The organism is Nocardia sp. NRRL S-836 (genome assembly GCF_001279525.1).
Taxonomy (GTDB): Bacteria; Actinomycetota; Actinomycetes; order Mycobacteriales; family Pseudonocardiaceae; genus Lentzea.
This window is the reverse complement of record NZ_LGDY01000150.1, coordinates 1-57671: the sequence shown is the minus strand read 5'-3', so window position 1 is coordinate 57671 and position 57671 is coordinate 1. Positions and strand designations below refer to the sequence as shown.

Genomic DNA, 57671 nt, shown 5'->3' with positions numbered 1-57671 from the left:
GCCTGCTGCTGACGGCCGGGCTGCGCGAGCCGGACACCCGGATCTCGCGGCTGCCGATGGCCACCGAGCAGGAACGCGCCCGCATGGTGGCCGAGTTCAGCGGCGGCGGCTCTGCGGCACCGGCACGGACCGCGGGCACCCTGCACGGGCTGTTCGAGCACCAGGTCGACCGCGCGCCCGACGCACCGGCGGTCGTCTTCGGCGACCGGACGCTGACCTACCGCGAGCTGGACGAGCGGGCGAACCAGCTCGCGTGGTTCCTGCGCGGCGAGGGCGTCAGGCCGGAGCAGCTGGTCGGTGTGTCGCTGCCGCGCTCGGAGCTGATGATCGTCGCGGTGCTGGGCATCCTGAAGGCCGGCGCGGGTTACGTGCCGCTCGACCCGGGATACCCCCGCGACCGGGTCGCCTACATGGCCGAGGACGCCGAAGCGGAGATCGTGCTGACCCACTCCTCGGTGGCGGACCCCGACCGCATGCGCGTGACCGACGACGCCACCGGTCCCCGGCTGGTGTCCCTCGACACGGAGGCCGCCCGCCTGGCGGAACTCCCGCCGGAACGTCCTCCCGCCGTCGTCACCGAGGCGAACCTCGCCTACGTCATCTACACCTCGGGTTCCACCGGCCGCCCCAAGGGCTCTGCGAACGAGCACGGCCGGGTGGCCAACACGTTGCACGGCGTCAACGGGGCTTACGGGCTGCAGCCCGCGGACCGGATGCTGGCGATCTCCTCGCTGAACTACGACATGTCCGTCTACGAGGTCTTCGGCACGCTGGCGGCGGGTGCCACGGTCGTGGTGCCCGGCGACATCGTGACCACCGACCCCGAGCAGCTGCTGGAGCTGTTGCGGCAGCAGCGGGTGACCGCGTGGAGCTCGGCCCCGGCGTTGCTGGACATGCTCGTGAACCACACGTACGGACGGCAGGGCATGGCCGGCGTCGCCCTGCGGGTGGTCGGTCTCGGCGGCGACCGGATGCCGCCCGCACTGCCCGCCCGGCTGGCCGAGCTCGTGCCCGGTGTGCGGCTGCTCAACCTCGCCGGCATGACCGAGGTGTCCTACTGCAGCACGTCCCACCCGGTGACCGGGCGCAGCCCGGCCGGGGTGCCGTGGGGCCGGCCGCTGCCCAACCACCGGATCTACGTCCTCGACGAGCACGGCGAACCGGTCCCGGTCGGGGTGGCGGGGGAGCTGTTCGTCGGCGGAGCCGGTCCCGGCCGCGGCTACTGGCGGCGGCCGGGGCTGACCGCCGAGCGGTTCGTGCCGGACCCGTTCAGCCCCGAGCCGGGCGGCCGGATGTACGCCACCGGCGACCACGCCCGTTTCCTCGCGGGCGGTGACCTCGACTTCCTGGGCCGGCTGGACCTCCAGGTGAAGATCCGGGGGTTCCGGATCGAGCTGGGCGAGATCGAGAACGCGCTCGCCGGTCACCCGGAGGTGAACGAGCCGGTGGTGCTCGCCTACACCGACTCCGTCGGCGAGCGCAGGCTGGCCGCCTACGTCACGCCACGCGGCGAGGACCACCCGTCGGCGACCGCGTTGCGCGCCTACCTCAGTGAGCGCCTTCCGGACCACATGGTGCCGTCGGCCTACGTCGTGCTGGACCGGCTTCCCCTGCTGCCCAGCGGAAAGCTGAACCGGGCGGCGCTGCCGGTGCCGGGGGCGGGTGTCGCGCAGGACGCGTACACCCCGCCGGACGGGAACCTGGAGCAGGTGCTCGCCGAGCTGTGGTCGGGGCTGCTCGCGGTGCCGCGGATCGGTGCGGTGGACGACTTCTTCGAGCTGGGCGGGCACTCCCTGCTGGCCACCCAGGCGGTGTCGCGGATCAGGGAGCTGTTCCGGATCAAGCTGGACATCCCGGGCTTCCTCGCGGCGCGCACGGTGCGGTCGCTCGCCGTCTACATGAGGCAGCTCGGTGCCACCGAAGGCATCGACGTGGACGCGATCGCCGAGCTGGTCCTTGAAGTGAGCGCGTTGTCCGACGAGCAGGCACGCAGCGAGATGCAGGACGGGACGAGGGCCTGATGAGCAGCATTCCGTTGGTGTGCCTGCCTTTCGCGGGCAGCGGCAGCGCGTTCTTCCGGCAGTGGCGCCCGGTGGCCCCCGCCGGACTGGAGATCGTCGCCGTGCGGTTGCCCGGCCGCGAACGGCTGGTCAGGAAGGAGCCGTACCGCGACGTCCACCTGGCGGCGCGCGGCGTGCTGCCCGACATCCTCGCGGAGATCGGCGACAGCGGCCCGGTCGCGCTCTTCGGCCACAGCCTGGGCGCCGTCCTGGCCTACGAGCTGGCCCACCTGCTCGCGGACACGACGCGGGCCGAGGTGGTGAGCCTGGTCGTCAGCGGCTCACCGGGGCCGTGGACGCAACGCACGCGGCGGGCGACCGGGTTGCCCGACGACGAGTTCGCCGACCGGGTCGCCGAGCTCGCCGGGCACCGCGACGACGCACTGCGCGACCCCGAGGTGCGCCGGATGGTGCTGCCGACGTTGCGGGCGGACGTGGAGATGCACGAGAACTACCGGCCCAGCACCGACACGCCGCTCGCCGCCCCGATCACCGCGATCCGGGGCGAGCACGACGCTCTGGTCTCCGCCGAGCTGGCCGGCGAGTGGGCGAAGGCGACGAGCCGCGGGTTCACGCTGCGGGAGCTGCGAGGCGAGCACATGTACGTCATGCGCTCCGCCGAACAGGTGCTGCGGGTGGTCGAGGAGTCGCTCGGCCGGCGATGAGGTCGTGCACTGTCGGGGGACTCACCGACTTGTTGCGGCTGTCCGGCCGGGCAAACGTGATGACGTGACAGCTCGGCTGCGGCGTTCGTCGCCACCACAGGGGAGGGGCGGGCGTTTTGGCTTCTGGACCACTCTCGGCTGACCAGTACCGGCTGCTCCAGCAGCGACTGGACCGGGCCGGTGTCGGCGCCGCGCCGGCACCGATCCCGCGCCGTCCCGCCGGGGAGCCGCGGAGCCCGGCATCCCCGGCCCAGGAACGGCTTTTCTTCTTCGAGCGGATGAACCCCGGCAGCCCGCTCTACGTGGTGGCCGGTGCGCTCAGGATGTGCGGCGAGCTGGACCTCGCCGTCCTGCGGGACACGGTGCGCCGCCTGGTCGACCGGCACGAGGCCCTGCGCACCGGGCTGGAGGTCGACACCGACGGCGCCGTCGTCCAGGTCGTGCATCCCCCGGAGGCCGTCCCGGTCGACCTGCCGGTCCACGCGGTCACCGCGGACGGGCTCTGGGACGAGGTGGGGATCTTCTGCCGCCGGCCGTTCGACCTGGCCGGGCCGAGCCTGTTGCGGCCGGCGCTGTTCCAGGTCGGTCCGGCCGAGTGGTACCTGGTGCTGTGCGTGCACCACATCGTGGTGGACGGCTGGTCGCTCGGGGTCCTTGCGGAGGAGTTCGCCGTCGTCTACGGCGCGCTGAGCGCCGGGCAGCGACCGGTGTTGCGGCCACTGCCGATCCGCTACGCGGACTTCGCGGCGTGGCACCGCGATCACGTCTCCGGCGACGCGCTCGCCGGGCAGGTGGAGTACTGGCGCGAGCAGCTCGCCGGTGTGCGGCCGTTCGCACTGCCCCCCGACGGCGCGTCCCCCGGACGGCCGTTCGCGGGCGGGGAGCTGCCGATGTCGCTGCCCGCCGATCTCGTGGACGGCATGCGGCGGCTCGGTGAGGCCGAGGGCGCCACGCTCTACATGGTCCTGGCCACGGCCTGGGCGGTCGTGCTGTCGCGGTGGGCGGACCGCGCGGACGTGGTGTGGGGGACCGCGATCGCCGCGCGCACCAGGACGGAGCTCGAAGGGCTGGTCGGGTTCTTCGTGAACACCCTGGCGCTGCGGGTGGACGTGCGTGCCCCCATGACCTTCCGCGAGCTGCTCGGCCGGGTGCGCCGGACGTGCCTCGACGCCTACGCGCACCAGGACCTGCCGTTCGACCAGCTGGTCAAGGTGGTCCGGCCGGACCGGGACGCGACGGGCCGCTCGCCGGTCGTGCGGCACCTGCTGGTGCTGCACAACACCCCGCCCGCCACGGCCCAGCTGCCGGGGATCAGCATGGACGTGGTCCCGGTGCACACCGGTACCGCCAAGTTCGAGCTGGAGATCGAGCTGTCGCCCGCGGCGGACGGCGGGCTGACCGGGTTCGTGGAGTTCGCCGCGGACGTGCTGACGAGGTCCTCGGTCCGGCGGCTGGTCGATGCGCTGACCGAGGTGCTGCGCGCCGGAACGGCCGACGCCACGTGTCCGGTGTGGAGGCTGCCGCTGGCCCCGGTGGAGCAGCGGCACGACCAGACCAGCCGTCTGCACCTGCTGGACCGCTCGTTGACCGAGGTGCCGGCGGGGGTGGTCGGACAGCTGTTCGTGAGCGCGTCCGAGGCGGGCGAGGGGTTCGCGGGACACCCCGGTCGCACGGCGGAGCGTTTCGTGCCGGACCCGTCCGGATCGGGCACGCGGTTGTACGCGACCGGGCTCCGGGCCCGGCGGACCGCCGCGGGAGCGCTGGAGTTCCTCGCACCGGCCGCCGACGAGGAACCGCGGCAGGCGCCGGCCGAACGAGCTGAGCCGCGCGCGGACGTCGTCGCCGCCCGCACCGAGACCGAGCGTGTGATCGCGGCGATCTGGTCGGAACTGCTGGACGTCGGCGACGTCGGCGTGCACGACGACTTCTTCGACCTCGGCGGCCACTCGCTGCTCGCCGTGCGGATCCTGCACCGGATCCACGCGGCCTGCCACGTGGAGCTGGAGCTGGTCGACTTCTTCGAGGCCGGCACCGTCGCGAACGTGGCCGGCCTGGTCGAGAAGGCGACGCCCGCCAGGCCCACGAGATCCATTCCCAAGCTGGACCGCGCACGGTTTCGGGCCGATCACGACAGGAGTGACCATGGGGCTGAGTGACCCCGCAGATCTCGTCGAACTGCTGGTCGCGCGGGCAACCGGGCAACCTGACGCCGTCGGCTACGTGTTCACCGACGGCGACGGCGCCGAGCTCGCGCTGACCTACCGCGAGCTGGACGCCGCCGCGCGCGCCGCCGCGGCCCAGCTGCAGGCCACCGGCGTGGAACCCGGTGACCGGGTGATGCTGCTGCACCCGCCGGGCGCGAGCTACGTCACCGCCTTCTTCGGCTGCCTCTACGCCGGTGCCGTCGCGGTCCCCGTCTACCCGCCGACCAACCGCGCGGGAATCGCGCGCGTGCTCGCCGTGGCCGAGGACTGCGCCGCGACCGTCGCCATGACCGACGAGGTGCTCCTGCCCGCCGTGCAGGAGCGGCTGGGCGACCGGTCACTGCGCTGGCTCGTGCCCACCGGCGAGGAGACGGGCTGGTCAAGGCCTGCGCTGACGCCGGACACCGTCGCGTTCCTCCAGTACACCTCGGGTTCCACGGCGACGCCGAAGGGCGTCCTGCTCAGCCACGGCAACCTGCTGCACAACTCGGCCGTGATCGCCGGTGTGCTCGCACCGGACGAGCACACGCGCAGCGTCAGCTGGCTGCCGCCGTACCACGACATGGGCCTGATCGGCGGGATCCTGCAGCCGCTGCACAGCGGGTTCCCCGGCATGCTGATGTCCCCCATGGCCTTCCTGCACCACCCCGTCCGGTGGCTGCGCGCCATCAGCGAGTTCGGTGCGACGGCCAGTGCCGCCCCGGACTTCGCGTACGCGGAATGCGTGCGCCGGATCAGCGACGAGGAGCTGGCCGGGCTCGACCTGAGCACCTGGCGGCTGGCCCTGGTCGGCGCGGAACCGGTGCGCGCCCCGACGTTGCACGCGTTCGCCGAACGCTTCGGTCCGGCCGGCTTCCGCGCGGAGGCGTTCCTGCCCTGCTACGGACTCGCGGAAGCGACGTTGTTCGTGACCGGTGCCGCCTCGTCGGCGCGGCCGGTGGAGCTCACGGTGGACCGCGCGGAGCTGGCCGGCGGCAGCGTCGTGCCGGCCGAGTCCGGGGCGACGCTCGTGGGCTGCGGCACCACCAGGGGCGCGGACCTCGTCGCCGTGGTGGACCCGGCCACCGGCGAGGAGCGCCCGCCCGGTGCGGTCGGCGAGATCTGGGTCAGCGGCCCCACCGTGGGCGCGGGCTACTGGGCGAACGAAAAGGAGACGCGGCGCGTCTTCCACGCACGGCTCGCCGGGTCGGAACACGACTGGCTGCGCACCGGCGACCTCGGGTTCCTGCGGGACGGCGAGCTGTTCGTGACCGGACGGCTCAAGGAGCTGATCGTGGTCCGGGGCGCCAATCACTACCCGGCCGACATCGAGCAGTCCGCGGCCAGCGCCGGACCGGGCCTGGCCGCCGGGCGGGCAGCCGCGTTCGCCGTCGACGACGGCGCGACCGAACGGGTCGTCCTGGTGCACGAGGTGGCCAGGGGGTTCGCGCAAGGCCAGCCGGCCGAGGTCACTGCGTTGGTGCGCGCGGTGCGCGAGGCCGTCACCCGCGACCACCTGCTCGAACTGTCCGACGTGGTGCTGGTGCGGCCGGGCTCCGTGCCCAGGACCTCCAGTGGCAAGGTGCGCCGGACCGCGTGCCGGGAGCAGTACCTCGCCGGAACGCTGGCGGCTCTCACCGCCGAGCCGGTCGCACCGGTCGCCGAGCGCGCGGCCGGCCCCGAGGACCCGGTCCTCGGGCTGGTCGCCGAGACGCTCCAGCTCGATCACGCGGCACTGCACCCCGACCGGCCGCTCGTCGGACAGGGGCTCGACTCCCTGCGTGCCGTCCGGCTGCGGTCCGCGCTCCTCTCGGACCACGACACCGACGTGCAGCTGGAGTGGCTGCTCAGCGCGGCGACCCCGGCCGCGGTGGCCTCCGCGTCCAGGGGTGTGCGGGTGACCGACCCGGTTCCCCGGCTCGCCGACGGCGCGGTGGCGCCCGCGTCGTCCGGGCAGGAGCGGCTGTGGCTGCTCGACCAGATCGGGGCGGGAGCGGCCTACCACATCGCCGGGCGGGTCGACTGGGACAGCGAACCGGACGTCGAGGCCGTGCGCGCCGCACTCCGTGCGCTCGTGGCCCGACACGACGCCTTGCGCACCGGGTTCCGCCTGACCCCCGACGGCCGCGTGGAACAGGTCGTCCACCACGACGTCGACTTCGACGTGGCGATCCGGCAGGTGCCGGACGACGCGGCGCTCGACGAGGAGTGCCTGCGGCTCGCCGAACAGCGCTTCGACCTCGGCGCACCCCCGTTGTTGCGGGCGATGCTGTTCCAGGTCACCACCGGCGGGCGGTGGGTGCTCGCGCTGTGCGTGCACCACCTGGTCGCCGACGGCGCGTCGGCCGCTGTCCTGGCACGGGAGCTGAACACCCTGATCAGCGACGGCCCGTCGGCGTTGCCCGAGCTGCCGGTCCGGTACGCGGACTTCGCCGCGTGGCAACGGGACCAGGCCGCCGGCGACGCACTCGCCGGACAGGTGGCGCACTGGCGGGACCGGCTGACCGGGGCCGTGCCGCTGGAGCTGCCGGCCGATGCCGCCGCGGGCACCGACCGCTCGTTCGCCGGAAAGGCGCTGCCCCTCACGATTCCCGCCGACCTGATGGCCGAGGTCCGGCGGCTGGCCGCGGCCGAGCAGGTGACACCGTTCATGGTGCTCGCCGCGGCCTGGGTGACCGTGCTGTCGCGGTGGGCCGACCAGACGGACGTCGTCATCGGCACGGTCACCGCCGGCCGGTCCCGCCCGGAACTGTCCGAAGTGGTCGGTTTCTTCGCCAACACCGTGCCGCTGCGCGTGAACGTGGACGGTGAACCGACGTTCCGGGAGCTGCTCGGCCGCATCCGCGAGACGTGCCTGGCCGCCTATGCGAACCAGGACCTGCCGTTCGACCAGATCGTGCGCGCGGCTCGTCAGGACCAGGACTTCTCCGACCGGCTGTCGATCGTGCGCAACATGCTCGTGCTGCGCGAGAACCTGCCGCCGGTGGCTGCGGCGGGCCGGGTTTCCCAGCTGCACACGGGGACCGCGCAGTTCGACGTGCGGATCGAGCTGTCGCCGGCCGCCGGCGGCGAGCTGACCGGCCTGCTGGAGTACTCCACCGACGTGCTCGGCGAGCTGACCGCGACCGGCCTCGGAGAGGGGCTCGTGGAGGTCCTGCGCGGCGGCACGGCCGATGCCGGGCAGCCCGTGTCACGACTGCCGCTCATGTCCGCCACGGCGTTGTCCCGCGCCGTCTCCCTGGGAGACGGCGGTCCACTGAGGACGGAGTTCGACTCGGTGGTGGGCTGGTTCGAATCGGTGGTGGACCGGTGGGGTGACGGGATCGCGGTGGTCGAGGACGGCGGTGACCAGCTGTCGTTCCGGGACGTGGAGACCCGCGCGAACCAGCTGGCCCGGTGGCTGAGCCGGCACGGCGTCGAGCGCGGCTCGCGGGTGGGGATCTGCCTGGACCGCGGGCAGCACCTCGTCGTGGGGCTGTGGGCCACCTGGAAGGCCGGGGGCGTGTACGTGCCCCTGGACCCGGACAGCCCGCCCGAGCGGCTGGCGGGAATGGCCGCCGACGCCCGCCCGGTGCTCGTGCTGACCTCGCGGGCGGCGCGGAAGAGGGTGCCGCCGAACCTCCCGTCGGTCTGCCTGGACGACCCGGAGGTCCGCGCGGAGGTGGCCGCCGAGGACACGTCGGCGCCGGGCACGGTGCTCGGCCCGCACGACGTGGCGTACGTGCTGTTCACGTCCGGCTCGACCGGGAAGCCGAAGGGTGCCACGAACACCCACGGCGGGTTCGTGAACCGGCTGGCCTCCTACCAGCACCGGCTGGGCCTGGACTCCCGCCAGGTCTCGGCGACGAAGGCGCCGATCGGGTTCGACGTCTCGGTGCCCGAGCTGGTGTGGCCGCTGCTGCACGGGGCACGCATGGTGCTGGTCGCGCCGGGAGGCCACCGCGACCCGGCCCACCTGCACGAGGTCTTCGACCGGCACGGCGTGACCGTGTCCAACTTCGTCCCGTCGATGCTGCGGCCGTTCGTGGAACACGACCACCCCGGCGGGCATCCGGCGCTGGAGCTGGTGGTGTCCTCCGGCGAGGAACTGCCCGCCGCGCTGGCCGCCGACTTCCTCCGCCGCTACCCCGGTGCGCGGCTGATGAACACCTACGGGCCGGCGGAGGCCGCGGTCGAGGTGGTCACGCACGAGGTCAGCGGTCCGCTCGGCGCGCGGGTGCCGCTGGGGCGTCCGCTCGCGGGCGTCCCCCTGTTCGTGCTGGACCGGTCGTTGTCGCCGGTGCCGCAGGGCATGGTGGGTGAGTTGTACGTCGGCGGCGTGCAGGTGGGACACGGCTACGAGGGCCGGCCGGAGCTGACGGCGGCACGGTACCTGCCGAGCCCCTTCGGCGACGGCGAGCGGCTCTACGCGACGGGCGACCGCGCGCGGTGGACCGACGGCGGGCTGCTGGAGTACTGGGGGCGCAACGACTTCCAGGTGAAGGTGCACGGCCAGCGGGTGGAGCTGGGCGAGGTGGAGGTGGTGCTGCGGGAGTGCGCGGGTGTCGCCGACGCCGTCGTCGTCGCGGTGCCCGACCAGTACGGCGACCGGTTCCTCGCGGCGTACGTCGTCGCGCAGGCCGAGCGGCCCTCCGTCGAGCAGCTCCGCGCGGACCTCGGTGTGACGCTGCCCAAGCACATGGTGCCGGCCGTGTTCACGTGGCTGGACGCGATTCCGCTGTCGCCCAACGGAAAGGTCGACCGGAAGGCGTTGCCGCCGGTCACCCTGCAACGCGGTGCCGAGACCGCCTACGTCGAGCCGAGAGACGCCCTGGAGGGCCAGCTGGCCGAGATCTGGGCGGAGGTGCTCGGCGTCGCACGCATCGGGGTGCGGGACAGCTTCTTCGACCTCGGCGGGCATTCGCTGCTCGCGACCAGGGTGGTCAGCCGGATCAGGGCGGACCTGCGGGTGGAGCTGCCGCTCACGGACCTGCTCACGACCGACCCCACGGTGGAGCGCCTCGCCGACCGGATCCGGGAACGGCGCGTGCAGCAGGCGTCCAGGGCCGACCTCCGCGAGGTGCTCGCCATGGTCGCCACTCTGTCGGACGAGGAAGTGGCCGCACGGCTGGCCGAGGAGCAGGGGAACGTCGGATGAGCACCGGACGGTGGCGAGTGGACGGTGTCGGGAGCGTGCCCGACTTGTGCGGGGCCGGACGGCGTCAGGACGATGCCGTGAGCACATCGGACCGGGCTGTCTGGGGTGAGCGATGACCGGGCGATCTCTTGAGGTGGCGGCGGAACCCGCCTCGGCGTTCCAGCGCGGACTGTGGTTCCTCGCGCAGCTGGATCCGGGCAGTCCCGCCCACAACGTCCCGGTCGCCTGGCGGCTGACCGGAGAGCTCGACGTCGTGGCGCTGCGGAAAGCCCTTTCCGCGCTGCGGTCGCGGCACCGGGCCCTGCGCACGCGGTTCGCCGAGGTGGCGGGGACACCGGCGCGGATCGTCGACGAACCCGCCGAGGACTTCCCGCTCACCCACGAGGTGGCGGACTCCGAGAGCGAGGCAGTCGACGTGCTGCGGGCCGCCGCCCAGGTGCCGATCGACCTCGCCGACGGCCCGGTCCTGCGGGTCACCCTCGTCCGGTGCGGCGCGAACACCCACCTCCTCGGGGTCGTGGTGCACCGGATCGCCTTCGACCAGCGGTCGGAGCACCTGCTGACCCGCGACCTCGCCGCGCTGTACACGGCCGAGGTGACCGGTGCGGCACCGGCACTTCCGCCGATCGAGGTGCGCCCGGCCGGCCACGGGGAGCAGGGCGGGCACGGGGAAGCACGGCGGTACTGGGAGGACCGGCTGGCGGAGTGCCCCGTGGGGCTCGACCTGCCGAGGCTGAGCCAGGAGACCGGCGACGGCCCGGCCACCCACGGCGTCGACGTCCCCGCCGCGATCGTGGACGCGGTGGCGCGGAAGGCCGGCTGCCCGGCGAGCAGCGCGCTCCTGGCGGCGTGGGCGTTGTTGTTGCGCCGCTACAGCAGGCAGACCGACATCATGATCGGCACGAGCTCGCCGGACCGCGAGGTCACCGAGGACATCGGCTGTCACCAGAACGTCCTCGCGCTGCGCGTCGACGCCGCCGGGCATCCGGTGTTCCGGGAGCTGGCCGAGCGGGTGCACGGCACGCTGCGCGACGCGGTGGCCCACGGCGACCTCGGGTTCGACGAGGTGGTCACCGTGGCCAGGCCGAGCCGCCGGGGCCGGCACGACTCCCTGTTCGAGGTGTGGTTCGAGGCCACCGACGACGACCCGGTCCTGGAGATGCCGGGCGTGCGCGCCGAGCGGCTCGCGCTGGACCCGGTCGCGGTCCGGTACCCGCTGGCGCTGACCGCTCGCCGCACGGGTGCCGTGTGGCGGTTGGCGTTCGACTACGCCGCGGGGGAGTTCTCGGCCACCACGATCGCCGCGATGGCACGGCACCTCGTCCGGCTGCTCGCGGAGATCGCGGCGGGCACGGACCTGCCGGTGTCGCGGATCCCGTTGCTGGACGACGCGGAACGCGCCGCACTGATCGCCCGCCGCAGTGCGGGACCCGTCCAGCCGGAGCCGGACACCACGCTGCTCGGCCTGTTCGAGACGCAGGCGGCGTCCACACCGGACCGGACCGCGGTGCGCCTCGGCGAGGTCGCGCTGACCTACGCCGAGCTCGACGCGAGCGCCAACCACCTGGCCCACCGGTTGCGTGCGGCGGGCGTCCGGCCGGACGTCCGGGTCGCGCTCTACCTGGAACGCGGCCTGGAGATGGTCGTGGCCGTGCTGGGGGTGCTGAAGGCCGGCGGCGCGTACGTGGCCATCGACCAGCGCAACCCGGCGGACCGGATCAGCGCCGTGCTGACCGAGGTGGCCGCCCCGGTGGTGCTGACGTCACAACGGGTGCGGCACCGGCTGCCCGCGACCGGGGCGGAGGTCTGGTCGGCGGACGGCATCCACCTGCAGGCGGCGGCGGACGGCCCCGGCAGCGGCCTCGACCCGCGGAACGTGGCCTACGTGACGTACACGTCCGGCTCGACCGGAGGGCCGAAGGGCATTGCCATGCCCCACGGGGCCGTGGTCAACCTGCTCGCCTGGCAGGCCGCCCACTACCGGATGAGCCAGGACGACCCACCCCGGACGCTGCAGTTCGCGTCACTGGCGTTCGACGTCTCGGTGCAGGACATGTTCTCGACCTGGATGGTGGGCGGCGAGGTCGTCCTGATCACGGAGGACGAGCGGCTGGACCTCGCGCGGCTGCACGGCGTCCTGGAGTCGCAGCGCGTCGAGCGCCTGTTCATCCCGGCACCCGCCCTGCACCAGGTGGCGGCGGGCTACCGGGAGGCCGGTGCGGCACCGGCCGCGCTGCGCACCGTCATCTCCGGCTCGGAGCAGTTCATGGCCACCCCGGACGTGCGGCAGCTGAGCGGCGTGCCCGGCATGTCCCTGCACAACGAGTACGGGCCGTCCGAGACCCACGTCGTCACGTGCTACGACCTGCCGGCGGACCACGGGCGGTGGCCGAGCCCGGTGCCCGTCGGCGCGCCGATCGCCAACGCCAGGGTGTACCTCCTCGACGAGCACGGGGAGGTCGTCCCGGACGGGGTGATCGGCGAGATCCACATCGGTGGCGCCGGGCTGGCCCGCGGCTACGTCGGCAAGCCCGGCGTCACGGCCGAGAAGTTCGTGCCGGACCCGTATGCGCCGGGGCACGGACACCGCATGTACCGCACCGGTGACCTGGGCAGGTGGCGGCCGGGCGGCGAGCTGGAGTTCCTCGGCAGGGCCGACTTCCAGGTCAAGATCCGCGGCTTCCGCGTCGAACTGGCCGAGGTCGAGAGCGCGCTGGAGAGCCATCCGCAGGTCGGTGAGGCGGTCGTGCTGGTGCGCACCGCCCCCGCCGGGGACGCCCGGCTGGTCGGGTACGTGAGCCGCGTCGGTGCCGACGTCCCGGACCTCGCCCGGCTGCTCCGGTCCCACGCCGCGACGAAGGTGCCCGACTACATGGTGCCCTCCAGCGTGGTGGTGCTGGAGCGGTTGCCGCTCACGGCGAACGGGAAGGTCGACCGCCGCGCGCTGCCCGATCCCCGCTGGGACGCACCGGAACGACCCGCGCGGGTGGCGCTGACCACCGCCACCCAGCACCGGCTGGCCGACATCTGGTCCGCCGCCCTCGGCGTCACGGAGATCGGGGGAGACGAGGACTTCTTCGACCTCGGCGGCCACTCGTTGCTCGCCGCCGAGGTGCTCGCCGAGGTGCGGTCCTCGTTCGCGGTGGACATCCCGCTGCACGCGCTTTTCGAACACCCCACCGTCGCCGAGTTCGCCGACGTGGTGGAGACAGCCGTTGAGTCCGGCGCGAGCCAACGACAAGGAGGAGTGTCCGTGACGCTGTCAACCGAGGTGTCCAGGCAGTACGCCGAGGACGGGTACTTCCTGCGTGAACGACTGTTCACGGCGGACGAACTCGCGGTGCTGCGCGACGAGGCCGAGACGGAGTTCAGCCGCCCCGGCCCGCACCGGACGCTGGAGGAGGCCTCCGGCAAGGTCCGCGCGGTGCACGGCGTGCACCTGACCAACAAGGTGTTCCACGACCTGGTCCGCGATCCGCGCCTGCTCGGACCGGCGAGCGAGCTGCTCGGCGACGACGTCTACGTCCACCAGTTCAAGATCAACGCGAAGCACGGCCTCGGCGGCGGCATCTGGGAATGGCACCAGGACTTCATGTTCTGGCAGCGCGAGGACGGCATGCCCCGGCCGGACGCGCTCAGCGCCGTGGTGTTCCTCGACCCGGTGACGGAGTTCAACGGACCCCTCTACCTCGTGCCGGGCTCGCACCGCGACCTCCTCCCGGTCAGCTTCGACGAGGAGGAGGACTGGGCGGCCACGCTCGCGGCGTCGCTGAAGTACCGGATCGAGCCGGAGGCGCTCGGCGAGAGCATGCGCGAGCACGGCATCGTCGCCCCGCTGGGCGACATGGGTTCGGTGCTGTTCTTCCACGGCCAGTTGCTGCACGGATCGCCGCCCAACATGTCCGCGACCAGCCGCCGGCTGCTGATCATCACGTTCAACGCGGTCCGCAACGCTCCCCGCCCGCAGGACCAGACCCGTCCGGAGTTCCTCTCCTCGCGGGACACGACACCGTTGCGGCCGGTCGTCCCGGCGTCCTGATCCGGTGGCCACGGCAGGGGGTGGACCGCATGCAGCGGCGCGGTCCACCCCCTGCCGCTGCGACGACCAGGTCGAGCCTGCTCCGGGCGTCCGCACCCGGCCGGGGTGGAGGCCCGGCCCTGTTCGATCCGGATCACGTACTCGATCGAGATGCCCGCCGGCACGGCCAGTTCCTCGCGGCGCAGCCCGCCGGGCTGGTCGAGCGTCGGGCTTCGGCCCGTACGCCGCTGCGAAGCACGTCATGGAGGCGGTCAGCGACGCCCTTCGCCAGGGAGGGGTCGCTCCCGACTGTGCCGCCGCCGTGATCTCGCGGGCCACCACTGCGCGGTAGCCGCATACGCGCTACACGGTCGGCCCCTCAGGTCTTGGGCCGTTGCTTGACCCCGGCCGCGAGGAGGCCGGCCACCTCGGCGATCCGGGCGGCGCGCAGTTCCGGGCGGCGGGCGGCGCCGTCGATCCAGCGCAGGTAGGCGCGGCGGTAGAACTGGGCGAGGGAGTCGAAGAACGCGGCGGCCGCCGGGTCGGCGTCGAGTGCGGCTGCGAGGTCGTCGGCGAGGTCGGCTCGTTGCGGGCCTTCCGGGGACAGCTCGACCTCGACGTGGTCGCCGGGCGCCAGTGCGTTGTCGCGCAGCCAGGCGGCCGTGAGGACGATCCGGTGGTCGGGAGTCTCGATGACGCCGCGGAAGCGCGCCCGGTTGACGGTGCCGGTGACGTGGTGCCGGGACTTGACGCCCCAGGCCTCGTCGGGGTCGAACGGAACGGGCACGGCCACCCGGCCACGGTCCGCCGCGTGCGCCGTGCCGCTGAAACTGCGTGCCGTCATGGCAGGGATCGTAACGGCGTGGAGTTCCACCCGGCGGGTTCGCGCGGAGGAGTTGGTGCGGAGGAGTTGGCGCAGAGGAGTTGGCGCGGGGGAGCTCGGCGGGGTCAACCGGCGACGAGACCGGCCAGCCGTTCGGGCGCGTCGGCCAGCACGAGCGCGGCCGCGCCACGCACGCTGGCGCTGTCGCCGAGCGCACCCGGCACGACGCGCAGGTCGCTGGTGTGCCAGCTCATGGTGTTGCGCTGCACGGCGCGGCGGATGGGCGCCATCAGCACGTCGCCGGCCGCGGCCAGTTCACCGCCGATGACGACCAGTTCCGGGTTGATGATCGTGACCGCCTGGGCCAATGCGCGGCCCACCGCGTCGCCCGCGTCCTCCACTGCCCGGATCGCGCCGCGGTCGCCGGCGCGCACCAGGTCGATCAGCTCGGCGGTCGACGTGGGCTCGGCGGTGCCGGTGGACAGCAGCTTCGCTATCGCGGCCGGGCTGGCGACGGTTTCCAGGCAGCCCCGGTTGCCGCAGCGGCAGATCGCGCCGGACGGTTCGACGATCACGTGGCCCAGCTCGCCGGCCAGGCCGCCCGCGCCGAGCAGCATCCGGCCGTCCGAGATGACGCCCGCGCCGATGCCCGTGGACAGTCTGATGTAGACGACGTCGCCGCAGTGCTGTGCGACGCCGTGGCGGTGTTCGGCGAGCACGGCCGCGTTCGCGTCGTTGACCAGGCGCACCGCGAACCCGGTGCGCTCGCGCAGTTCGTCCGTGGGGCGCACGCCGATCCAGCCCGGCATGATGCCCTCGGCCAGCAACGTGCCGTGCCGGTCGATCGGGCACGAGATGCCCATGCCGACGCCGAGGATCCGTTCCGCCGGGACGTCGGTGGCGCGTCGCGCCTGCGCGATCAGCTCCGCGGCCGTCGTGAGCACCTCGCCGGAGTCGTTGTCCGGCAGGCGGTGCAGGTCGCGGTCCCACACCGGCTCGCCGAACAGGTCGCACAGCACGACCCGCACGTGGTCGCGGCTGATGTCCACGCCGACCGCGTGGGCGGCGTGCCGGTTGAGCGACAGGGTGCGGGCCGGTCTGCCGGTGCGCAGGCCCTCCGCGCGGGGCGCGTCCTCGTCGGTCACGACGCCCGCCCGGATCAGGTCGGCGATCACCGAACCGACGGTCGCGCGGGCGAGGCCGGTCCGGCGCACGAGCTCGGGGCGCGACAGCCGCCGCGCCGCGGTCAGTGCCTCCAGGACCCGCACCCTGCCGAGGCTGCGCAGGTTGACCGGCGGATCGGGCGTCGGCCGGACAGCGGGCACCGGGAGCGGCATCCGGTCACGGTAGCAGGACAGTTTGGCCGACTTTGACGTTAAGTGACCGCCGGAAGACCCCGGATGGACCTTGTTTAACGGTCAAGACCGGCGAACTCTGTGGTCCGCGCGAGCTGTTCCGCCCAACAGCGCCGAAATGACGAGAGCCACCTGCGATGTCGGAGGTACTCATGTCCGCGATCCCGCACGGACGTCGGCGAGGGTGGGCGGCAGTGGCCGCGGCGCTGGTCGCGGCACTGGTGGTGCCCGCGGCACCGGCGCAGGGGCTGAGCGAACGACCGGTCTACCTGAACACCCGGTACACCTTCGCCGAACGGGCCGCGGACCTGGTGTCGCGGATGACGTTGGGCGAGAAGGTGCTGCAGCTGCGCACCAACAGCGCCCCCGCCATCCCGCGCCTCGGCGTGCAGCAGTACACGTACTGGAGCGAGGGTCAGCACGGGCTGAACCTGCTCGGCGCCGACACGAACGACGGCGGCGTGGGCGGTGGCGTGCGCGCCACCAGCTTCCCGACCAACTTCGCGAGTTCCATGTCGTGGGACCCGGAGCTGATGTACCAGGCGACGACGGCGATCTCCGACGAGGCCCGCGGCGTGCTGGACAAGTCGCTGTGGGGCGTGGCGCAGAACAACATCGGCCCGGACCGGGCGAACTACGGCTCGCTGACCTACTGGGCGCCGACCGTGAACATGGACCGCGATCCCCGCTGGGGCCGCAACGACGAGGGGTTCGGCGAGGACCCGCACCTGGTCGCCAGGATGGCCGGGGCGTTCGTCAACGGCTACCAGGGCCAGACCCGCACCGGCCAGCCGTTGTCGCGGTACCTGAAGGTCGCGGCCACCGCGAAGCACTTCGCGCTCAACGACGTGGAGAACGACCGGCACTCGGACAGCTCGGACACGACCGACGCGAACATCCGCGACTACTACACGGCGCAGTTTCGCGGCCTGATCGAGGATGCGCGCGTCTCCGGGCTGATGACCTCGTACAACGCGGTCAACGGCACCCCGGCCCCCGCCGACACGTACCTGACGAACGCGCTGGCGCAACGGACCTACGGCTTCAACGGCTACACCACCTCCGACTGCGGTGCCGTCGGCGACGTCTACGCGCCCGGCAGCCACAACTGGGCGCCACCCGGCTGGACCACCGCCACCGTCAACGGCACGGCGGTCTGGACGAACACCGCGACCGGGGCGAAGGTCTCCGGCGCCGCGGGCGGCCAGGCGTACGCGCTGCGCGCGGGCACCCAGCTCAACTGCACCGGCGCGGAGGCCACGGTCGCCAACGTCCAGGAGGCGATCAACGCCGGGGTGCTCAGCGAGGCCGTCATCGACAACGCGCTGGTGCACGTGTTCACCACGCGCATGCGGACCGGCGAGTTCGACCCGCGCGGCAGCGTGCCCTACACCAGGATCACCAAGGACGAGGTCGAACACCCGTCGCACCAGGCGCTGGCGGCCAGGATCGCGGCGAACTCGCTGGTGCTGCTGAAGAACGACGCGGTGCCCGGCACGAGCGCCAAGCTGCTGCCCGCCGACCCGGCGGAGCTGGACAACGTCGTGGTCGTCGGGGACCTGGCCGGCGTGGTGACCCTGGGCGGCTACTCCGGTGACCCGACGGTGAAGGTGAGCCCGGTGCAGGGCATCACCACGGCGGTCAAGGCCGCGAACCCCCGTGCCACCGTCACCTTCGACGCCTGCGGCACGTCCACGACGGCGACGACCCCGGCCGGCTGCTCGGCGCAGACCCTGGCCGCGATCTCCACGGCCGACCTGGTGGTCGTGTTCGTCGGCACCGACCAGAACCTCGCGACCGAGGGCAGGGACCGCACCACCATCGCCATGCCGGCCGCCTACCGCTCGTTGATCGACCAGGTCGGCGCGGTCGGCAACCACCGGATGGCGCTGGCCGTCCAGGCGAACGGCCCGGTCACCGTCGACGACGTGCGGAACACCTTCCCGGCCATCGTGTTCAGCGGCTACAACGGGCAGAGCCAGGGCACCGCGCTCGCCGACGTGCTGCTGGGCAGGCAGAACCCGAGCGGCCACCTGAACTTCACCTGGTACTCCGACGACACGCAGCTGCCCGACCTGAAGAACTACGGGCTCACGCCGTCGCAGACCGGCGGCATCGGCCGCACGTACCAGTACTTCACCGGCACGCCCACGTTCCCGTTCGGTTTCGGCGGCAGCTACACCACGTTCGCGTATTCGCACGTGACGACGAACGCGCGGACGGCCACCGCCGACGGCCGGGTGACCGTGCACGCCGACATCACCAACACCGGCTCGGTACCGGGCGCCACGGTGGCCCAGGTCTACGCGAGCACGCCGTTCACCGTGCCCGGCGTGGAACTGCCGCGCAAACGACTGGCCGGCTTCCAGAAGACCGCGGTGCTGGCACCCGGCCGGACGCAGCACGTCGCCGTCCAGGTGCGGATCGGCGACCTGGCGTTCTGGGACCAGCAGCGGCAGAAGCAGACCGTCTACAACGGACAGTACGTGTTCGGGGTCGGCGCGGACGCCGAGCACGTCGTCACCGCGCGTCCGGTGGCGGTGAGGGGAACGATCACACCGCACGTCCGGTACGTCACCGTGCAGCCCGGCCAGGCGGTGCTCGCGCCGGGCCAGAGCATCGACCTGACCGGCAGGAACCCGTGGCTCGCCGACACCACCGGACGTCCCGGCGAGCACGTGGTCGCGGACCGGATCGTCGAGGCGGTGAACAACGACGAGTCGTTCGTCGACCTGACGAAGGCGCACGTCACCTACCGCAGCAGCGACCAGAGGGTGGCCACCGTCAGCAGGACCGGCAAGGTCACCACGGTGGCGCCCGGCGTCGCGACCATCAGCGTCACGGTCGGCGGCGTCACCGGCACGACGCCGATCGCGGTGAAGCAGCCGTTCACGCTCAGCGCGCCGGCGCGGGTGTCGCCGGGTGCGGCCTTCACCGCCACCACCTCGCTGCCCAACCCGGCGAACGCCCGGCCGCTGCGCGACGTCGCCATGACGCTCGACGTGCCGAGCGGGTGGACCGTCCAGGCCACCACGCCGGCCAGGTTCGCCACCGTCGCACCGGGGCAGACCGCGCGCACCACCTGGCAGGTCACCGCACCCGCCACGACCCAGCCCGGCAAGTTCGCCGTCTCCGCGCAGGCGGCGTTCACCTCCGTCAACGGCCGCGGCACCTCGACCGACTCGGCAGTCCTGATCCTGCCGCACCCGCCGTACCCGTCGCTGGCGGCGGCCTTCGACAACGTGGCCATCACCGACGACGCCAACCCCGCACCCGGCAACCTCGACGGCGGCGGCGCCAGCCTCTCCGCACAGGCCCTGGCGAACGCCACGCCCAGCCTCACCCCCGGTGCCACGTTCGTCCACAACGGACTGAAGTTCACCTGGCCGGCCTCCGCGCCGGGCACGGTGGACAACGTGGTGGCCGGCGGCCCGGCCGGTGGTCAGATCATCGAGATCTCCGGCTCCGGCACGACACTCGGCCTGATCGGCACCGGTGACTACGGCAGCCCTTCGGGAACCGCGACGGTGACCTACACCGACGGCACGACCGAGTCCCACACCGTCTCCTTCGCCGACTGGTGGGCCAACGCGGCCACCGGTGGAGACGTCCTCACCACCCTTCCGTACCTCAACAGCAGCACCGGCAGGCAGAACCAGCGGGTGAGCCTCTACTACGCCCCGATACCGCTCCAGCAAGGCAAGACGGTGCGGTACCTGACTCTGCCCGACATCAGCAACGGTGCGAACAAGGGCGAGGCGGCGATGCACATCTTCAGCGTCGCCATCGGCTGACCACGACAGGAGAGCACATGCGCTGGAGAAAAAGCGGTGTACTGGCCACCGCCGCGGCGGCGACCGCGGTGATGGCGGCGGCGGTCATCGCGAACCCCGTGTCCGTGCACGCGGTGGACGTACCCGCGTGCGTGGTCGGCTACCAGGTCGACCAGTGGAGCGGCGGTTTCGTGGCACAGGTGAAGGTGACCAACAACGGCGCACCCGTCGACGGCTGGACGCTGACCTGGACCTTCGCCGGTGACCAGCACGTCACCTCCGGCTGGAGCGCCGACGTCACGCAGTCCGGTGCGGTCGTGACCGCGCGGAACCAGGCGTACAACCGCGCCATCGCGACCGGCGCCTCCGTCCAGTTCGGGTTCCAGGCGACGTTCCAGGGGGCCAACCAACCGCCCGCGGACTTCACCCTCAACGGCGTGCGGTGCAACGACACCGCTCCGCCGACGACAACCACGACGACCACGACAACAACTACGACCACGACGACGACACAGGTACCGCCCCCGGGCTGCCCGAGCGGCGCGTTCTGCGACGGCTTCGAGAACCAGACCGGCACGCGACCGGCGGGGGACTGGTCGCTGGTGTTCCCGAACTGCCAGGGATCCGGCACCGCGACCGTCGACAGTTCCACGGCGCGCAGCGGTGGTAAGTCGATCCGCGTCGACGGCCGGGCCGGCTACTGCAACCACGTGTTCCTCTCCACGTCCAGGGGGACCAGCGGCTCCGGCCTGTACACCCGGTTCTACGTGCGGCACACCACCGCGCTGCCGGAGGCGCACGTGACGTTCCTGGCCATGAAGGACACCGCCGACGGCGGCAAGGACCTGCGGATGGGCGGCCAGAACCGCGCCCTGCAGTGGAACCGCGAGTCCGACGACGCCACGCTGCCGGAGCAGAGCCCGGCCGGGGTCGCCCAGAGCACCCCGCTGGCGGTGAACCAGTGGACGTGCGTGGAGTTCGGGATCACCGGCTCGGAACTGCGGACCTGGGTCAACGGCACCGAGGTGCCCGGTCTGCGCGTGGACGGCGTGTCCACGCCGGACGTGGACTCCCAGTGGCTGCGCCGCAGCGGCTGGCGGCCCGCGCTGACCGACTTCCGGCTGGGCTGGGAGAGCTACGGCGGCGGTGACGACACGCTGTGGTTCGACGACGTCGTGCTGGCGTCGTCGCGGGTCGGCTGCTCCTGACCCACGGCACGCGCGGCCGGCACGTTCAGGCGGAGGGATGCCGAACGTGCCGGCCGACGCGCTTCCTGGCACGGCAACCACATCGTGCGTTCGGCCCGTCCTGAGTTCGTGAGACTCGTCCTCGCCGCGATGGCGGTCCTGCTCGTCGCCTGTCAGCCCGCGCCCGCGCCGCCGCCGGGAAAGACGGTCGCGCTGCGCGTGGAGCTGCTCGGAGGCGGACCGCTGCGGCCGGGACCGTGACGTTCCCGGAGTTCGGGTTCGCCGGCCGCTCGGTCACCCGGATCACCGCACCGGACCGGAAGGGGCCAGGTGCCGTGATCCGGGCGGTTGCGCTGGATCCGGAGCGGGAGCTGTCCTCACCCCACCGGCGCTACGAGCCAGAACGCGTGGCGGCCGTCGCGGGCATCTCGTCCGGCGGTCCGGCGGGTGCGGAATGGCCGCTGGAACCGCTGGCGGACGGTGTTGCCCTCAACGGCGGGCGTTGCGCGGTGTACGCCACGGCCCGGGTCCGGTCGATCCGTTCCGGCGCGACGTGGACGAGTCGCGGGGCTACCTATCAGGTGCGGTTGCGGCCGCTGCTGCCCGACGAGGCCGACTGCGCAGCGCTGTGATTCCCGCGACCGGCTCAACTGCTTGATTTTCTCAAGGATTCGGTCAACTATGGTCCTGTCGCACCCGACGACCGGACTCGCAGTGAGGTGGCCATGTTCATCGCCTACGCGGTGTCGATCGCCTTGGAGAGCAACGCGTGGAGCTGTTCCTGCTCCTCGGTCGTCAGGCCGGCGAGGGGTGAATGCCTCATCACGGTGCTGAGCAGCCGTTGACGAACGTCCACGCCCTCCTCGGTCAGGACCAGCGTCCGGACCCGCCCGTCGTGGGGGTGCGGGCGACGCTCCGCCAGGCCTCGTTGCTCCAGCTTCGTGCTCAGCAGCGTGACGTTGGACGGGTCGCAGTGCAGCAGCCGGGCGATCTTGCGCAGCGGCAGCGGCTCGGCGTCCGGCCGCAGGAGCCACAGGACGTTCGCGAGCGGACCGGTCAGGTCGAGCCGGTCCAGCGCCTCCTGCATGCGACCCGAGATCTGCCCGGCCAGCGTCATGGTCTGGTTGAGCAGCGACGCTGCCAGTTCCTGGGACATCAGGCCACCTAACTCGACTTCTCCGGAAGTGGTCCAGCTCGTCGCTCGACTAAAACTTGACAATCTCAATTATATAACAAACTTTCTGGCGCACCACGTGGAGGAAGGCTTCCCGATGAGGAGAAGTGCGGAACTGACTGGCCGGACCGCGGTCGTGACCGGCGCCGCGACCGGCATCGGCGCCGCGATCGTCGAGCGGCTGGCCGCGCAGGGCATGGAGCTGGTCCTGGTCGCACGGGACGGCGCACGCCTGGAGGTGACGGCGGAGCGGCTGCGTGCCGAGCACGGCGCCCAGGTGTCCACGCTGGCGCTGGACCTGGCCGACCACGGCGCACCGGCGCGGCTGGCCGAGTGGCTGGCTGAGGCGGGAACCGAGGTCGACGTGCTGGTCAACAACGCCGGCGTCAGCCTGCTGGGGCCGGTCGCCGGCAGCGACCCGGCACGCGTGCGGGGCCTGGTCGACCTCAACGCCGGCGCGGTGGCGGAGTTGACCGCGTTCCTGCTGCCCGGGATGGTCGCGCGCCGCAGGGGGGCGATCGTCAACGTCGCGAGCACCGGTGCGTACGCGCCCGCCGCCTACCTGGCCGCCTACGCGGCATCGAAGGCCTTCGTGCTCTCGTTCACCAGGGCGCTGTGGGCCGAGACGCGGGCAACGGGGGTGCGGGTCGTGGCGGTCAGTCCCGGGCCGACGGAGACCGCGATGAACACCAGCCGCATGCCGGGCAAGCGCGACCCCGGTGCCGTCGCGGACACCGTCATGTCCGCCTTGCGCGGCCGTGGCCCCGCGGTCGTCGACGGCCGCCTCAACGCGCTCCAGACCTTCGTCTTCGGTCGCCTGCTGCCCGCGTCCGCGGCAGCCGTGATCGCGGAGCGAACCCTGCGCAAGGCAGCGCTCGGCAACGTGAGCTCCGTGCTGCCGTGACGCTCCACTGTTGGCTACGGACGTGAGCCCAGCAGGCCGCGAGCGGCGAGGTTCTCCATCAGCGCGGTGATGCCGAACGTCCAGTCCTCCGCGTCCTCGGCCGTGTTCACGACGTTCGTCAACGCTCCCAGCCGGGGCGAGGAGATGCGCACGACGTCCCCGACCCGGTGGGTGAACCCTTCGCCGGGCTGGTCCCGGTCCTCGGTCGGGGCGAACATCGTGCCGGTGAACAGCACGAAACCGTCCGGGTAGCGGTGGTGGGCACCGAAGGCGTGCGACACGAGGTCCTCCAGCTCTCTGCTGATCTCGGAGACCGTGCTCACGCCGTGCAGCTCGAAACCGTCGGGCCCGGTGATGTCCAGGGCGATCTCGGTGGCTTTGGCGTCCGCCAGGGAGAACCCGTCGTCGAACAGCCGGAGGAACGGCCCGATGGCGCAGGAGGCGTTGTTGTCCTTCGCCTCGGTGAGCAGCAGGGCGCTGCGGCCCTCGAAGTCGCGCAGGTTGACGTCGTTGCCGAGCGTCGCGCCGACCGGCTTCCCGCGCGAGTCCACCACCAGGACGAGCTCGGGCTCGGGGTTGTTCCACTCCGAGCGGGCGAGAACGCCGACGTCGGCCCCCGGCCCCACCGCCGAGAGCACCGGCGCCTTGGTGAAGATCTCGGGGTCAGGACCGATCCCGACCTCCAGGTACTGCGACCACAGCCCCTCGGCCCGCAGCACCCGCTTCACCTCCGCCGCCGCCGCGGACCCCGGCCTGAGGTTCGAGAGGTGCCCCTGGACGATCGCGCCCACCTTCTCGCGCACCTCCTCGGCCCGCCTGGGATCCCCGTCGGCGCGCTCCTCGATGACCCGTTCGAGCATGCTGCGGACGAAGGTCACCCCGGCGGCCTTGAGCACCTGCAGGTCGACCGGTGCCAGGAACCGCGGAACGGCACCGGTCCGGTTCGCCGTGGCGGCCAGAACCTCGCCGACCGGCCACGACGTGCCGCCGGGGTGGTTCCGGACGACCTCCACCGCGTCCGGCCGCTCCAGGAGCGAGGAAACGGTCGACGCCAGCGGCGTCAGGTCGACGACCTCCTCGCCGCGGACCGCCACGACCGAGGGGCCACCCGCGGTCGGGTCGAAGACCCTCGCGACGAGGGTGGCGTCCGCCGCGTCCCTGGGCAGTACGTCGGCGGCGTTCAGCGAGATCCCCATGGAAGTCCTTCCTGCCCGCACCGCTGGTCGGTTCGAGGTCCCGACCAGCTTGCCCTGCCCGGGCTTCGGGGGACAGCCGCCAGTTCTCCGACGAGCGGCCGTGCCGCTGAACGGGACCAGGCCGGGAGCGTCCACATCGGACGTTCCCGGCCTGGTCCGTCGTCGACCCCGGCGTGCTGGAGGGCGGCGGTCCGGCTTCAGCGCCTGTGGGGTGTCAGCAGGCCCTGACGACGGCCGTGTGCGCCTTGCTGCCGAGGTCGAGGATCGTCACGTTCCGGTTTCCGGCGGGCACGCGGACCTGGTAGGTGCCGGGGTTGACCGGGTAGCCGAAGTAGCTGCCGGCCGGAGCCGCGCCGGTGCCCGCGATCATCGACCCGTTGGTGAGGTGGATGGTGGTGGAGACCGCCTTGCCGCAGTTGTTGGAGATGTAGATCTTGCCCTTCGTCGCGGCGCCGGCGGATCCCGTGCCCAGGACCGAGATGACAAGACCTGCGGCGGCCAGACCGGTGAGAACGCGCCGGGTGGTCGTCATGGTGCTCCTCCGAGGGGTTGCGGACATCGGTCGCAAGATATCCGCCGCAGCGTCCGCGCACAGTGGGTCGAACGACCGACACCGCGTACCCGCCTGCCTGCGGGGTTGCGCAGGCAGGAACGGCGGCACCGGCCCTGGAGTGCGTGAGGACTACTTGAGCACCCGGTACCGCAGGTGGTCGACGGCGGGGGAGGCGTGCGTCTCGAGGCGCTCCAGCCTGATCGCCGAGCCGAGTGCGGCGAAGAGCGGTGTGCCGCCGCCGATGAGCAGCGGGACCACGTGCACGAAGATCTCGTCGACCAGGCCGAGTGGCAGGGCCTGCTGCATGACCGTGGCGCCGTGCAGGCCGACCCACCTGTCGCCGGCGGCCTGCTGCGCCTGCTCGATCGCGCTCGCGACCCCGTCCGTGACGAAGGTGTAGCCGGGGTGGTCCTCGGCCGGCGCGTTGTGGGTGACCACGAAGTTCGGGCAGCCGGGGACCGGGCCGCCGGGGCCCCACTCGTGCACGGTCTTGTCGAACGACGTGCGGCCCATGACCAGGGCACCGCAGTGGGTGATCGCGTCCTGGAGGTACTGGCGGTCCGTGTCGGTGGGGTCTTTGAAGATCCAGTCGTGCAGGCTGTCGGCGCCGTCGCCGAACGGGTTCTCGCGGCTGGCGTTCGGGCCGGTGACGTAGCCGTCGAGCGAGATCGACATGTCGCAGATGACCAGTCCCATGGTGGTGGTTCCTTCCGGGTTCGTCGTGCTGTCACCACCACGTCGATCGCGCGGAGCCCGTTTCGACAACCCGGAGCCGGGATTTCAGCCGAGTCCTGAAACGGATTAATCCTTGTCAACATGATTACTTCAGTGTTAACCGAAACCAAAACCTCACCGGCCGACGAACCAACACGACCACACACCCGCCAGGACCAATCCCACCCGCGAGCTACCGGACGGTTTCGGGGACAGGACGGCGTGGTTGAGCCGTCTGGACGGGCACGTCCGGCGTCTCGCGCAGACCGATGCGCCGGTGCAGGCGGCGCATCGGCGCGGGGGCCCACCACGCGTGGCGTCCGAGCATCCGCATGCCGACCGGCATCAGCACGCCGCGGATGAGCGTGGCGTCCAGCAGGACCGCCAGGCCCGCTCCGATGCCGAACATCTGGACGAAGCTCACGCCGCTGATGGCGAAGGCGAAGAGGCTGACCGCGATCAGCGCCGCGGCGGTGGACACGAGCCGGCCGGTGCGGGACATCCCGAGGACCACCGCCGAGTGGTGGTCGGCGCCCTGGTCGTGGGCTTCCTTGATCCGGCTCACCACGAACAGCTCGTAGTCCATCGACAGGCCGAGGATGATGGTGAACATCAGCACCAGCATGCAGATGTTGAGCGGCCACGGCGTGAAGCCGAGGACCGACGACAGCCACCCCTCCTGGAAGATCAGCACCAGCACGCCGAGCGTGGCGGACAGGCCGAGCACGTTGAACGCCAGCGCCCGCAACGGTTGCAGAACGCTCCCGGTGAACAGGAACAGGAGGATGAACGTGGTGATCGCGATCAACGCGAGCGCCAATGGGAGACGGTCTCCGATCGCGTCCTGGCTGTCCGCCAGGAGCGCTGCGTCGCCGCCGACCGCGACCGATGTGCCGGGCGGCTGCGGCAACGCGCGGATCGCGCTGATCAGTTCACGCGCCCGCGCGGAGCTGGGGTCCGGTTCGGCCGCCACGAGGAGGCGCTGGTTGTCGGCGCGGGCGAGCGTGGCGCCGGCGGGAGGCGGGCCGCTGCCGTGACCGCGGACGAACGTCCCCGCGCTGGACGCCACCCGCAGCACGCCGGGGAGCTCGGAGATCCGGCGTGCGTGGCGTGCGACCGCGGCCGGCGTGGTGGTGCCCTGCACGACGACCTGGATCGCCCTGCCGTCCTCGGTGCGGAAGTGTTCGCGCAACGCGTCGCCCACCACCCGGCTGTGGGCCGGAGCCGGTAGCACCCGGTCGTCGGGCATGCCGAGCTCCGCCCGCAGCAGCGGCACGGCTGCCAGCAGCAGCAGGACGACGACCGGCACGCCGGTGAGCAGCGGCCGCCGCATGGCCGTGTCGGCGAGCCTTCCCCAGAACGCCGACCCGGAAGCGAGGGGGTACCGGTGCCCCCACGGCAGGCGGCCGGCGTTGACCTTCGGACCCAGCACGGTCAACGCCGCGGGCAGCACGAGCACCGCTCCGGCCGCGGAAGCGACGACCACCCCGATCCCGGCGTAGGCGAACGAGCGCAGGAAGTACATCGGGAACAACAGCAGCACGGCGAGCGCGGCGGCCACAGTCACGGCGCTGAACACGATCGTGCGGCCGGCGGTCTGCACGGTGCGGACCACCGCGGCGGAGGTGTCGAGCCCGGCGGCCAGCTCCTCGCGGAACCGGCTCGTCGTCAGCAGCGCGTAGTCGACGGCCAGTCCGAGGCCCAGGCCGACGGCCATGTTGATGGAGTAGATCGACACGTCGGTCAGCGACCCGATGACCGAAAGCTCGGCGATGGTGCACACGATCGCGGCACCGGCCATGAGCAACGGTAGCGTGGCGGCCACGATCGTGCGGAAGGCGAGCACGAGCAGGAGCAGGATCACCGGCACGGCGATCAGCTCGGCCAGCAGCAGGTCGTCGGCGAGCTGCCGGTCGGCGTCCAGCTCGACCGCCGCCGTGCCGCCGATGTGGACGGTGATCGCACCTCGGTCGCCGGCGTACCGCTCGCGCAGCCGCTCGACGGTCTTCTCGTTGCTGCCGAAGCCTCCGGCGAACTGGCCGAGGGCGAGCGCCTGCCGGCCGTCGTCGGAGCGCAGCTGCGGCATCCCGGTGGTGAAGTAGGAGGTCACATCGGACAGCACCGGGTCGGCCGCCAGGCGCGCGGTCAGCTCGCTGCCGGCCTTGCGCACCGCCGCGTCGTCGACCGTGCCGGTGCGGGCGGTGATCAGGACCAGGGCGTTGACGTGACCGCCGAACCGTTCCTCGATGAGGGTCTGCGCCCGCCAGGACTCCGAGCTCGGGTCACCGAAACCGGACGTCGTCAGAGCACCGGAGGTGGTGAAGCCGAGCACGCCGGCGCCGATCACCACCAGCGCGCCGGCGACGAGGACGGCGCGTGCGTGCCCGGTGACGAAACGGCCGATACCTCTGAACACGCAAGGACTCCCTCTGCATCGGATGCCGCCGGACCGCTGGGCTGTCGCACCGGAAGCTATTGCCACCGGGTTGGTGCGGCTGCCTGTGTCGCCCGATCGAGCGTCCCTCCAGAGGGTGCGAAAACAGTGGCGCGACGAGGAAAGTGACCGCGTCACGTGTCGTGCCTGTCGATCCGTGTGCCACGGCCCCGGTGGTTCTCGCGGTCACGAGAGCCACCGGGGCCGTGAAAGGCGCCTACGCCAGGCGTGCGCCGGCCTGGTCCGGCACGGTGAACCGGCTGACCGGGCGGGGCAGGCCGTAGTGCTCGCGCAGGGTGCGGCCGGTGTACTCGGTGCGGAACAGGCCGCGGGCCCGCAGCAGCGGCACGACGTGCTCGACGAAGTCCTCGAGGCCGGAGGGCAGCAGCGGTGCCATCACGTTGAAACCGTCGGCGGCGCCCGTGGTGAACCACAGCTCGACGTGGTCCGCGAGCTGCTCGGGCGTGCCGGCGACGACCTGGTGGCCGCGTCCGCCGCCGAGCCGGCCGAGCAGCTGCCGCAGGGTCAGCTTCTCGCGTTCGGCCAGGTCCCGCACCAGTTCGAAGCGGCTCTTCGCGCCGTTGACGTGGCTGACGGGAGGCAGCGGCGGCAGGTGCTCGTCGAGCGGGTGCGTGGTGAGGTCGATGCCGATCAGCTCGGTCAGCTGGCGCACGGCGCGGGCGGGGATGATCAGGTCGTCGAGCTCGGCGGCGAGCGCCTGGGCCTCGGCCTCGGTGCCGCCGAGCACGGCAACGATGCCCGGCAACACCTTCAGCCCGTCCGCGGGGCGTCCGGAGGCCTCGGCGCGGCGTTTGAGGTCGCTGTAGAACGCGGTGGCCTCGGCGTGGGTCTGCTGGGCGGTGAACACCGCCTCGGCCCAGGCCGCGGCGAACGCCCTGCCGTCCTGGCTGGAGCCCGCCTGCACGAGCAACGGGTGTCCCTGTGGGCTGCGCACGGCGTTGAGCGGGCCGCGCACCGAGAAGAACCGTCCCTTGTGGCCGATCTCGTGGACCTTGGTCTCGTCGGCGAACACGCCGGTGGCCTGGTCCAGGACCAGCGCGTCGTCCTCCCAGGAGTCCCACAGGGCGGTGACGACGTCGAGGAACTCGTCGGCGCGCCGGTACCGCTCGGCGTGCTCGGTGTTGACCTCGCGGTTGAAGTTCTGCGCCGACCGGTCCTGTGCGGTGGTGACGATGTTCCAGCCCGCGCGCCCGCCGCTGATGTGGTCGAGGGAGGAGAACAGGCGGGCGAGGTTGTAGGGCTCGCTGAACCCGGTGGACGCGGTGGCGATCAGTCCGATGTGGCTGGTCGCCTGCGCGAGGGCGGTGAGCAGGGTGAGGGGCTCGAACCGGCCGGCGGCGGTGTGCCGCACGTCGCCCCAGATCTGGACGCCGTCGGCGAGGAACACCGAGTCGAACGTGCCGCGCTCGGCGATGCGGGCGAGGTTCTGGAAGTGGGTGACGTCGTCCAGGGCGCGCGGGTCGGTGCGCGGGTGCCGCCAGGCGGCCTCGTGGTGACCGACGCCCATCAGGAACGCGTTCAGGTGCAACTCGCGTGCGGACAACTTCAGACTCCCTGCCAGACGGGGTTTCGGATGTTCAACGGATCGGCGTAGAGGACGTCGAGCTGCACGGCACCGGCCGCGACCGCCAGCACGTCCGCGCCGAAGCTGCTAGTCAGCACCGCGTCGGCGGACGCGCGTGACATAGCCACGACCTCGTCGCGCAGCGCCGCGGCGCAGCCGGGCAGCCGGTTGGTGCCGAGCTCGGTGACGACCAGGACCTCGGGGTCGAGGAAGTCGAACAGCACGGCGGCCGCCCGCCCGACGGCGCGGGCTCGTTCGGCCAGGTGTGCCGCGGCGGCGGGCGAACCGGCGGCGGCGTCGTCGACGAGGTCGAAGATGTACGGCCTGCCGATCAGGCCGTCGCGGTGGGCGCGTGCGGCCCAGGCCCGGTCGGAGAGGGTGGCCTCCAGGCAGCCGCGCTTCCCGCACTCGCAGGTGATCGCGGGATCGCCGAGGGCCAGGTGGGCCACGTCGCCGGCGGCCGAACGCGGTCCCCGGTGCGCCGCGCCGCCCGTCACGATCGCCGCGTCGACGACGTTGCCGACGAACAGGTGCAGCAACGAGTTGTGGCCCCGGGAAGCGCCGAAGAGCTGCTCGGCGCGGGCCAGCGCCCTCGCGTGGCTGTCGACGCGCACCGGCAGGCCGGTCCTGGCGGTGAGCAGCGCCCTGACCTCGGTGTCCCGCCAGCCCAGCGAGGCGTGGCGGACGATCACGCCGTTCTCGGGGTCGACCCAGCCGCCCGCCGCCACCCCCAGGCCGATCGGGACGTGCCCGGGAAACCGGTCGGCGTGCAGCCGGAGCAGCTCGTCGGCGGCCGTGGTGAGCACCTCGTGCGGGTCGTCCGGGGTGGCGTGGGGGATCGTCCGCCGCACCAGGACCCGGCCGCGCAGGTCGAGCAGCGTCAGCGTGCAGTACGGGTGCGCGACGTGCAGACCGGCCACGACGTGCCGGCCGGTGTCGATGTCCACCGGCACGTGCGGGCGGCCGATGCCCTGGTACGGCACGGCTTGCGGGACCTCGACGAGCAGCCCGGCCTCGGCGAGCGCCGCGCAGGTGCGGGTGACCGCCGCCGGGCTCAGCCCTGACGTGCGCGCGATGCCGCTGCGGGCGATCGGGCCGCACCGCAGCACCGTGGCGAGCACCACCGAGGCCGTCGTGGTCATGAGATCAGCGGCGGGCCGGTGGGGGAGAGCGCGGGGCCGATCGCCCGCGCGGCTCCCGGCGTGCGGCCACGCCCCCAGCCGATCTCGCGGCGGTAGCTGCCGAGCAGACCGCTCTGCCGCAGGTGCTCCTCGTCGTGCGCGAACGAGTCCGGCGGGAGCGGGTGGGTGTGCGGCGCGACGAACAGCGCGTCGGCCGGGCAGTTGGCCTCGCACTGGAAGCAGGTCTGGCAGTCGGACTGCCGGCTGACGACCGGAGTTCCGTCCTCGCCGCGGTCGAAGACGTTGGTGGGGCACACCTCGATGCACTTGTCGCAGGCGATGCACTGCTGGGCGGAGACGAGCTCGATCATGCCGCCGCTCCCTCCGGGCGGGCCCACACCTCGTCCAGCCCGCCGGAGGTGATCCGGTGGTGCTGGGCGGGGTCGAGCTCGGGGTGGTCGAGCCGCTTGGCCATGCCGCGGCTCTCGTGGCGCACCAGTGCCGAGGTGTACATCCACCGGGCGTGGGCGAGCATCGCCGCCGCTTGCCGGGCGGGCAGCACCGCCGCGCCTTCGGTGCGCAGACCGCCACGCACCGAAACCCAGACGCCGTCGAGCTCCCGCAACGCCGCCCGGAGCACGTCGCCGTGCCGCAGGTAGTTCTTGTCGTACGGCAGGACCTCGGCCTGCACGGTCCGGACGACCTCCGCGACGTCGACGTCGGAGGACCGGCCGGTCGGGCGCAGCCCCGCACCACCGGCGGCGCTCACCTGCCGGGCGCCGCTGCCCAGCGAGCGGGCGAACTCCGCGGCCGCCCGGCCGGCCCACGAGCCGGAGGAGATGGCCCACGCGGCGTTGTGGCTGCCACCGCCGGTGAACCCGCCGCAGATCAGCTCGCGGGTGGCGGCGTCTCCCGCCGCGTAGAGGCCGGGAACGGTGGTGGCGCAGCCGTCGTCGACGATGCGGATACCGCCGGTGCCGCGCACGGTGCCCTCCGCCAGGAGCGTGACGGCGAACGGGTCGGTGAACGGGTTGACGCCCAGCCGGTCGAAGGTGAGGAAGAAGTTGGGCTGCGCCAGCCGCATCGCCCGCTGTGCCGCGTCGCCGGCCAGGTCGAGCTTGCAGAACACCTTCTCGGACAGCAGGGTGCGCGCGATCACCGAACGGCCGCGCTGGCTGCCCGCGCCCTCCAGCACCTCGCCGTTGGCGCGGTAGAAGGTGGCGTAGTTGTAGAACGCCGTCTTGGTCACCGAGGTGTGCTCGGGCGCGATGCCGTAGGCGTTGGAGAACTCCATGCCGGACAGCTCGGCGCCGACCTCCGCGGCGAGCAGCGCGCCGTCGCCGGTGTTCACGTTGCACCCCAACGCTTTGCTCAGGAACGCGCACCCGCCCGTGGCGACGACGACCGCGCCCGCGCGCACCTCGAACGCCCGGTCCGCCTGCCGCCGGTACCCGGCCGCGCCCGCCACCGCGCCGTCCGCCGCGGTGAGCAGTTCGGTCACCGGGCTGTGGTCGAGGATTGTGACGCCGGCCCGCTTCACCCGGATCCGCTGGCGCCGCATGTACTCCGGCCCCTGCAGACCGGTGCGCAGCGACGTGCCGTCCGGTCCCACGGGGAACGGGTAGCGCGCGGCCTCGGCCAGTTCGTTGACCCGCTCGTAGGTCTCGTCGAGCACCCTGGCCATCCAGCGGCGGTCGGCGAGGTACCCGCCGAGCGCCTCCCGGCTCGCCATCGCGGCCTCGCGCGCCTCGGGCTCCGGTGGCACGTACCAGACGCCGGTGCCGCCCGACGCGGTCGCGCCGCTCGTGCCGCAGTAACCCTTGTCCGCCAGCACCACGGAGGCGCCGGACTCCGCGGCCTTCAGCGCGGCCCACGTGGCGGCCGGACCGCCTCCGGCCACGAGCACATCAGCGGTGAGCGTCATGACGTCTCCTCACGCTCCGACCGGGACGCGCCACGAGGTGAAGCGGCGCTCCAGACTGACCAGGACCTGGTTGAACAGCACGCCGATGGCGGACAGCGTGACGATGCCCGCGTACATCTGCGGGATGGCGAAGTTGAACTGCGATGCGTTGACCAGGTATCCCAGGCCCGCCTTGGCGCCGACCATCTCCGCCGCCACCAGCACCAGGATCGACAACGCGCCCGCGAGCCGGACGCCGGTGAACACCGTCGGCACCGCGGCGGGCAGGATGACCTTCTGGAACAACCGGAACCCGCCCAGGTCCATCGACCTCGCCAGCCGGAGCAGCGTCGGGTCGACGGCGCGCACGGCGCTGATCGTGTTGAGCAGGATCGGCCAGGTGCACGCGTAGAACACGATCGCGATCTTCGACGTCTCCCCGATGCCGAGCAGCAGCACGAACACCGGCAGCAGCGCGAGCGCGGCGGTGTTGCGGAACACCTCCAGCAGCGGGCTGAGCAGCGTCGCCACCGGCCGGTACCAGCCGATGAGCAGGCCGAGCGGGACGGCGGCCGCGACGGCGAGACCGAAGCCGGACAACGACCGCACGAGGCTCGCCTGCGTGTTGTCGAGCAGCTTCCCGCTCACCGCGAGGTCCCACCACGCCGCCATGACGGCCGAGAACGGCGGCAGGAACGTGGCGTCCACGAGGCCGAGGCGTGGCGCGGCCTCCCAGACGAGCAGCAGGACCGCGATGGCCGCGACCTTGCCGGCGCCGGTCAGCAGCGCGTCGCCGAACCGGGCCAGCGTCCCGCGTGGACGAGCGGGTGCCGGTGTGTCCCGGTCGCCGGTGCGCGACGGGTTCTCCAGCAGTGCGGTCATGCGCCCACCACCTCCTTCTCCTGCAGCTGTGCGCGGGACACCTCGTCGTGCAGCAGGTCCCAGATGCGGTGCCGGTAGCGCGCGAACTCCGCGCTGGACCGCAGGTCGGCCTGCCGCGTCCGGTCGCCCAGGTCGATCGGCACGACCTCCTTGACCCGGCCCGGCCGCGAGGTCAGCACGACCACGCGCTGGCCGAGGTGGACGGCCTCGTCGATGGAGTGCGTGATGAAGACGACCGTCTTGCCGGTGCGCTGCCAGATCCGCAGCAGCTCGTCCTGCAACGACTCGCGGGTCTGCGCGTCGAGCGCGGCGAACGGCTCGTCCATCAGCAGCACCTGGGGGTCGTAGGCGAGGCTGCGCGCGATCGCCACGCGCTGCCGCATGCCGCCGGACAGCTGGTGCGGGTGCCGGTCCTCGAAGCCGTCGAGGCCCACCAGGTCGAGGAACTCACGCGCCCGTGCGGCGCGTTGCCGGCGGGGGACACCGGTCGCCTCCAGGCCGAACTCGACGTTGCCCTGGGCGGTGCGCCACGGCAGCAGCGCGTACTGCTGGAAGACGATGCCGCGGTCGAGACCGGGGCCGGTGATCCGCCGCCCGTCCAGCAGGATCTCGCCCTCGCTCGGTTCGGTGAGACCGCCGAGCAGGTCGAGCAGGGTGGACTTGCCGCAGCCGCTGGGCCCGACCAGGACGACGAACTCACCGCGGGCGACGTCGAGGTCGATCCGGTCGACCGCGGTGAACTCGGTGCGCTGCCGGCTGCCGCGCACCTTGACCTCGAACCGCTTGGAGACGCCGCGGAAGGCGATGTGGGCGCTCATCGGGCGAGCTCGTTGTACTCGTTGGTGTACAGGTCGGTGAGCTTGACCTGGTCCTTGGTGATCTCGCCGCGTTCGGTGAGCCAGTCGACCCAGATCGAGAGCTCCCGGTCGAGGATCTTGCCGCCCTTCTCGGCGACACCGGTGGACCTCCAGTACCTCAGGGCGGCGGGGTCCTCGTTGCGTCCGCGCCGGGTGAGGATCTCGACCTTGCGGGCGACCACCTGCTCGCGCGGTGTGGTGCGGCTCCACTCGATCGCCTTGGCCACGCCGCTGGTGAACGTGCGGACCGCACCGGGGTTGTCCCGCAGGAACTTCTCGGTGAAGACGTAGGTGCCGGCGGTGAACGGGCCGAGCAGGTCGAAGTCGGAGAACAGCTTGCGCAGCCCGCCCTTCTCCAGCGCCTTGTCCCGCAGGATGCCGCCGAGCACACCGGCCTCGATCTGCTTCTGCCGCACCGACTGCTCGGTGTTGACCGGCGGCACGACGATCGGCTCGACCTTCTTGACCTCATCGGGGCTGAGACCGGCCCGCTTGAGGTAGATGCCGAGCATCGCCTCGTGGTGCGCGCCGAGGGTGTTCATGCCGACCTTCTTGCCGAGCAGGTCGCGCGGGTTCCTGATCGGGCTGTCGTCGAGCACGTAGAAGCCGCTGTAGGCGTGCTCGTCCGCGCCGTAGTACCCGATCACCGACCGGATCGGCGCGCCGGCGGCCTTGAGCTTGACGACGGCACCGTTGAACGCGCCGCCGAAGTCCACCTGGCCGGTCGCGGCGGACTGGATGTCCTGCGGGCCGCTGATCGTGTTGCCGACCCACTCGAGCTCCAGGTCACCGAGGTACCCGAGGTCCGCGGCGAGCTCGGGGAGCGTCACGTCGCCCGCCCACCCCTGGTAGCGCAGCGTCTTCGTCTCGGCGCCCGCACCGGCGGCGGTCGAGCAGCCGGCCGTCGCCGCCGCTGTCACCCCCAGGAGGGCGAGGTTGAGGAAGTTCCGTCGCGTCGTGGTCACGGCAGGTCCTTTGCTGAAGGGGGACTGAGGGCACGCTGAAGAACAGGACCATCAGTCCTGAACGGAAATGGGGACGGGATTCAGCGACCGGAGCGACAGAATGCGCTGGCGTGCCGTCGGAGATCGACGTGCCGGCGTGAGGTGAGAGAGGCGGCTTGGCTCACGGCATGGAGCCTCACACCCGGACCCAGCTGGGTCAACGACCGGAACCGCTGTCCCACATCATGGAGCCGGGCTGGACCGGGCCGCCTATTTTTCGCGCTGGAACGAAGTCGGCGGGTCAACATCTTCCACTCCTCGGGAAGATTTGTTTTCTCGCCTCGCACACTTGCGCCGCGCGTCCCGCGGTCTTCACGGTGGAGAGGAAGTTCGCCACCGTGAAAGGAAGTCCGTGATGACCGCACAGCTTTCCGTGACCGTCACCAAACTGGGCGCGGGCATCGGCGCGCAGATCGACGGCGTCCGCCTGGGCGGCGACCTGCCGGAGGGCGTCGTCGCGGAGATCAGGGCCGCGCTGCTGGCCGGCAAGGTCGTGTTCTTCCGCGGCCAGCACCACCTCGACGACGCGGGCCAGCTCGCGTTCGCCCGGCTGCTCGGCGAACCGACGCTCGCTCACCCCACGGTGAAGGGCCAGGACCACGCCAACGTCCTGGCGATCGACTCCCGGCACGGCAAGGCCAACAGCTGGCACACCGACGTCACGTTCGTCGACCGCGTCCCGGCCATCAGCGTCCTGCGCGCGATCGACCTGCCTCCCTACGGCGGCAGCACGGTGTGGGCGAACACGGCGCGGGCGTACGACGAGCTGCCCGAGGCGTTGAAGGCGCTCGTCGACCGGCTGTGGGCGGTGCACACCAACGTCTACGACTACGCCGGGCACGCCGACTCCACGCGCATCGGCGGCGTGGACGTGAAGGAGAAGGCCTACCGCGAGGAGTTCGTGTCAGAGCGGTACGAGACCGAGCACCCCGTCGTCCGGGTGCACCCGGAGACCGGTGAACGCGCGTTGTTGCTGGGACACTTCGTGAAGCGGATCGTCGGCGTGAGCCCGACCGAGTCGCAGGCGATCTTCGAGCTGCTGCAGAACCGCGTGACCAGGCTGGAGAACACCGTGCGCTGGCAGTGGGCAGACGGCGACGTCGCGATCTGGGACAACCGCGCGACCCAGCACTACGGCGTCGCCGACTACGACGACGCCCACCGCCGGCTGCACCGGATCACCATCGCCGGTGATGTACCGGTGAGCGTCGAAGGGGTGGCCAGCACGACGATCGTGGGCGACGCGGCGCACTTCTCGGCCCTCTGACGGTCCGCGGCACCCAGGTGGCCACGGGGTGTCACGCAGGCGCTCCACACCGGTCGGCGGCGAACCGCGCCAGTGTGCGGTGGCAGACCTTGCCGGTGCGGCCCACGGGCAGCTCGGGCACGGTGAGCAGGAACTCGGGCAGCTTGGTCCTGGCCAGCCCGTGCGCGGACAGGTACGCGGTGAGATCGGGGAGGTCGAGCCGCTGTCCGCCGCGGGTGGTCACGATCGCGCACAGCCGTTCGCCCATCTCGAAGTCCGGTACCGGCACGCACGCGACCTCGCCCACCGCCGGGTGCCCGCCGATCGCCAGCTCCACCTCGGCGGGACTGATCGTGTAGCCACCGCGGATCACGACGCGTTTCGCCCTGCCGGTGACGTGCAGCCGGCCCGTGCCGTCGAAGTGGCCGCAGTCGCCGGTGCGCACCCAGCCGCCGTCGAGGCGGTGGCGGGCGTCCAGCTCGGGCGCGCCGACGTGGCACAGCGGCGTCATCGGGCCCCGCGCGCAGATCTCGCCGTCGACGATCCGGATGTCGCACACCGCGGGGTCCGGAACGCCCACACCGTTCTCCGGTGTCGTCGTGTGGCAGTTCACGCCGTCCGACGAGCCGTAGACGGTGACCACGTCGACGCCGAAACGCGCGCGGCACGCGGCGAGCGTTCCCGGAGGCAACACGTCACCGCTCGACACCAGCGCGGCCAGGCCGGAGACCTCGGGCACGGCGGGGTGGTCCGCCAGCCGGCGCCACATCGTCGGCACCGCGAACACGTGCGTCGGGCGGTGCTCGGCCATCAGCCGCAGCGCGGTGTCCGGCGCGAACCGCCGGGTCACGATCAGCGTGCCACCCAGGCAGCACAACGTGATCGGCACGCCGAACGAGCCGAACGACGACGTGAGCGAGACCAGGACCAGGTCGCGCGGTGCCGGATGGCCGCCGTGCACGGCACGCACGTAGTTGGCCCGCCCACCGGCGAAAGCGTTGTGCGAGTAGGCGACCATCTTCGGCTCCGCTTCCGAGCCGGACGACAGCAGGATCTTCGCGGGCGCCTCCGGGTGAGGACGTCCGTGCTGCGCGGTGCGGACACCTTCCCTCCCGCTCACCACCCCATCGGCGATCACGGCGCTCGCACCGGCGCGGGCGAGCAACGCCTCGGCGCCGGAGGGGAGCGGCAACACCACCGCGCCGACGGCGAGCACGGCCAGCTCGGCGACGACGGCGGCACGCCCGTCGGGCTCCTGGACACCGATGATGTCGGTGACGCCGTACGGCAGCCGGTCGGCGAGCGCCCGGACGAGCAGGTCCAGCTCGGCGTACGTGAGCGGCCCCTCGTCGTCGACCAGCGCCGTGCGGTCCGGGTGTTCCCGCACCCGGTCGCGGAACAGCGAGTGCAGGTCGCGGTCCGGGCAGTACCCGCGGGCCACCCAGTCGCGGCGCAGTGCGGCGGGGACCAGGTCGCGCAGGACCGTCCCGGTGGCGGACACCCACGTCATGACGTGAACTCCCACGGCGAGCGGACCAGGACGCAGCCGTCCCGGACGAGGGCACCGGCGAAGCGGGGATCCGCGCCGAGCGCGGCGAGGTCGTCGCACACCGGCACGGTCAGCGGTTCGGCGCACCGGTGCCACGAGCGGGCGTTGAGCGTGCCGGCCGCCGACAACAGCGACGAGTCCACCCGCGTGGCGCCGCTCGTCAGCGCGGCCACGATCCCGTGCGCGCTCACCACGCCGCCGAACACGTCGACGACGGTCATGAGCGTGGGCGGAACCCCGCTGTGGGCCTGCACGACGAAGTCCGTTCCCAGCGGCGGGTTCGGGCCGAGCTCGGCACCCCAGCCCGACGCGTGCGCGTACACGATCCCGGGCCGGACCCGCGCGAGATCGGCCGGCCGCAACGACCACTGCTCCGCCTTGCCCGGCGCCCAGTTGTGCAGGAACACGTCCGCGGTCGCCGCGAGGTCGAGGGCTTCCCGGCGTCCACCGGGGGTGCCCAGGTCGATCTCGACCACGTCCTTGCCCCGGTTGAGCGCGTGGAACCGGGCCGAGGTGTCACCGGCCATCGGCGGCACCCAGCGGGACGGGTCACCGCCCGGCGGCTCGATCCGCAGCACGGTCGCCCCCAGCAGCCGCAGCAGGTGCCCGGCCAGCGGTCCCTGCACCCGGCGGCACGACTCCAGCACCACCAGCCCGGACAGCGGGAGCAGCCCGGCCGGACGGCCACGCGGGTGCCCGCCACCGGTGCCGCTGAGCACGAACGCGGGCAGGTGATCCACCGGCTGGTCCGACACCCGCACCAGGGTCATGCCGGTGCGGCGGGCGACGTCGGTGATCCGCGCGATCGGGTGCGCAGCCAGGACCTCGGCCAAGCCGGGCAGCGGACAGGTCGCGGTCGCGAACCGGTGCAGGAACGGCCGCCACCCCCGCGACACGGCCCGGTCGTCCGCGCCGAGCGCGGCCCAGAACCGTTGCCACACCGCCGGATCGAGCGCCTCGATCTCGAACGCGACACGGTCGGCCGAGCGGAACGGCGGTCCGCCGGGGGACTGCGGTTCGTCCGGGTCGTCCGCTGTCGCCGCCGCGAGGTACTGGGCGACGGCGAGCAGAGCGCCCTGCGCCAGCGAGGTGGACACCGCGTGCAGCGGAATTCCCCTTGCCTGGGCCAGCTCCAGGGCCTGGGCGCCCAGTCCGGCCAGCTCCGCCGCGATGATCGAGGCGTAGTCGAAGCCGAGCGGCGTCGGGCGGCCGAACCGGCGGCCGTGCACGTGCATGATCCCGCACGCGGCCTGGACGTCCTGTTCTCCCGTCAGCGGCAGGTCGACCGGTCCCGCCACGGACACCGACACCGCGTCGAGCGAGAGCGTCACGCCGGCCGCCTCCCGTGCACCGAGTAGATGACGCAGGACGACGCTCGGAACTGCGGGTCCGCCATCACCGCGCGGACGTCGGCGAGCTGCTCGTCGGTCATGCCCGCCGCGATGAGCTTGTCCCGCAGGTGGTGCGTGTGGTGCACCAGCAGCCGCACACCCGGTGATCCCGCGCGCCACGGGACCAGCGCGGGCACCGGGTCGACGTCGACGAGACCCGCGGCCACCATCGACGCGGCGGCTCGCCTGCCCCACGTGCCGTCCCCGCCTGCCGCGCGGAACGTCCGCTCCTTGGCCGCGAGGAACGTCTCGTACAGTGCGGCCGCCCGTTCGTCCGGCGCGAGCAGCACCGGGCCGTAGGAGATGTCGAACTCGTCGACCTGCAACCACCCGCCGGGCTTCAACGCGCGCACCAGCTTGCGCAGCACGGCCTCGCGTTCCGGGATGTGCTGCAACACCAGCCGCGCGTGGATGAGGTCGAACTCGTTGTCCGGCAACGGGTCGTGCACGACGTCGTGCCGCAGGACCGTGAGCCCGCGCGCCGGTGCGACGTGCTCCGGCTTGATGTCGGTGGCGAGCACCGAGCCGGTCCGCGCGGCGAGCCAGTGCGCGACGCTGCTGCCGCCCGCGCCGACCTCCAGGCAGCGCCAGCCGGGACCGGCACCGGTCTCGGCCAGCCGGGCCAGCGTGATCGGGTCGTAGGCCTCGCTGAGGCACCGGTGCTGTTCGGTCGCGTGCACGCTGTGGTTGTCGAACACGTAGGTCGTGGTCACGTCCACCTCCCCTGGCTGTTGGTGTCGGCGGCGCCCACCAGTCGCGCCAGCAGTTCGAGTCGCCGCACCTTGCCGGTCGCGGTCCGCGGCACGTCGTCCCAGCGCAGCACCACCGGCTCGGCCATCGGCGGCAGGTCGGCGACCGCACGCCGCCACTCGGCCGGGTCGAGCCCGGTGTCGGTCACCACCACGGGAATCGGCCGCCGTCCGGACGCGGCGAGCAGAACGCATTCCGCCACCTCGGGCAGCCGGTCCTCGACCGCGTCCTCCACGGCGAGGCAGCTCAGGCCCGCCACCGTGTCCACCTCGCGGTCCAGCAGCGTCACCCGGCCGGTGCGGCTCACGATGCCGAGGTCGCCGGTGTTCCACCACGGCCCGTCCGCCTTGGTGTCCCAGCGGTCCTGCTCTCCGACGTAGCCCGTGCACCGGGCACGGGTGCGGGCGAGCACGAGGCCCGCGGTCCCGCGCGGCACAGGTGCCAGCGTCTGCGGGTCGACCACACGCAACCTCGCCATCCCCGGCAGCGGCCTGCCCAGGTCACGGGTCGTGTGCGCGGTGCGCCGGGTGAGGAACCGGAACGACAGCGGCCCGGTCTCGGTCTGCCCCCAACCCTGCATCCACAGTGGACGCCTGCGGTGCGACGCGCGCAGCATCGTCCGGATGACCGGCGGGTGCATCGCGTCGTAGGTGCTGACGAACCGGCGGACCGCGTGGAACGGGTTGTCCGGCCCGGTGGCGAGCGACCGCCAGCGCACGTAGGCCGACGGCAGCGCCTCCAGCACGGTCGGCGGGTGCTCGCCGAATACCCGTTCCGCCGAGGACGCGTCGCTGAGCAGCACGATCTCCCGCGGTGCCAGGCACAGCGCCGACGCGGTCCAGCAGAACGTGCGGCCGTGGGCGTACGAGCTGGCGTTGCCCATCACGTCGTCGCGCCGGGTGCCGACGAGCGGCCAGCGCACCGACTCCGGTCGCGCGAGCCGGTCGATGATCGTCCGGGTGGTGTGCACGACGAGCTTGGGCACGCCGGTGGTGCCGGAGGTGTGGTTGATGATCAACGGGTCGTCGTCGTGCCTGCGGTGGGGCGGAGGTGGCAGGCAGGCGGTGAACTCGTGGAGCCGCAGCACTCTCGGCGCGCTCACCTCCCGGTCGGTGACGACGAGCACCGGGTCGAGTCGCTTCACCAGCGTTTCCAGCGTGTCGTCCGGCAGGTGGCCGGACAGCAGCGCGGGCACCGCGCCGAGCCGCACCGCCGCGCACGCCAGCAGGTCGTAGTCCCAGTGGTTGCGCTTGACGACGGCGACCCGGTCACCGGGCCGCACCCCGGCCTCCGACAACCACCCCGCGGCGTCGAGCACCAGCTCGGCGAGCTGCGCGATGGTGAACGTGTCACCCCTGCCGGGCGCGAGGTCGAACGGCCGGTCCAGGTGCACGGTCGTGGCCGCTTCGGCGCACTGTTCGAACAACGTCCCCATGTCGTGCGGCTTCACACCCGCTCCTCCTTCCTGGCCAGGCGCCGCGCCGCGCGCACGCCGGAGCGCACCGCCGCCTCGCTGCACGGGCTCAGGTACACCCAGTCGCCCGCGTAGTCGACGGCCCCGCCGCCCAGCCCCGCCTCGAACCCCGAGCGCAACGCGAGTGCCCGCGGCGTCGCCTCCGGCAGCGCGTGCCGGAACCGCCGCACGACCACCCTGCCGACCGCCGCGCGCAGTCCGGGCACCAGGCGTTCCGCGGCGTCGACCAGCCGCGCCGCCACCTCCGCGTCCGGTGCCCCCAGCAGCTCCGCGGCGACCGAGGGATGAGCCATGACGGTGACCAGGCCCCGGTTCTCCGGCGCGCGGCCGGGGTGTTTGAGGTGGTCGAAGATGATCGTGGCGACCGTGCCGTTCTCCGCGGTCGGCACGACCACCACGTAGTCACGGCGGCCCAGCGGCCGGTCGAGCAGCAGGTGCGCCTTCACCACGACCGAGAACGAGCACGCGTCGATGAACTCCGACCCGTGCTCCGGGTACACGCGGCGGACCACCGGGGCGGGCACCGCCAGCACGACCGAGCGGGCGCTGAGCTCGGCGCCCCGCACGAAGATCCGGGCCGAGGAACCGTCGTCGACCACCCGCTCGACCGGAGCCGAGGTGGTGACGTCCACCCGCTCGGCGAGTGCGCGGGCCAGGGTGTCCATGCCGTCGCGGTAGGTCCGCCAGGTCGACGCCGGGCCGATCGAGGTGAGCAGCGCGAGGAACGGTGCGATGGCGGACCGCGAGGCGTCCCAGCCGAAGAACCCCGACACCACCGGCTGGCACAGATAGTCCAGCAGGTCACCCCGGCACGCCTGCGCGACCGTCGCGTGCGTCGAGTCCTCCGGGCGTTCCAGGTCGAACCGCCCGCGCAGCAACCGCAGCAGCTCCAGTCGCGCCCGCACGGACAGGCCCGCGCCGGTGAGCAGGCCGCGCGTGCTCGCCACCCCCGGCCGTGCCCGGCCGCGCCACAGCGCGATGCCCCGCCCGATCCTGGGCACCTGCTCGCGGCCGATGCCGAGCTCTCCGAGCAGGCTCCACGTCTGCGGGTAGCCGGTGGTCGGGATCTGTTCGGCGCCGGTGTCGATGAGGAAACCGTCCTCCCGCACCGTGGTCATCCGCCCGCCCACGACGTCGGCCGCCTCGAACACCCGCACCCGCCTGCCCGCCGACGCGAGCCGGAACGCGGTGGTCAGCCCGGCGACGCCGGCACCGATCACGGCGACGTCGAGGTCGGTCACGTGAGCACCACCAGGTTCACGACGACCAGCGCCAGCACGGTGATCCGGTGGATGCGGATGCCGAGCGCCCTGGCCCGCAGGATGTCGTGCAGGCCGAACCCGATCCACACCTGCCCGCACCGCAGCACGATCGTCGGCGCCAGCGCGAGCGGGAACCACCACGGACCGCCCAGCGCGGGCACCGCCGCGATCAGCGCGAGTTCGGCCGCCGACACCGCGACGACGAAGAACATGTTGCCGCGCGGCGAGGTCAGCGCCGCGACGGTGGGCCTGCCGACCGACCGGTCGCCGGCCACGTCGTTGGTGTTGGAGTACACGCCGAACAGCAACGGCCCCAGCCCGAACAGCAGTGCCTGGGCCAGCACGAAGCCGTCGAGCCGGCCGGTGGCGAGGCCGTACGGCGCGAGCACCAGCGCCCAGCCGAGCCCGGCGAGGAAGAACTCCTGGAAGCCGTGGTAGCTCAGCTTCACACCCCAGGAGTACTGCAGCGAGAAGAAGTACGTGACGGCGATCAGCACCACCGTCCAGAGTGGAGTGTGCGGGGCGATCGCGATGGCGGCTGTCCAGAGCAGCGCGCCGACCGCCCCGGTCACCAGGGCGAACCGCAGCACCTGCTCCTCGGTCAGCGTGCCCGCCACCAGCGGCTTGCGGTACCGCCTGCGGGCGGGGTCGTCGGGGGAGTAGTTGGTGACGTCGCTGCCGTCGCGGTAGCCGGTGAGGTCGTCGAGCGCCACCATCGCGGAGATCACGAACACCTCGCCCAGCAGGAACACCCCGGTGGTGACGAGCACGCCCGCGTCGAACCGCAGCGCGGGGACGAGCAACGTCCACACCACGGCCACACCGAGGTAGTAGTCGAGGATGTCGAGCTTCGCGAGCCGGAAGTACGCGGTGCCGCGGGTGCGCGTAGTCGCTGCGAACGTCGTCATCGTGGGTCCTCCACCGCGATCAGGGCGGCGAACGAGCGGTCGCCGCCGCGGGTCAGCTCACGCCGTTCGACCGGCCGGGAACCCGGCAGCAGGGCGACGTCGAACCTCTTGGCCTCGGCGAGCCCGGCCCGTTGCGACGCACGCACGACATGGGCCAGACCGGCCCGCCTGCACCGCTCGTCCGCTCTCTCGTGCGCCGTGGGGACCTGCGTTGCCTGGACCTTCATCACGACTCCTTGGCGAATCGGCACACCGCGTCGGCGATGTGTTCCACCTGCGCATCGGTCAGGTGCGGGTAGATGGGGATGGCCAGCGTGCGCCGCGCGGCCGCTTCGGCGGCGGGCCAGGCACCGCCGCGGGCGTACGGGGCGAACGCGGGCTGGCGTGGAAGTGCCGCCGGGTAGTAGACGTGTGACCCGATGCCCTGTCCGGCGAGGTGGTCGCGCAAGGCGTCCCGGCGTTCAACGAGCAACGAGTACACGTAGTAGCACCGGCCGTCGACGGCCGGCGGTGGCGCGAGCACCCCGCAGCCGGCCAGTTCGCCGAAGCGTTCGGTGTAGTACTCGCCGATGCGCGCCCTGCGTTCGAGCCGGTGCGGCAGCGTGGCGAAGCGGTGCAGCTGGAACGCGGCCATGATCTCGTCGAACCGGCTGTTGTAGCCGATGTGGTGGTGCACGAACCGCGTCCTGCCGTCCTGGCCGTGGTTGCGCAACATGCGCACCATCGCGCCGAGTTCGGGGTCGGCGGTGACGACCATGCCGCCCTCGCCCGGCATGCCGAACGTCTTGACCTGCACGAACGAGTAGACGCCCGCATCGCCCCACAGGCCGGCGGGCGTGCCGCCGAGCACGCCGCCCTGCGCGACGGCGGCGTCTTCGAGCAGGCGGACCCCCGCGGCGTCGGCGATCGCGCGGATCGCGGGCATGTCGGCCATCACCGAGAACATGTGCGCGGGCATGACCACCTTGGTGCGCGGGGAGATCAGCCGGTCGACCTCGGCGGGATCGGCGACCGTCGTCCACGGGTCGACGTCGGCGAACACCGGGACGGCCCCGAGCATCGCCGGGGCGGCGGCGAGCGGCGCGCAGCCGAACGCGGGCACGACCACCTCGTCGCCGGGTCCCACGCCCATGGCGCGCAGCACCAGTGTCAGCGCCGCGGTGCCGCTGCCGCAGGCGATCGCGTCGGCGGCACCCACCGAGTCGCGGACGACCTCCTCGAACCGGGTGGTGTGCGCGCCGAGGATGAACTTCTGCTCCGGTGCCAGGCCGATGCTCTCGACGATGTCCAGCAGCGTGTCCTGCTCGTCGTCGAAGAGATCGGGCGGGAAGAACGGCAGGGTCATGACCGGCCCCGGTAGAAGTCGTGAATTGAGCGGCACACCTTCTCCACGTCCGCCTCGGACATGTCCGGATAAAGGGGCAGTGCGATGGTGTGCCGGCACGCCGCCTCGGCATTCGGGAAATCACCCGGACGATGTCCCAGGTCGCGGAAACAAGGCTGCAGGTGTAGCGGTAGCGGGTAATAGATTTCGGTTTGCACACCCTGCGCCGAGAGGTGTGCGGCCAGCCCGTCGCGGTCCTCGGCTTCGATCACGTACACGTAGAACACGCCACCGGGACGGGCCGCGGGCAGTCTGCGGACGCCCGGCAGTCCGGTGAGCAGGTCCGTGTAGTGAGCGGCGAGCTGCGCGCGGCGGGCGATGTCGGCGTCCAGCCGGGTGAGCTTCGCGAGCAGCACCGCGGCCTGGATGTCGTCCATCTTGCTGTTCATCCCCGGCAGCCCGGTCTCGGTCGAGATACCGGGGAAGTTGTCGATCGTGCGGCCGAACCGGCCGTGGTGGCGCAACGCGTCGACCAGGCCCGCGATGCGCTGGTCGTCGGTGAGCACGGCGCCGGCGTCACCGATCGCGCCCAGCGTCTTCGTGGGGAAGAACGACAGCACACCGCCCGCCCCGAGCAGGCCGGCGTGCGTGCCGCGGTGCCGCATGCCGATCGCCTCGGCGCTGTCCTCGACCACCGTGAGGCCGAGCCGCCGGGCGACGCCGAGCAGTGCGTCAACGTCCACGAGCTGGGAGAACAGGTGCACCGGCATGACGAACCGGGTGCGTTCACCGGCGACGGCGGCCACCGAGGCGGGGTCGATGCCGTACCCGTCGGGCTCGATGTCGGCGAAGACCGGACGGCCGCCCGCGAGCACGACCGACGACGCGGACGCGATGAACGAGAAGGCGGGCACGACCACCTCGTCGCCCGGCCGCAGACCGGCAGCGCGCAGCAGGAGGACCAGGGCGTCCGTGCCGCTGTTGACCCCGATGACGTAGCGGGCGCCGGTGTAGGCGGCCAGCGCGGACTCCAGCCGGGCGACCTTGTGACCGTGTGAGTACTTGCCATTCTTGATGACGTCGACAATGTGCCGACGGGTGGTGGGCCACAGTTCCGCGAATGTGGCGGACTGCGTGTGGAAAGGAACCGACAGCGTACTCACCTCCGGCGGGAATGACCGTTTCCGACACTAGGGCACGTGATCAGACCGGTCCTCCGGTTCACTCTTCCTGGTCAAGAACGAGTGGCGGGCATTGACACCCGTGCGCCCTCGGCGGCTAGCGTCGAAATCGGCCTGAACCGCTGCTCGAAGATGGGGCTCAACCGTGCAGTCACTCGTGGTGGGACTCGGCCGCGCCGGAGCAGGCCTGCACCTTCCGGTGCTCGCGAAAGCGCGGTCGTGCGAGCCGCAGCTCTTCGGCGCTCAGGACGTCGTGGCGTGCGACCCGCGCCGCAGGCCGCCGCACCGGCCCGGTCTCGTCACCACGCCGAGCATCGCTGCGGCGGCCGGCGCACTCGATCCGGCCCGGACCGTGGTGCACGTCTGCACTCCGCCGACCGATCGGCACGCGGTGATCACCGAACTGGCCGAGCTCGGCTTCCGCAACCTGATCGTCGAGAAGCCGCTCGCGTCCGACGCCGACGACCTCGCCCGGATCATCCGGGTGCGGCGCAAGCACCGGCTGCACATCGAGGTCGTCGAGCCGTGGCTCACCAGCTCGCTCACCGGGCGGCTGGTCGGGCTGACCCGCTCCGGGCTGTTCGGTGCCCCGAAGTCCATCAGCATCGTGCAGAACAAGCCGCGGTTCCGCCGCTCGTTCGCCGCACCGGGGCATCCGACGGCGTTCGACGTCGAGCTGCCGCACGGTGTCGCGCTCGCGTTGCGGCTGGCCGGTGCCGCACGGGTCACCCACGCGGTGGGAACCGATCTGGAGGTGGACGGTCAGTTCAGCCCTCGGATGGGCGGCGCGAGCATCCGGCTGCGGCACAACTCGGGCGTGCGCACCGAGATCAGCTCCGACCTCACCTGCCCGGTGCGGGAGCGGCGGATCACCATCGAGTTCGCGCACGGCAGCGCGGTCGGGCACTTCGCGGTGAGCGATGACGACGACCACTCGCAGCTGACCCTGCGGGCGAACGGCCGCAGCGAGCACCAGGTGCTGCGCGACGACTCGCTGACCGGGTGGATGATCCAGGCCTACCGCAAGTTCCAGGCGGGCGGTGAGCAGACGCGCGGGTTCAACTTCGCCGCCGAGGTCGTGCAGCTGCTGTCCGTGGCCAAGAACATCTGCGCGGAGCCGGTGGTGCCCGGGCCGCGCCCGAGGACCGGCCACGCGACGGTGGGCCATGCCGGCTGACCCGGTGCTGGCGGGCATCACCGACGAGGCGGCACACGACCTCGCCACCCAGGTCGAGGTGCTCACCGAGCTGGGCTGGACCGCGATCGAGCTGCGCACGGTCGACCGGCTGGCCGTCGCCGACCTCACCGACGCCCGGTTCGACGCGGCGGCGACGATGCTGGCGGACCAGGGGATGCGGGTGATCTGCCTGGCCTCGCGGATCGGCAACTGGGCCCGTCCGATCACGGCCGGCTTCGAGCAGGACCTCGCCGAGCTCGACGTGCTCATACGGCGGGCCAGGTCCATCGGCACCCGGTACCTCCGGATCATGTCGTACCCCAACGACGGCCTGAGCGACCCCGACTGGCGCACCGGGGTGCTCACCCGGATCACGGCGCTCACCCGCAGGGCCGAGGCCGCCGGCGTGACGTTGTTGCACGAGAACTGCTCCGGCTGGGCGGGCACCAGCGCCGAGCGGATGCTCGACCTGCTCGACGCGGTCGCGAGCCCGGCGCTGAAGCTGTTGTTCGACACCGGCAACGGCGTCGCGCACGGGTACGACGGCTACGACCTGCTCGGTGACATCGTCGGCCACGTCGAGCACGTGCACGTCAAGGACGCGGACGCGCAAGGGTTCACGATCCCCGGCGAGGGGGCCGCACGGGTGGCGGACTGCGTGAAGCTGTTGCGGGCCAACGGCTACGTCGGTGCCTGGTCACTGGAACCGCACCTCGCCCTGCGCCCGCACGAGCCGGGCGAGCTCGCCGCGGACGCGGTGCCGTCGTTCCTCGCGGCCGGCCGGGCGATGGCGGACCTCCTCCGGTGATCGCTGCGGACCGGGAGCTGCTGCTCCGCCTGCTCGGCCTGCCGACCGCCGGTCCGCTGGAGACGACGGCCGAGGTGCACCTGTGGGAGGCGATGGAGGTCTTCGCCCTGGCGGCGGCCGACGTCGGCTTCCACGTCGCGCACCTCGCCGCACCCTCACCCGCGGTGCTCCACCGTCCTGGCGTGCCGGAGGCCCTGCGGCACGTCGGCCCGGAGTTCCTGGCCTGTCAGCCGAGTCTCGTGCTCCGGCTCGGGCCCGCCGACCCCGCCGTGATGTTCAACGTGCACCTCGACACCGTGGCGCCGTTCGAACCGGCGGGCTTCGAGGGCACCAGGTTCCACGGACGTGGCGCGATCGACGCCAAGGGCCCCGCCGTCGCCATGCTCGCCGGCATCCGCGCGGCGCTCGCCGCCGACCCGGCGGTCGGCCGCGACGCCGGGGTGCTCGTCCAGGCCGTGTCCGGCGAGGAGGGCGGCGCCATGGGCACCTTCGGCACCCGGCCGCTCGTCGAGGCCGGCTTCCACGGCGCCCTCAACATCTTCTGCGAGCCGACCGGGCTGCGGCACCTGCCGCGCTGCACCGCGGCCATGACGGCGGTAGTGCGGGTCGACGGCGACGACGCGATCGACGACGAGCCGCACCGCGGCCACAACGCCACGGTGCTGCTCGGCTTCCTCGCCCAGCACCTCGCGGCCGATCTCGCGCCGCGCGGCCAGGTGTGCGTGGCGGGCCTGCACACCGGCCGCCTGCACAACCGGGTCTACGGCAGTGGTGAGCTGCTGTTGAACATGGCCTACGACTGCGCCGAAGCGGAGCGGACCATGAGCGCGGCCCTGGAGACCGGCCTGCGGACCGGGCTCGCCGAGTTCACCGCACGCTTCCGCCACGTGCCCACCTTCCACCGCACCGCCACCGACGCCGCGGCGATCACCAGCCTGCGGTGGGCCAAGCGCGGCCTGCCGGCACTGCCCGCGCAGGACATCCCGTTGCTGGACGCGGTCGTGCCCCGGTGGCCCGCCGGCGAACCGGCCTTCACCTGCGACGCGATCTGGCTCGCCGACGTGCCGGGCACCCGGACGACTGTGCTCGGGCCGGGCTCGCTCGGCGCCAACAACGCCCACGCACGAGGCGAGTTCGCCGACATGGCCGAGCTCGACCGGTTCAGCGACGTCGTGCGCGACATCGTGCTGCGGTTCACCAGGGATGGAGGAGCATGACGGTTCTGGTGCCCTACGGGACTTTGCTGTCCACAGTGGCCGCTGTGTTCACCGGCAGGGGGATGCCCGCCGACCGGGCCGTGATCGCCGCCGAGGCGCTGTGCCACGGCGAGCTGACCGGCATGACGTCGCACGGGCTGGTCAACCTCACCCGGTTGTACCTCCCGCTGTTCGACGACGGCCGCACGGATCCCGTGGCCGACATGGTGGTTCAGACCGACCTGGGCGCGTGCGTGCTCGCCGACGCCCGGCGCACTCTCGGTCTGTGGTCGGCGAGCCATGCCATGGAACTGGCCTGTGCCAGGGCGTCTCGGCACGGCATCGCGATGGTGTCGTTGCGCGGCGCCACCCACATCGGCTGCGCGGGCCATCACGCCGCACGGGCGGTGCCGCACGGCATGATCGGCCTGATCGCGTCGAACTGCGGCGGCCAGCGCATCGCCCGCCCACCCGGCGGCGCCACCCCGATGCTGGGCACGAACCCGCTCGCGCTGGCCTGTCCCGCGGGCGACGCGCACCCGTTCGTGCTGGACATGAGCACCACCGTCGTGCCGACCGGCCGGGTGCGCGCCGCGGCCCGCGCGGGCAAGCCGATCCCACCGGGCTGGCTGGCCGCCGCCGACGGCACGCCGGTGACCGACCCGGCGGCGTTCGACCGGGGCGACGCCCACCTGCTGTGGCTGGGCGGCGACCCGGACACCGGTGCCTACAAGGGTTTCGGGCTGGGGCTGCTGGTCGAGGTGCTCGCCGCGCTGGTGTCCGGCGCGGCCCTGGGCGCGTTGTCCGCCGACGGCGACCGCGACGACGACATCGGCGTGCTGGCCATCGCGATCGCGCCGGACCTGCTGCGCACGGGCTTCGCCACCGACGCGGCGTCGCTCTTCGCCGCGGTGCGTGGCTGGCCCGCGCTCGACCCGGCCGCCCCGGTGTCCTACCCCGGCTGGCGCGAGGGGGAGCGGGCGGCACGGTTGCGCGAACACGGTGTGCCCGTGCCGCGCGCGTTGTTCGAGGAGCTGCGGTCGGTGTCGATGGGGGTGCACGCGTGATGCGGCTCGGCGTCGTCGGGCTCGGAGTGATCTCCCGCTTCTACCTGGCCGCACTGGAGAAGTCCCCGGACTTCACCCTCGCCGCCGTCTGTGATCGTGATCCCGCGGCGCTGTCGGGTCACGCGGTGCCCGGCTACCGCGACCACCGCGAGCTGCTGGCCGCGGGCGGCCTGGACGCGGTCGTCGTCACCGCGCCGAACGACGTGCACGCCACCGTGTGCCGGGACGTGCTGACCGCCGGACTGCCGGTGTGCGTGGAGAAACCGCTGGCCACCACCCTGGCCGACGGCCGCGACCTCGCCGACCTGGCCGCGCGGCAGCGGGTCGCGTTGTTCACCGCGTTCCACCGCCGCTACAACAGCAACGTGCTCGCGCTGCGCGACAAGGTCGGCGACGCGACGATCGAATCGATGACCGTGCGGTACCTCGAACAGATCGAGGAGCACGTCGGGCACGACCGCTGGTACCTCGACGCCGAGCGCTGCGGTGGAGGCTGCGTCGCGGACAACGGCCCCAACGCGCTCGACCTGGTCCGGCTCTTCCTCGGGCCGGTGACACTGCGCGGCGCCCGGATCGACCGGGACGACACCGGCGTCGACCGGCAGGCGGTGCTGGAGCTCGACCGTGCCAGCGTGCAGCTCGACTGGTCGTTCCCCGGCGAGGTCAAGGACGTCGAGATCCGGCTGGCCGACGGATCGGTGCTGCAGGCGGACATGCTGGCCGGCTACGGGGAGTTCAAGGAGTCGCTGCGGCACGAGTACGAGGGCGTGCTGCGCGAGTTCGCGCGGGCCGTCCGGCAGGGACCGGCGTGGTCCGACGGCGGCTTGGCCGCACTGTCCGTTGTGGACGATGTGTACCGGAGGGAGACGCATGCGTGAGGACGGGCCGAAGCGGGAGGTCGTCGGCACGGTCGTGAAGGTCCTGGTGCACCAGCGCGACGACCGCGGCATGAGCCTGGAACCGTTCGCCAGCCGCTGCGTGCGTGAGGGCGAGGTGCACGAGCTGGTCACCACCGACCACGACGACACCGCGCCCGGCGCGCGGATCGACCGGGTCGGGTTCCTCGGCTTCGCCGAGATCGGCTGCGCGGGCGTGATCGACCGCGGTGACGAGGTGTGGATCGGCGGGGTCCTGGTGGGCACGGTGCTCGGGTTCGACGGCTGCCACTTCCCCAACCACTACAACATCCTCATCCACGTGCCGCGGCCGCGCACCGGGCCGGACCTCGGCCTGAAACCCGAACTGGGCGTGCGGTTCACCCGATCCGGCTGACCACAGCAGGAAGGAGCCCCAGGCGAATCCGCCTGGGGCCCCTGTCACCGCGCGGTCACTTGCCGAGCAGCGGCACGTCCAGCTTGCCCATGTGGTAGTCGCGCACGGCGTACACGAGCTCGTCGACGGTCAGCTTGCCGTTGCCGTTGGCGTCGATCTTGCGGAACGCCTCGTCCGCGGTGGAGGAGTCAACACCCACGGCCTTCAGCCACTTGCCGAACTCCGCCGGGCTCACCTCACCGTCGCCGTCGGTGTCGCACATCCCGACGATCGCAGCGATCGTGGGACGGACGACCCGGTTGAACCCCGAGTCGCCGTCCTCGAAGATCTGCGCCTCGGCCACCTCGATGAACTGCTCCTCGGACATCGCGCCGTTCGGCCCGACGCCCGCCTTGTTCGCCAGGTACTCGAACATGCTCCTGAACGAGTCGATCAGCGCACGCGCCTGCGGCGACGCGGGGTCCTCGCCGAAGGCGTCGATGATCCGGCGGGCCTCCGCCTCGTAGTCGGACTTCTCGATCCGGCCGTTGTGGTCGACGTCCCACTTCGCGAAACGCTTCTTGAGCCGGTCGTTCTTGGCAGTGGAGGTCGTTGCGGCGGTCATTCGGGCACACTCCTTGTCACGGAAGTTCAGTGGAACTGATGTCCGCCCGCCGGGCTCACCCGGCGGGCATCCCTGCGGCGGGCACGCTTATAGACGCACGACCTCCTCTCCGGGAACGCGGCCCGTCACGTCGAAGAACAGCCGGGCGGCCTTCGCCAGCCGGCCGAGGTCGTAGTCGCGGTGAGCGACGAGCAGCACGACCGCGTCCGCGGTCAGCACCGCCGTGCCGAGATCGCGCACGGGAGGCCCGAGCTCGGGCACCACACCGGCCACCGGGTCGTGATAGGTCACGACCGCGCCGAGCGCACGCAAGGCCAGGGCGACCCGCACCGCGGCGGACTCACGGGTGTCCGGCACACCGGCCTTGTAGGTGACGCCGAGCAGCAGCACCTCCGTTCCCCGCAACGGCCTGCCGTGCTCGGCGAGCATCCGCGTCAGGCGTTCGACCACATAGGACGGCATCCGGTCGTCGACCTGCCGCGCCGCGCGCACCACACCCAGCCGGGCGCCCTCCCGATCGGCCTTGTCGAGCAGGTACCGGGGGTCGACCGGGATGCAGTGCCCGCCGGCACCGGGACCGGGCACGAACGGCGCGAACCCGAACGGCTTGGACGCCGCGCAGTGCAGCACGTCCCACACGTCCACGCCGATGTCGTGGCAGAACACCGCGATCTCGTTGACCAGCGCGATGTTCACGTACCGGTACGTGTTCTCCAGCAGCTTGGCCATCTCCGCCTCACGGGTGCCGCGCGCCACCACCACCGTGTCGACGAACTGCCCGTAGAACGTGGCGCAGTGCTTGGCGCACAGGGGAGTGTGGCCGCTGACGATCTTCGGTGTGTTGCGCACGCCGAACCGCGGGTTGCCGGGGTCGATCCGCTCCGGCGAGTACCCGAGCGGGAAGTCCTCGCCCGCGACCAGCCCGTGCCGTTCCAGGATCGGCCGGACGACCTCGTCGGTGGTCCCCGGATAGCTCGTGGACTCCAGCACGACCAACGTGCCCGGCCGCAGGTGCTCGGCGATGGTCGCGGCAGCGGAACGCACCGCGGACAGATCCGGCCCGCCACCGGCGTCGAGCCCGGTGGGCACGCAGATCACGATCGTCTCGGCCTCGCTCAACACCGCCGGGTCGGCGGTGACGGTGAACCCCCTGGCCCGCATGGCTTCCAGCTGATCCGTCGAGACGTCGAGCACGTGCGACCGCCCCTCGGCCACCGCGGCGACCACCTCCGGCGAGGTGTCGTACCCGACCACCGACAACCCGGCGGCGCTGGCCTCGGCGGCGAGCGGCAGGCCGACGTAGCCGACGCCGACCACGACAAGATCGACAGCCACGCGTGCTCTTTCCCGGCCGGTCATCCCTCGACGGAGAACGAGCCGCTTCCGGGGGTCACGTGGGACCCGTACCCCGGCGCGACGGCCACGCCGGGGGTCAGGCACAACGGGTCGCCGTACACGACGACCTCGGTGTCGGTCAGGTTGACCAGCACGTGCGCGTCGGGCGGGAGCGTGGTGCAGCCGTTGGGGTCCTCGTACACCGCGACCGGCGTGACCTCGGTCGAGAACACCGCCACCCGGCCCTCCGCTGCCTGTGCCGGAGAGGCCGCGGAGCCGAGGAGACCGGTCGCGGCGAGCGTGGCCAGCGTTGCGGTGACAAGGCGTTTCATCGAGCCCTCCGTGCTAGGTGACGTTGCTCTCCGCACGCTAACAGTGACTGACCGCTACATCGGATTTGTGTCCAAACACCACGCGTTCAGGTTGTGGTCGGCCGCGAAGAACCTCCTGACGACGTGCCCGATGCGCCTCTGCGTGGTCGTCGGCCCCGGCCGTTCCCGAGGACGGGTGACACCTGCGGTGCCTCCGATCGCGTGCTGCCTTGAGCACGGGGTGTCCATCAAGGACTGTGCGACCGCGCCCGCCGACGTCTCACTTCCGCAAGGCGTCCGCGACGACCTCCACGATCAGTCGCGGACCGTCGACCTTCCCGTACGCCCGTGACAGCTCGACCGCCCTGTCCCGGTAGGACGGTGTGGTCAGGATCTGCCGGACGGCACCGGCCACTTCCTCCGGCTTCGGACGCTGGGTCCGCAGGCCGATGCCGAGGCCGAGCAGTCCGACACGTGCGGCGATCGCGGGCTTGTCCTCGGTCTGGCCCGCCACGACGACCGGAACGCCCGCCGCGAGCGCCTGCTGCGTGGCGCCATAGCCGCCGTTGGTGACGACACGTCCGCACGCGGCAGCAGCCGGTCGAACGGCACGAACTCCTCGATGACGGCGTTCGCCGGCACGGGACCGGTCAGAGCGGCGGCCGGACGCCCCAGCGCGGCCACCACCAGGACGTCCTTGTCCTCGAACGCGGCCAGCGTCGGCTCGGCCAGTTCGGAGAGGTCGTCGTTGGCCAGCGTGCCCTGCGTCACCATGACGACCGGGCGGTCGCCGTCCAGCTCGGACCACCAGGCGGGTTCGGTCCAGCCCTCAGGAGCGACCGGCGGCAGCGGCCCGACGAACCGCAGCAGGTTCTCCGGCAGGTCGGAGCGGGGGAACTCGAACTCCGGCACGGTCAGCTGCAGCACCTCGTCCGGCTCGGTGTACATCGCGGCGAAGTAGTCCGGCATGGTGACCCCGGTCGCGCCGAGCCCGTTGACCACGCGTTCGAGGTACTCGCCCGCGCCGGACAGCGCGGCGGCGAGACCCGCGTTCACAGCGCGGTTGGCCTCGACCTGGTCGGTGCCCGGCGCAGCGGGTGCCGGGCCGAACGGCGTGGTGTCGTCGCTGGGGTGGTAGAGCGGGGAGATGCTGACGCCGATCCAGCGGCGCGGCCGGACGCCGGTGCCGTGCAGCGACGGCAGGCCGCCGAGGAACATCAGCTCGGCGACGACCACCGCGTCCGGGTCCTCGGCCAGCAACTGCTGGATCAGCGCGTGCTGGTCGGGGATGGCGTCACCGAAGACGTGCGAGACGTCCCACGTGAGCATCACGGCTCACGGGTGCTCGCCGCCGCCTACCGCAAGAAGATCGAGGACATGCGGGAGGAAGGCCGCCGCCTGATCCGCCGCCTGGTGGAGTGGGGGCTCTGCCGGCTTCCCGACGACCTCGACCGCACGGTCGACCTGTGCTGGGTCACCGCGCAGCACAGCGCGTACACGCTGCTGGTGCGCGACTGCGGGTGGAGCCCGGAGGAGTACCGGAACATGATGCTTGAACGGTTCATGGAACTGCTCGACCGCTGAAAGCGCGGTTCCCCTGGGCCGGTGGCGCGGGCCCGCGAACCCGTCAGCGCAGGTAGAACTCCTCGCCGCTCGGCGGCAACCTCGCCCGCGTGTTCACCCGCCGCACCGCCCAGGAACGCCCGATGCGCCGTGGTAACCCAGCAGGACACCGAGGGCGCACGAGCGCTGGTGTTCGTCGACCTCTCCAGCGACATCCCCGCCTTCTACGTCACGCCGCCGGACGTGGCGGCCGGCCAGGTGGAGCAGTACCTCAACCGCTGGGACCTGTTCGGCGGGTGAGCGCTGCCGCCTGACGCAGGCGGGCTCCTATCGGAGGCGCCGGACACATTGCCGATCGTATGAACTGCTCGGTGCGGGTGTCCGAGATCGACACGATCTCGGACACCCGCACCGGGTCAGACTGAACTCGCGGATCGCATCCGAGGAAGTCAGCGTTGCGGAACTCCTCGACGACGCGACCGCCGTCACGCGCGTTCTTCCTGCCGCGCGCGACCTTCAGCGTTTAGTGCCAGCCCGTCAGGTACATGCGGTTGTCGACCCACGCGCCGGCGCGGAACTTCCACCTCGGCGACGGATCCGTGTTCTTGGCGGCCGAGGTGATCTGGTCCGTGCCCTGCCTCGCGGTGAACGGTCCACATTGGAGCCAGTGCGCGCCGTTGTCCTGCGACCAGTCCATCCAGACCTGCTCGCCGCCGCCGAAGAAGATCGGCCCGGCAGCGGTGGTGAGCTTGGCGTAACCCCTGTTCGCGCCCGCGATGTTGGCGAACTGCAGGGTCAGGATGGTGGCCGGCCCCGTCTGCGGGTCGATGGCACGGCCGGACTGGTTGTTCGGGATGTCGACGAACCCGTTGGCACCCCGCTGGCAGTCGCCCGCGGTCGCGGGTCCGACGTCAGCGGAAGCCGTGAACGGCGCCGCGACCGCGAGGCTCGTGAAGAGCGTGGCCGCGGCGGCAACGGACGTGAAACGTCGCAAATGATTCATTTGTACTTCCCCCAGTGACGCGGGCTGACCCAGGTCCCCAATACCTGAGCCGAAATCCCGGCACCACCGAGTGTGCCAGCTGTCTCGCGATAAATCCACGGAATGGGTTCGGATGGACCAAGCTCGCCCGTGCGCCGCGGTGTCCGGCCCAACCGGGCCTCGCGGGTCAGTCGTCGAGGCCGGGGAGGTGGTAGCCGGCGTGGTCGTCCCACTCGATCTCGTAGTCGTCGAGGGTGAAGGTCCAGTCGGCGTCCGCCACCACGCCGCGCAACGCGGTGACCGCGGCCAGCCAGTGCACGAGCGACGGGACCGCCCGGTCGTCCACGGCGGGCAGCTTGGTCGATCCGTTGAGCGCCGTTCCCGGATCCAGCCGGTCGTAGAGACACAGCCCTTCTTCTTCGAGGCCGAACGGCGCGTTCGCGTTGTAGGTCTCGACGACCTGGCCGACGGCCGTGAGCTCGGCGTCGGTCAGCGGGACCGCGCGGCGAGCCGTGTAGTAGAGGGAGACGCCCACGCGAGCCAGTCTAGCGGGCTCCCCTCAGGACAGCCGCGAAAGGACAGGTCCGCGTGCTCACGGCGTCAGATCGGCCCGGTGCGGGACCTCGATCTCCGCGGGCTCGAAGACGTCGAACGTCCACGACCTGATCTCGTTGGGCCACAACAACGTCACGCTGCCTTCCGCGGGCAGGTAGACGGCCGTGTGCAGGGTGCCGACGCCTGAC

General features: G+C 72.2%; 49 protein-coding genes (1 of these 49 running past the window's edge). 19 read left to right on the top strand and 30 right to left on the bottom strand.

The features are described from left to right. From ADL03_RS40700 to ADL03_RS40680, 5 genes are all read left to right on the top strand, one after another. Positions 1–2021, top strand: the 3' portion of a protein-coding gene (locus ADL03_RS40700) for a non-ribosomal peptide synthetase (RefSeq protein ID WP_063798879.1). 1393 nt of this gene lie to the left of the window's left edge; only the last 2021 of its 3414 coding nucleotides appear in the window; its start codon lies off the left edge, out of view; the stop codon is at positions 2019–2021. Then, positions 2021–2725 carry a thioesterase II family protein gene (locus ADL03_RS40695; RefSeq protein WP_053738994.1) on the top strand — a complete coding sequence of 235 codons (705 nt, stop codon included), beginning with the start codon at positions 2021–2023 and terminating at the stop codon, positions 2723–2725. The genes ADL03_RS40700 and ADL03_RS40695 overlap by 1 nt, the downstream gene beginning before the upstream one ends. A gap of 116 nt (positions 2726–2841) precedes the next feature. Then, positions 2842–4881, top strand: coding sequence for a condensation domain-containing protein (locus tag ADL03_RS40690; RefSeq protein ID WP_157529706.1), 2040 nt, complete (start codon positions 2842–2844; stop codon positions 4879–4881). After that, entirely contained in the window at positions 4868–10045 is a 5178-nt protein-coding gene (locus ADL03_RS40685; protein ID WP_053738992.1) for a non-ribosomal peptide synthetase, read from the top strand. The genes ADL03_RS40690 and ADL03_RS40685 overlap by 14 nt, the downstream gene beginning before the upstream one ends. A 112-nt stretch (positions 10046–10157) precedes the next feature. Further along, on the top strand, positions 10158–14084 hold the full coding sequence (locus ADL03_RS40680; RefSeq protein ID WP_082373922.1) for a non-ribosomal peptide synthetase: 3927 nt from the start codon (positions 10158–10160) through the stop codon (positions 14082–14084). A 358-nt stretch (positions 14085–14442) separates the two neighbouring features. Here the strand turns inward: ADL03_RS40680 and ADL03_RS46265 are convergent, their stop codons facing one another. Both ADL03_RS46265 and ADL03_RS40670 read right to left on the bottom strand, forming a co-directional pair. Then, on the bottom strand, positions 14443–14907 hold the full coding sequence (locus ADL03_RS46265) for a YdeI/OmpD-associated family protein (RefSeq protein WP_082373921.1): 465 nt from the start codon (positions 14905–14907) through the stop codon (positions 14443–14445). Between the two features lie 104 nt (positions 14908–15011). Beyond that, the gene (locus ADL03_RS40670) at positions 15012–16223 is read right to left on the bottom strand and encodes an ROK family transcriptional regulator (protein WP_053738990.1); all 1212 of its coding nucleotides are present in this window, start codon (positions 16221–16223) and stop codon (positions 15012–15014) included. Between the two features lie 212 nt (positions 16224–16435). On the opposite strand from ADL03_RS40670, the gene ADL03_RS40665 reads away from it, so the two are divergent. The 4 genes from ADL03_RS40665 to ADL03_RS40655 all read left to right on the top strand — a co-directional run bounded on the left by ADL03_RS40665 (position 16436) and on the right by ADL03_RS40655 (position 21833). Further along, positions 16436–20035 carry a glycoside hydrolase family 3 C-terminal domain-containing protein gene (locus ADL03_RS40665; RefSeq protein ID WP_197289098.1) on the top strand — a complete coding sequence of 1200 codons (3600 nt, stop codon included), beginning with the start codon at positions 16436–16438 and terminating at the stop codon, positions 20033–20035. A 17-nt stretch (positions 20036–20052) separates the two neighbouring features. Beyond that, positions 20053–21222 carry a cellulose-binding domain-containing protein gene (locus ADL03_RS40660; protein WP_053738988.1) on the top strand — a complete coding sequence of 390 codons (1170 nt, stop codon included), beginning with the start codon at positions 20053–20055 and terminating at the stop codon, positions 21220–21222. Between the two features lie 108 nt (positions 21223–21330). Beyond that, a complete protein-coding gene (locus ADL03_RS50345) occupies positions 21331–21462 on the top strand; it encodes a hypothetical protein (RefSeq protein ID WP_255353455.1) in 132 nt (43 codons plus the stop codon). Next, on the top strand, positions 21459–21833 hold the full coding sequence (locus ADL03_RS40655) for a hypothetical protein (protein ID WP_053738987.1): 375 nt from the start codon (positions 21459–21461) through the stop codon (positions 21831–21833). The genes ADL03_RS50345 and ADL03_RS40655 overlap by 4 nt, the downstream gene beginning before the upstream one ends. Before the next feature lie 104 nt (positions 21834–21937). Here ADL03_RS40655 and ADL03_RS40650 read toward each other — a convergent pair whose 3' ends face one another. Next, positions 21938–22357, bottom strand: a complete 420-nt coding sequence (locus tag ADL03_RS40650) for a MarR family winged helix-turn-helix transcriptional regulator (protein ID WP_053738986.1) — start codon at positions 22355–22357, stop codon at positions 21938–21940. Positions 22358–22472: 115 nt separating this feature from the next. Here ADL03_RS40650 and ADL03_RS40645 point away from each other — a divergent pair, with 115 nt between their 5' ends. Continuing rightward, positions 22473–23279 carry an SDR family oxidoreductase gene (locus ADL03_RS40645; protein WP_053738985.1) on the top strand — a complete coding sequence of 269 codons (807 nt, stop codon included), beginning with the start codon at positions 22473–22475 and terminating at the stop codon, positions 23277–23279. A gap of 14 nt (positions 23280–23293) precedes the next feature. Here the strand turns inward: ADL03_RS40645 and ADL03_RS40640 are convergent, their stop codons facing one another. From ADL03_RS40640 to ADL03_RS50955, 12 genes are all read right to left on the bottom strand, one after another. Next, a complete protein-coding gene (locus tag ADL03_RS40640) occupies positions 23294–24475 on the bottom strand; it encodes a fumarylacetoacetate hydrolase family protein (RefSeq protein WP_053738984.1) in 1182 nt (393 codons plus the stop codon). 214 nt (positions 24476–24689) lie between these two features. Then, positions 24690–25007, bottom strand: a complete 318-nt coding sequence (locus tag ADL03_RS40635) for a hypothetical protein (RefSeq protein WP_053738983.1) — start codon at positions 25005–25007, stop codon at positions 24690–24692. 150 nt (positions 25008–25157) lie between these two features. Next, a complete protein-coding gene (locus ADL03_RS40630; RefSeq protein WP_053738982.1) occupies positions 25158–25724 on the bottom strand; it encodes a dihydrofolate reductase family protein in 567 nt (188 codons plus the stop codon). Between the two features lie 211 nt (positions 25725–25935). After that, a complete protein-coding gene (locus ADL03_RS40625) occupies positions 25936–28158 on the bottom strand; it encodes an MMPL family transporter (protein WP_053738981.1) in 2223 nt (740 codons plus the stop codon). Between the two features lie 235 nt (positions 28159–28393). Next, a complete protein-coding gene (locus ADL03_RS40620; RefSeq protein WP_255353460.1) occupies positions 28394–29746 on the bottom strand; it encodes an LLM class flavin-dependent oxidoreductase in 1353 nt (450 codons plus the stop codon). Next, positions 29743–30903: an ROK family transcriptional regulator gene (locus ADL03_RS40615; RefSeq protein ID WP_053738980.1), complete on the bottom strand. Its 1161-nt coding sequence runs from the start codon at positions 30901–30903 to the stop codon at positions 29743–29745. The genes ADL03_RS40620 and ADL03_RS40615 overlap by 4 nt, the downstream gene beginning before the upstream one ends. Continuing rightward, positions 30900–31253 (bottom strand): ferredoxin family protein, encoded by a 354-nt coding sequence (locus ADL03_RS40610; protein WP_053739081.1) that lies wholly within the window; start codon positions 31251–31253, stop codon positions 30900–30902. The genes ADL03_RS40615 and ADL03_RS40610 overlap by 4 nt, the downstream gene beginning before the upstream one ends. Continuing rightward, positions 31250–32806 (bottom strand): FAD-binding protein, encoded by a 1557-nt coding sequence (locus tag ADL03_RS40605; protein ID WP_053738979.1) that lies wholly within the window; start codon positions 32804–32806, stop codon positions 31250–31252. Before ADL03_RS40605 ends, ADL03_RS40610 begins: the two co-directional genes overlap by 4 nt. A gap of 9 nt (positions 32807–32815) precedes the next feature. Then, positions 32816–33667 carry an ABC transporter permease gene (locus ADL03_RS40600; protein ID WP_053738978.1) on the bottom strand — a complete coding sequence of 284 codons (852 nt, stop codon included), beginning with the start codon at positions 33665–33667 and terminating at the stop codon, positions 32816–32818. Beyond that, positions 33664–34485, bottom strand: coding sequence for an ABC transporter ATP-binding protein (locus ADL03_RS40595; RefSeq protein WP_053738977.1), 822 nt, complete (start codon positions 34483–34485; stop codon positions 33664–33666). Before ADL03_RS40595 ends, ADL03_RS40600 begins: the two co-directional genes overlap by 4 nt. After that, on the bottom strand, positions 34482–35489 hold the full coding sequence (locus ADL03_RS40590; RefSeq protein WP_053738976.1) for an ABC transporter substrate-binding protein: 1008 nt from the start codon (positions 35487–35489) through the stop codon (positions 34482–34484). The genes ADL03_RS40595 and ADL03_RS40590 overlap by 4 nt, the downstream gene beginning before the upstream one ends. 80 nt (positions 35490–35569) lie before the next feature. Continuing rightward, the gene (locus tag ADL03_RS50955; RefSeq protein ID WP_369809074.1) at positions 35570–35776 is read right to left on the bottom strand and encodes a putative leader peptide; all 207 of its coding nucleotides are present in this window, start codon (positions 35774–35776) and stop codon (positions 35570–35572) included. Between the two features lie 107 nt (positions 35777–35883). On the opposite strand from ADL03_RS50955, the gene ADL03_RS40585 reads away from it, so the two are divergent. Beyond that, positions 35884–36795 carry a TauD/TfdA family dioxygenase gene (locus ADL03_RS40585; RefSeq protein ID WP_053738975.1) on the top strand — a complete coding sequence of 304 codons (912 nt, stop codon included), beginning with the start codon at positions 35884–35886 and terminating at the stop codon, positions 36793–36795. A gap of 31 nt (positions 36796–36826) precedes the next feature. On the opposite strand, the gene ADL03_RS40580 is transcribed toward ADL03_RS40585, so the two are convergent. The 9 genes from ADL03_RS40580 to ADL03_RS40540 are packed head-to-tail and all read right to left on the bottom strand — an operon-like array spanning position 36827 to position 46595. Beyond that, positions 36827–38284, bottom strand: a complete 1458-nt coding sequence (locus ADL03_RS40580) for a class I adenylate-forming enzyme family protein (protein ID WP_053738974.1) — start codon at positions 38282–38284, stop codon at positions 36827–36829. Continuing rightward, positions 38281–39654 carry a CoA transferase gene (locus tag ADL03_RS40575; RefSeq protein ID WP_053738973.1) on the bottom strand — a complete coding sequence of 458 codons (1374 nt, stop codon included), beginning with the start codon at positions 39652–39654 and terminating at the stop codon, positions 38281–38283. Before ADL03_RS40575 ends, ADL03_RS40580 begins: the two co-directional genes overlap by 4 nt. Beyond that, complete coding sequence (locus ADL03_RS40570) at positions 39651–40427, bottom strand: class I SAM-dependent methyltransferase (RefSeq protein WP_197289097.1); 777 nt, start codon at positions 40425–40427, stop codon at positions 39651–39653. Before ADL03_RS40570 ends, ADL03_RS40575 begins: the two co-directional genes overlap by 4 nt. Further along, positions 40424–41914, bottom strand: a complete 1491-nt coding sequence (locus ADL03_RS40565) for a class I adenylate-forming enzyme family protein (protein ID WP_197289096.1) — start codon at positions 41912–41914, stop codon at positions 40424–40426. Before ADL03_RS40565 ends, ADL03_RS40570 begins: the two co-directional genes overlap by 4 nt. Continuing rightward, positions 41911–43179 (bottom strand): NAD(P)/FAD-dependent oxidoreductase, encoded by a 1269-nt coding sequence (locus ADL03_RS40560; RefSeq protein WP_053738971.1) that lies wholly within the window; start codon positions 43177–43179, stop codon positions 41911–41913. The genes ADL03_RS40565 and ADL03_RS40560 overlap by 4 nt, the downstream gene beginning before the upstream one ends. Further along, positions 43176–44108, bottom strand: a complete 933-nt coding sequence (locus tag ADL03_RS40555; RefSeq protein WP_053738970.1) for a UbiA family prenyltransferase — start codon at positions 44106–44108, stop codon at positions 43176–43178. Before ADL03_RS40555 ends, ADL03_RS40560 begins: the two co-directional genes overlap by 4 nt. Further along, on the bottom strand, positions 44105–44335 hold the full coding sequence (locus ADL03_RS49095; RefSeq protein ID WP_053738969.1) for a hypothetical protein: 231 nt from the start codon (positions 44333–44335) through the stop codon (positions 44105–44107). Before ADL03_RS49095 ends, ADL03_RS40555 begins: the two co-directional genes overlap by 4 nt. Further along, positions 44335–45453 carry a DegT/DnrJ/EryC1/StrS aminotransferase family protein gene (locus tag ADL03_RS40545; RefSeq protein WP_053738968.1) on the bottom strand — a complete coding sequence of 373 codons (1119 nt, stop codon included), beginning with the start codon at positions 45451–45453 and terminating at the stop codon, positions 44335–44337. The genes ADL03_RS49095 and ADL03_RS40545 overlap by 1 nt, the downstream gene beginning before the upstream one ends. Further along, positions 45450–46595: a DegT/DnrJ/EryC1/StrS aminotransferase family protein gene (locus ADL03_RS40540; protein ID WP_053738967.1), complete on the bottom strand. Its 1146-nt coding sequence runs from the start codon at positions 46593–46595 to the stop codon at positions 45450–45452. The genes ADL03_RS40545 and ADL03_RS40540 overlap by 4 nt, the downstream gene beginning before the upstream one ends. A 163-nt stretch (positions 46596–46758) precedes the next feature. On the opposite strand from ADL03_RS40540, the gene ADL03_RS40535 reads away from it, so the two are divergent. From ADL03_RS40535 to ADL03_RS40510, 6 genes are read left to right on the top strand one after another with little or no spacing between them, the layout of a single operon-like run. Beyond that, a complete protein-coding gene (locus ADL03_RS40535; protein WP_053738966.1) occupies positions 46759–47790 on the top strand; it encodes a Gfo/Idh/MocA family oxidoreductase in 1032 nt (343 codons plus the stop codon). After that, positions 47780–48598: a sugar phosphate isomerase/epimerase gene (locus ADL03_RS40530; protein ID WP_053738965.1), complete on the top strand. Its 819-nt coding sequence runs from the start codon at positions 47780–47782 to the stop codon at positions 48596–48598. Before ADL03_RS40535 ends, ADL03_RS40530 begins: the two co-directional genes overlap by 11 nt. Continuing rightward, a complete protein-coding gene (locus tag ADL03_RS40525; RefSeq protein ID WP_053738964.1) occupies positions 48595–49815 on the top strand; it encodes a M20/M25/M40 family metallo-hydrolase in 1221 nt (406 codons plus the stop codon). The genes ADL03_RS40530 and ADL03_RS40525 overlap by 4 nt, the downstream gene beginning before the upstream one ends. After that, entirely contained in the window at positions 49812–50861 is a 1050-nt protein-coding gene (locus ADL03_RS40520) for an Ldh family oxidoreductase (protein WP_053738963.1), read from the top strand. The genes ADL03_RS40525 and ADL03_RS40520 overlap by 4 nt, the downstream gene beginning before the upstream one ends. Further along, on the top strand, positions 50861–51739 hold the full coding sequence (locus ADL03_RS40515; RefSeq protein ID WP_053738962.1) for a Gfo/Idh/MocA family protein: 879 nt from the start codon (positions 50861–50863) through the stop codon (positions 51737–51739). The genes ADL03_RS40520 and ADL03_RS40515 overlap by 1 nt, the downstream gene beginning before the upstream one ends. Beyond that, positions 51732–52133 carry a hypothetical protein gene (locus ADL03_RS40510; RefSeq protein ID WP_053738961.1) on the top strand — a complete coding sequence of 134 codons (402 nt, stop codon included), beginning with the start codon at positions 51732–51734 and terminating at the stop codon, positions 52131–52133. The genes ADL03_RS40515 and ADL03_RS40510 overlap by 8 nt, the downstream gene beginning before the upstream one ends. 55 nt (positions 52134–52188) lie before the next feature. Here the strand turns inward: ADL03_RS40510 and ADL03_RS40505 are convergent, their stop codons facing one another. The 4 genes from ADL03_RS40505 to ADL03_RS50950 form a co-directional block, all read right to left on the bottom strand. Beyond that, positions 52189–52737 carry an EF-hand domain-containing protein gene (locus ADL03_RS40505; RefSeq protein ID WP_053738960.1) on the bottom strand — a complete coding sequence of 183 codons (549 nt, stop codon included), beginning with the start codon at positions 52735–52737 and terminating at the stop codon, positions 52189–52191. 87 nt (positions 52738–52824) lie between these two features. Continuing rightward, on the bottom strand, positions 52825–54072 hold the full coding sequence (locus tag ADL03_RS40500; RefSeq protein ID WP_231642822.1) for a nucleotide sugar dehydrogenase: 1248 nt from the start codon (positions 54070–54072) through the stop codon (positions 52825–52827). 20 nt (positions 54073–54092) lie between these two features. Beyond that, positions 54093–54404, bottom strand: coding sequence for a hypothetical protein (locus ADL03_RS40495; RefSeq protein ID WP_053738958.1), 312 nt, complete (start codon positions 54402–54404; stop codon positions 54093–54095). A gap of 259 nt (positions 54405–54663) precedes the next feature. Next, the gene (locus ADL03_RS50950) at positions 54664–55191 is read right to left on the bottom strand and encodes a glycosyltransferase (protein ID WP_369809079.1); all 528 of its coding nucleotides are present in this window, start codon (positions 55189–55191) and stop codon (positions 54664–54666) included. Between the two features lie 533 nt (positions 55192–55724). Between ADL03_RS50950 and ADL03_RS40485 the strand changes: the two genes are divergently transcribed. Continuing rightward, positions 55725–55967: a hypothetical protein gene (locus ADL03_RS40485; RefSeq protein ID WP_053738956.1), complete on the top strand. Its 243-nt coding sequence runs from the start codon at positions 55725–55727 to the stop codon at positions 55965–55967. 129 nt (positions 55968–56096) lie between these two features. Then, on the top strand, positions 56097–56246 hold the full coding sequence (locus ADL03_RS47765) for a hypothetical protein (RefSeq protein ID WP_157529705.1): 150 nt from the start codon (positions 56097–56099) through the stop codon (positions 56244–56246). A gap of 223 nt (positions 56247–56469) precedes the next feature. On the opposite strand, the gene ADL03_RS40480 is transcribed toward ADL03_RS47765, so the two are convergent. Continuing rightward, positions 56470–56949 (bottom strand): hypothetical protein, encoded by a 480-nt coding sequence (locus tag ADL03_RS40480; protein ID WP_157529704.1) that lies wholly within the window; start codon positions 56947–56949, stop codon positions 56470–56472. A gap of 166 nt (positions 56950–57115) precedes the next feature. Next, complete coding sequence (locus ADL03_RS40475) at positions 57116–57463, bottom strand: hypothetical protein (RefSeq protein WP_053738954.1); 348 nt, start codon at positions 57461–57463, stop codon at positions 57116–57118. Between the last annotated feature and the right edge of the window lie 208 nt (positions 57464–57671).

Bases quoted from the DNA above. Each gene is read 5' to 3' on its own strand.
- ADL03_RS40695 (WP_053738994.1), top strand. From the start codon at position 2,021: ATGAGCAGCATTCCGTTGGTGTGCCTGCCTTTCGCGGGCAGCGGCAGC.
- ADL03_RS40685 (WP_053738992.1), top strand. From the start codon at position 4,868: ATGGGGCTGAGTGACCCCGCAGATCTCGTCGAACTGCTGGTCGCGCGG.
- ADL03_RS40680 (WP_082373922.1), top strand. From the start codon at position 10,158: ATGACCGGGCGATCTCTTGAGGTGGCGGCGGAACCCGCCTCGGCGTTC.
- ADL03_RS46265 (WP_082373921.1), bottom strand. From the start codon at position 14,907: ATGACGGCACGCAGTTTCAGCGGCACGGCGCACGCGGCGGACCGTGGC.
- ADL03_RS40670 (WP_053738990.1), bottom strand. From the start codon at position 16,223: ATGCCGCTCCCGGTGCCCGCTGTCCGGCCGACGCCCGATCCGCCGGTC.
- ADL03_RS40660 (WP_053738988.1), top strand. From the start codon at position 20,053: ATGCGCTGGAGAAAAAGCGGTGTACTGGCCACCGCCGCGGCGGCGACC.
- ADL03_RS40650 (WP_053738986.1), bottom strand. From the start codon at position 22,357: ATGTCCCAGGAACTGGCAGCGTCGCTGCTCAACCAGACCATGACGCTG.
- ADL03_RS40645 (WP_053738985.1), top strand. From the start codon at position 22,473: ATGAGGAGAAGTGCGGAACTGACTGGCCGGACCGCGGTCGTGACCGGC.
- ADL03_RS40640 (WP_053738984.1), bottom strand. From the start codon at position 24,475: ATGGGGATCTCGCTGAACGCCGCCGACGTACTGCCCAGGGACGCGGCG.
- ADL03_RS40635 (WP_053738983.1), bottom strand. From the start codon at position 25,007: ATGACGACCACCCGGCGCGTTCTCACCGGTCTGGCCGCCGCAGGTCTT.
- ADL03_RS40630 (WP_053738982.1), bottom strand. From the start codon at position 25,724: ATGGGACTGGTCATCTGCGACATGTCGATCTCGCTCGACGGCTACGTC.
- ADL03_RS40615 (WP_053738980.1), bottom strand. From the start codon at position 30,903: ATGACCACGACGGCCTCGGTGGTGCTCGCCACGGTGCTGCGGTGCGGC.
- ADL03_RS40610 (WP_053739081.1), bottom strand. From the start codon at position 31,253: ATGATCGAGCTCGTCTCCGCCCAGCAGTGCATCGCCTGCGACAAGTGC.
- ADL03_RS40605 (WP_053738979.1), bottom strand. From the start codon at position 32,806: ATGACGCTCACCGCTGATGTGCTCGTGGCCGGAGGCGGTCCGGCCGCC.
- ADL03_RS40600 (WP_053738978.1), bottom strand. From the start codon at position 33,667: ATGACCGCACTGCTGGAGAACCCGTCGCGCACCGGCGACCGGGACACA.
- ADL03_RS40595 (WP_053738977.1), bottom strand. From the start codon at position 34,485: ATGAGCGCCCACATCGCCTTCCGCGGCGTCTCCAAGCGGTTCGAGGTC.
- ADL03_RS50955 (WP_369809074.1), bottom strand. From the start codon at position 35,776: ATGTTGACCCGCCGACTTCGTTCCAGCGCGAAAAATAGGCGGCCCGGT.
- ADL03_RS40585 (WP_053738975.1), top strand. From the start codon at position 35,884: ATGACCGCACAGCTTTCCGTGACCGTCACCAAACTGGGCGCGGGCATC.
- ADL03_RS40580 (WP_053738974.1), bottom strand. From the start codon at position 38,284: ATGACGTGGGTGTCCGCCACCGGGACGGTCCTGCGCGACCTGGTCCCC.
- ADL03_RS40555 (WP_053738970.1), bottom strand. From the start codon at position 44,108: ATGACGACGTTCGCAGCGACTACGCGCACCCGCGGCACCGCGTACTTC.
- ADL03_RS49095 (WP_053738969.1), bottom strand. From the start codon at position 44,335: ATGAAGGTCCAGGCAACGCAGGTCCCCACGGCGCACGAGAGAGCGGAC.
- ADL03_RS40545 (WP_053738968.1), bottom strand. From the start codon at position 45,453: ATGACCCTGCCGTTCTTCCCGCCCGATCTCTTCGACGACGAGCAGGAC.
- ADL03_RS40530 (WP_053738965.1), top strand. From the start codon at position 47,780: ATGCCGGCTGACCCGGTGCTGGCGGGCATCACCGACGAGGCGGCACAC.
- ADL03_RS40520 (WP_053738963.1), top strand. From the start codon at position 49,812: ATGACGGTTCTGGTGCCCTACGGGACTTTGCTGTCCACAGTGGCCGCT.
- ADL03_RS40515 (WP_053738962.1), top strand. From the start codon at position 50,861: ATGCGGCTCGGCGTCGTCGGGCTCGGAGTGATCTCCCGCTTCTACCTG.
- ADL03_RS40510 (WP_053738961.1), top strand. From the start codon at position 51,732: ATGCGTGAGGACGGGCCGAAGCGGGAGGTCGTCGGCACGGTCGTGAAG.
- ADL03_RS40505 (WP_053738960.1), bottom strand. From the start codon at position 52,737: ATGACCGCCGCAACGACCTCCACTGCCAAGAACGACCGGCTCAAGAAG.
- ADL03_RS40495 (WP_053738958.1), bottom strand. From the start codon at position 54,404: ATGAAACGCCTTGTCACCGCAACGCTGGCCACGCTCGCCGCGACCGGT.
- ADL03_RS40480 (WP_157529704.1), bottom strand. From the start codon at position 56,949: ATGAATCATTTGCGACGTTTCACGTCCGTTGCCGCCGCGGCCACGCTC.